This is a genomic window from Pleomorphochaeta caudata, assembly GCF_055395745.1.
Window position 1 is genome coordinate 2,306,862 of sequence record NZ_AP042458.1, and the last position, 57,671, is coordinate 2,364,532.

General features: G+C 28.7%; 49 protein-coding genes and 1 pseudogene (2 of these 50 cut by a window edge). 12 read left to right on the forward strand and 38 right to left on the reverse strand.

Annotated features, from left to right (window positions below; genetic code table 11):
• On the forward strand, positions 1 to 1,484 hold the 3' portion of the coding sequence (gene mutL, locus ACZ5RS_RS10655) for a DNA mismatch repair endonuclease MutL (RefSeq protein ID WP_464635239.1). Its footprint begins 343 nt before the window's first position; the window shows 1,484 of its 1,827 coding nt (coding positions 344-1,827); the start codon falls outside the window, past its left edge; it ends in the stop codon at positions 1,482 to 1,484.
• On the opposite strand, the gene ACZ5RS_RS10660 is transcribed toward mutL, so the two are convergent.
• The 11 genes and pseudogenes from ACZ5RS_RS10660 to recO form a co-directional block, all read right to left on the reverse strand.
• Positions 1,458 to 2,183, reverse strand: coding sequence for a hypothetical protein (locus ACZ5RS_RS10660; protein WP_464635241.1), 726 nt, complete (start codon positions 2,181 to 2,183; stop codon positions 1,458 to 1,460). The two genes, mutL and ACZ5RS_RS10660, sit on opposite strands and share 27 nt — an antisense overlap.
• Positions 2,173 to 3,321 carry a 1-acyl-sn-glycerol-3-phosphate acyltransferase gene (locus ACZ5RS_RS10665; RefSeq protein ID WP_464635243.1) on the reverse strand — a complete coding sequence of 383 codons (1,149 nt, stop codon included), beginning with the start codon at positions 3,319 to 3,321 and terminating at the stop codon, positions 2,173 to 2,175. The genes ACZ5RS_RS10660 and ACZ5RS_RS10665 overlap by 11 nt, the downstream gene beginning before the upstream one ends.
• Positions 3,322 to 3,330: 9 nt before the next feature.
• A complete protein-coding gene (locus tag ACZ5RS_RS10670; protein WP_464635245.1) occupies positions 3,331 to 4,314 on the reverse strand; it encodes a dihydroorotate dehydrogenase-like protein in 984 nt (327 codons plus the stop codon).
• Between the two features lie 251 nt (positions 4,315 to 4,565).
• Positions 4,566 to 5,327, reverse strand: a complete 762-nt coding sequence (pflA, locus tag ACZ5RS_RS10675) for a pyruvate formate-lyase-activating protein (RefSeq protein ID WP_464635247.1) — start codon at positions 5,325 to 5,327, stop codon at positions 4,566 to 4,568.
• Positions 5,328 to 7,649 (reverse strand): annotated as a pseudogene (gene pflB, locus ACZ5RS_RS10680) (formate C-acetyltransferase).
• Between the two features lie 350 nt (positions 7,650 to 7,999).
• Complete coding sequence (locus tag ACZ5RS_RS10685; protein WP_464635249.1) at positions 8,000 to 8,455, reverse strand: Lrp/AsnC family transcriptional regulator; 456 nt, start codon at positions 8,453 to 8,455, stop codon at positions 8,000 to 8,002.
• A gap of 5 nt (positions 8,456 to 8,460) precedes the next feature.
• Complete coding sequence (gene serC / locus ACZ5RS_RS10690; RefSeq protein ID WP_464635251.1) at positions 8,461 to 9,543, reverse strand: 3-phosphoserine/phosphohydroxythreonine transaminase; 1,083 nt, start codon at positions 9,541 to 9,543, stop codon at positions 8,461 to 8,463.
• A gap of 1 nt (position 9,544) precedes the next feature.
• On the reverse strand, positions 9,545 to 10,432 hold the full coding sequence (locus tag ACZ5RS_RS10695) for an NAD(P)-dependent oxidoreductase (RefSeq protein ID WP_464635253.1): 888 nt from the start codon (positions 10,430 to 10,432) through the stop codon (positions 9,545 to 9,547).
• A 223-nt stretch (positions 10,433 to 10,655) separates the two neighbouring features.
• Positions 10,656 to 10,865: a 30S ribosomal protein S21 gene (gene rpsU / locus ACZ5RS_RS10700; protein ID WP_464635255.1), complete on the reverse strand. Its 210-nt coding sequence runs from the start codon at positions 10,863 to 10,865 to the stop codon at positions 10,656 to 10,658.
• A 136-nt stretch (positions 10,866 to 11,001) separates the two neighbouring features.
• A complete protein-coding gene (gene recJ, locus ACZ5RS_RS10705) occupies positions 11,002 to 13,158 on the reverse strand; it encodes a single-stranded-DNA-specific exonuclease RecJ (RefSeq protein WP_464635257.1) in 2,157 nt (718 codons plus the stop codon).
• A 13-nt stretch (positions 13,159 to 13,171) separates the two neighbouring features.
• Positions 13,172 to 13,903 carry a DNA repair protein RecO gene (recO, locus tag ACZ5RS_RS10710; RefSeq protein WP_464635259.1) on the reverse strand — a complete coding sequence of 244 codons (732 nt, stop codon included), beginning with the start codon at positions 13,901 to 13,903 and terminating at the stop codon, positions 13,172 to 13,174.
• A gap of 116 nt (positions 13,904 to 14,019) precedes the next feature.
• On the opposite strand from recO, the gene ACZ5RS_RS10715 reads away from it, so the two are divergent.
• Together ACZ5RS_RS10715 and ACZ5RS_RS10720 are read left to right on the forward strand one after the other, a co-directional pair.
• Positions 14,020 to 15,321, forward strand: coding sequence for a lipoprotein N-acyltransferase Lnb domain-containing protein (locus ACZ5RS_RS10715; protein WP_464635261.1), 1,302 nt, complete (start codon positions 14,020 to 14,022; stop codon positions 15,319 to 15,321).
• Positions 15,322 to 15,324: 3 nt separating this feature from the next.
• On the forward strand, positions 15,325 to 16,101 hold the full coding sequence (locus ACZ5RS_RS10720) for a sulfite exporter TauE/SafE family protein (RefSeq protein WP_464635263.1): 777 nt from the start codon (positions 15,325 to 15,327) through the stop codon (positions 16,099 to 16,101).
• Here the strand turns inward: ACZ5RS_RS10720 and ACZ5RS_RS10725 are convergent, their stop codons facing one another.
• The 15 genes from ACZ5RS_RS10725 to arcC form a co-directional block, all read right to left on the reverse strand.
• On the reverse strand, positions 16,102 to 17,346 hold the full coding sequence (locus ACZ5RS_RS10725) for a nickel-dependent lactate racemase family protein (RefSeq protein WP_464635265.1): 1,245 nt from the start codon (positions 17,344 to 17,346) through the stop codon (positions 16,102 to 16,104).
• Positions 17,347 to 17,419: 73 nt separating this feature from the next.
• Positions 17,420 to 18,664 (reverse strand): phosphoglycerate kinase, encoded by a 1,245-nt coding sequence (locus ACZ5RS_RS10730; protein WP_464635267.1) that lies wholly within the window; start codon positions 18,662 to 18,664, stop codon positions 17,420 to 17,422.
• Positions 18,664 to 19,683, reverse strand: a complete 1,020-nt coding sequence (locus ACZ5RS_RS10735) for a type II glyceraldehyde-3-phosphate dehydrogenase (protein ID WP_464635269.1) — start codon at positions 19,681 to 19,683, stop codon at positions 18,664 to 18,666. Before ACZ5RS_RS10735 ends, ACZ5RS_RS10730 begins: the two co-directional genes overlap by 1 nt.
• A gap of 13 nt (positions 19,684 to 19,696) precedes the next feature.
• The gene (locus ACZ5RS_RS10740; RefSeq protein WP_464635271.1) at positions 19,697 to 20,347 is read right to left on the reverse strand and encodes a cytidylate kinase-like family protein; all 651 of its coding nucleotides are present in this window, start codon (positions 20,345 to 20,347) and stop codon (positions 19,697 to 19,699) included.
• 13 nt (positions 20,348 to 20,360) lie between these two features.
• Positions 20,361 to 21,383 carry an inositol 2-dehydrogenase gene (iolG, locus tag ACZ5RS_RS10745; RefSeq protein WP_464635273.1) on the reverse strand — a complete coding sequence of 341 codons (1,023 nt, stop codon included), beginning with the start codon at positions 21,381 to 21,383 and terminating at the stop codon, positions 20,361 to 20,363.
• A 9-nt stretch (positions 21,384 to 21,392) separates the two neighbouring features.
• On the reverse strand, positions 21,393 to 22,283 hold the full coding sequence (iolE, locus tag ACZ5RS_RS10750) for a myo-inosose-2 dehydratase (RefSeq protein WP_464635275.1): 891 nt from the start codon (positions 22,281 to 22,283) through the stop codon (positions 21,393 to 21,395).
• A gap of 29 nt (positions 22,284 to 22,312) precedes the next feature.
• On the reverse strand, positions 22,313 to 24,193 hold the full coding sequence (iolD, locus tag ACZ5RS_RS10755) for a 3D-(3,5/4)-trihydroxycyclohexane-1,2-dione acylhydrolase (decyclizing) (RefSeq protein WP_464635277.1): 1,881 nt from the start codon (positions 24,191 to 24,193) through the stop codon (positions 22,313 to 22,315).
• Between the two features lie 10 nt (positions 24,194 to 24,203).
• A complete protein-coding gene (locus ACZ5RS_RS10760) occupies positions 24,204 to 25,010 on the reverse strand; it encodes a 5-deoxy-glucuronate isomerase (protein ID WP_464635279.1) in 807 nt (268 codons plus the stop codon).
• Positions 25,011 to 25,108: 98 nt separating this feature from the next.
• A complete protein-coding gene (locus ACZ5RS_RS10765) occupies positions 25,109 to 26,122 on the reverse strand; it encodes a Gfo/Idh/MocA family protein (protein WP_464635281.1) in 1,014 nt (337 codons plus the stop codon).
• 58 nt (positions 26,123 to 26,180) lie between these two features.
• Complete coding sequence (locus ACZ5RS_RS10770; protein WP_464635283.1) at positions 26,181 to 27,146, reverse strand: sugar ABC transporter substrate-binding protein; 966 nt, start codon at positions 27,144 to 27,146, stop codon at positions 26,181 to 26,183.
• A gap of 47 nt (positions 27,147 to 27,193) precedes the next feature.
• Positions 27,194 to 28,189 (reverse strand): ABC transporter permease, encoded by a 996-nt coding sequence (locus ACZ5RS_RS10775; protein WP_464635285.1) that lies wholly within the window; start codon positions 28,187 to 28,189, stop codon positions 27,194 to 27,196.
• Between the two features lie 9 nt (positions 28,190 to 28,198).
• Positions 28,199 to 29,197: an inositol 2-dehydrogenase gene (gene iolG, locus ACZ5RS_RS10780; RefSeq protein WP_464635287.1), complete on the reverse strand. Its 999-nt coding sequence runs from the start codon at positions 29,195 to 29,197 to the stop codon at positions 28,199 to 28,201.
• Between the two features lie 17 nt (positions 29,198 to 29,214).
• Positions 29,215 to 30,723, reverse strand: coding sequence for a sugar ABC transporter ATP-binding protein (locus tag ACZ5RS_RS10785; protein ID WP_464635289.1), 1,509 nt, complete (start codon positions 30,721 to 30,723; stop codon positions 29,215 to 29,217).
• A 252-nt stretch (positions 30,724 to 30,975) separates the two neighbouring features.
• The gene (locus tag ACZ5RS_RS10790) at positions 30,976 to 32,001 is read right to left on the reverse strand and encodes a LacI family DNA-binding transcriptional regulator (protein WP_464635291.1); all 1,026 of its coding nucleotides are present in this window, start codon (positions 31,999 to 32,001) and stop codon (positions 30,976 to 30,978) included.
• Positions 32,002 to 32,317: 316 nt separating this feature from the next.
• Positions 32,318 to 33,262 (reverse strand): carbamate kinase, encoded by a 945-nt coding sequence (gene arcC, locus ACZ5RS_RS10795; protein WP_464635292.1) that lies wholly within the window; start codon positions 33,260 to 33,262, stop codon positions 32,318 to 32,320.
• Between the two features lie 230 nt (positions 33,263 to 33,492).
• On the opposite strand from arcC, the gene ACZ5RS_RS10800 reads away from it, so the two are divergent.
• From ACZ5RS_RS10800 to ACZ5RS_RS10820, 5 genes are all read left to right on the forward strand, one after another.
• Complete coding sequence (locus tag ACZ5RS_RS10800) at positions 33,493 to 33,693, forward strand: heavy-metal-associated domain-containing protein (RefSeq protein ID WP_464635294.1); 201 nt, start codon at positions 33,493 to 33,495, stop codon at positions 33,691 to 33,693.
• Between the two features lie 17 nt (positions 33,694 to 33,710).
• A complete protein-coding gene (locus ACZ5RS_RS10805; protein ID WP_464635296.1) occupies positions 33,711 to 35,870 on the forward strand; it encodes a heavy metal translocating P-type ATPase in 2,160 nt (719 codons plus the stop codon).
• A 79-nt stretch (positions 35,871 to 35,949) separates the two neighbouring features.
• A complete protein-coding gene (locus tag ACZ5RS_RS10810) occupies positions 35,950 to 36,573 on the forward strand; it encodes a queuosine precursor transporter (protein WP_464635298.1) in 624 nt (207 codons plus the stop codon).
• Between the two features lie 69 nt (positions 36,574 to 36,642).
• Positions 36,643 to 39,108: an endopeptidase La gene (gene lon, locus ACZ5RS_RS10815; RefSeq protein WP_464635300.1), complete on the forward strand. Its 2,466-nt coding sequence runs from the start codon at positions 36,643 to 36,645 to the stop codon at positions 39,106 to 39,108.
• Positions 39,101 to 40,387, forward strand: a complete 1,287-nt coding sequence (locus tag ACZ5RS_RS10820; RefSeq protein WP_464635302.1) for a U32 family peptidase C-terminal domain-containing protein — start codon at positions 39,101 to 39,103, stop codon at positions 40,385 to 40,387. Before lon ends, ACZ5RS_RS10820 begins: the two co-directional genes overlap by 8 nt.
• A gap of 37 nt (positions 40,388 to 40,424) precedes the next feature.
• Here ACZ5RS_RS10820 and ACZ5RS_RS10825 read toward each other — a convergent pair whose 3' ends face one another.
• From ACZ5RS_RS10825 to cysS, 5 genes are all read right to left on the reverse strand, one after another.
• Positions 40,425 to 41,261 (reverse strand): hypothetical protein, encoded by an 837-nt coding sequence (locus ACZ5RS_RS10825; RefSeq protein ID WP_464635304.1) that lies wholly within the window; start codon positions 41,259 to 41,261, stop codon positions 40,425 to 40,427.
• Between the two features lie 69 nt (positions 41,262 to 41,330).
• The gene (locus ACZ5RS_RS10830) at positions 41,331 to 43,985 is read right to left on the reverse strand and encodes a valine--tRNA ligase (protein WP_464635306.1); all 2,655 of its coding nucleotides are present in this window, start codon (positions 43,983 to 43,985) and stop codon (positions 41,331 to 41,333) included.
• A gap of 168 nt (positions 43,986 to 44,153) precedes the next feature.
• The gene (locus ACZ5RS_RS10835) at positions 44,154 to 44,699 is read right to left on the reverse strand and encodes an anti-sigma factor family protein (protein ID WP_464635308.1); all 546 of its coding nucleotides are present in this window, start codon (positions 44,697 to 44,699) and stop codon (positions 44,154 to 44,156) included.
• Between the two features lie 7 nt (positions 44,700 to 44,706).
• Positions 44,707 to 45,219 (reverse strand): RNA polymerase sigma factor, encoded by a 513-nt coding sequence (locus ACZ5RS_RS10840; RefSeq protein WP_464635310.1) that lies wholly within the window; start codon positions 45,217 to 45,219, stop codon positions 44,707 to 44,709.
• A 28-nt stretch (positions 45,220 to 45,247) separates the two neighbouring features.
• Positions 45,248 to 46,660, reverse strand: a complete 1,413-nt coding sequence (gene cysS / locus ACZ5RS_RS10845) for a cysteine--tRNA ligase (RefSeq protein WP_464635312.1) — start codon at positions 46,658 to 46,660, stop codon at positions 45,248 to 45,250.
• Positions 46,661 to 46,802: 142 nt separating this feature from the next.
• Here cysS and murB point away from each other — a divergent pair, with 142 nt between their 5' ends.
• Complete coding sequence (gene murB / locus ACZ5RS_RS10850; RefSeq protein WP_464635314.1) at positions 46,803 to 47,720, forward strand: UDP-N-acetylmuramate dehydrogenase; 918 nt, start codon at positions 46,803 to 46,805, stop codon at positions 47,718 to 47,720.
• On the opposite strand, the gene ACZ5RS_RS10855 is transcribed toward murB, so the two are convergent.
• Complete coding sequence (locus ACZ5RS_RS10855; RefSeq protein ID WP_464635316.1) at positions 47,715 to 48,743, reverse strand: hypothetical protein; 1,029 nt, start codon at positions 48,741 to 48,743, stop codon at positions 47,715 to 47,717. The genes murB and ACZ5RS_RS10855 overlap by 6 nt on opposite strands.
• A 168-nt stretch (positions 48,744 to 48,911) precedes the next feature.
• Here ACZ5RS_RS10855 and ACZ5RS_RS10860 point away from each other — a divergent pair, with 168 nt between their 5' ends.
• A complete protein-coding gene (locus ACZ5RS_RS10860) occupies positions 48,912 to 50,258 on the forward strand; it encodes an acetate kinase (RefSeq protein WP_464635318.1) in 1,347 nt (448 codons plus the stop codon).
• 98 nt (positions 50,259 to 50,356) lie between these two features.
• A complete protein-coding gene (gene yqeB, locus ACZ5RS_RS10865; protein WP_464635320.1) occupies positions 50,357 to 51,925 on the forward strand; it encodes a selenium-dependent molybdenum cofactor biosynthesis protein YqeB in 1,569 nt (522 codons plus the stop codon).
• A 10-nt stretch (positions 51,926 to 51,935) separates the two neighbouring features.
• Here yqeB and ACZ5RS_RS10870 read toward each other — a convergent pair whose 3' ends face one another.
• Positions 51,936 to 53,177, reverse strand: a complete 1,242-nt coding sequence (locus ACZ5RS_RS10870; RefSeq protein ID WP_464635322.1) for an L-serine ammonia-lyase — start codon at positions 53,175 to 53,177, stop codon at positions 51,936 to 51,938.
• Between the two features lie 182 nt (positions 53,178 to 53,359).
• Here ACZ5RS_RS10870 and ACZ5RS_RS10875 point away from each other — a divergent pair, with 182 nt between their 5' ends.
• Positions 53,360 to 54,343: an XdhC family protein gene (locus tag ACZ5RS_RS10875; RefSeq protein ID WP_464635324.1), complete on the forward strand. Its 984-nt coding sequence runs from the start codon at positions 53,360 to 53,362 to the stop codon at positions 54,341 to 54,343.
• Here the strand turns inward: ACZ5RS_RS10875 and ACZ5RS_RS10880 are convergent.
• From ACZ5RS_RS10880 to ACZ5RS_RS10900, 5 genes are all read right to left on the reverse strand, one after another.
• Positions 54,333 to 54,677, reverse strand: a complete 345-nt coding sequence (locus ACZ5RS_RS10880) for an Hpt domain-containing protein (protein WP_464635326.1) — start codon at positions 54,675 to 54,677, stop codon at positions 54,333 to 54,335. The genes ACZ5RS_RS10875 and ACZ5RS_RS10880 overlap by 11 nt on opposite strands.
• 167 nt (positions 54,678 to 54,844) lie before the next feature.
• On the reverse strand, positions 54,845 to 55,708 hold the full coding sequence (locus ACZ5RS_RS10885; RefSeq protein WP_464635328.1) for an ATP-binding protein: 864 nt from the start codon (positions 55,706 to 55,708) through the stop codon (positions 54,845 to 54,847).
• Complete coding sequence (locus ACZ5RS_RS10890; RefSeq protein ID WP_464635330.1) at positions 55,708 to 56,547, reverse strand: nucleotide-binding protein; 840 nt, start codon at positions 56,545 to 56,547, stop codon at positions 55,708 to 55,710. Before ACZ5RS_RS10890 ends, ACZ5RS_RS10885 begins: the two co-directional genes overlap by 1 nt.
• A 4-nt stretch (positions 56,548 to 56,551) precedes the next feature.
• The gene (locus ACZ5RS_RS10895) at positions 56,552 to 56,914 is read right to left on the reverse strand and encodes a NifB/NifX family molybdenum-iron cluster-binding protein (RefSeq protein WP_464635332.1); all 363 of its coding nucleotides are present in this window, start codon (positions 56,912 to 56,914) and stop codon (positions 56,552 to 56,554) included.
• A 174-nt stretch (positions 56,915 to 57,088) separates the two neighbouring features.
• Positions 57,089 to 57,671, reverse strand: the 3' portion of a protein-coding gene (locus ACZ5RS_RS10900) for a two-component system response regulator (RefSeq protein ID WP_464635334.1). 1,139 nt of this gene lie beyond the right edge of the window; 583 of the gene's 1,722 nt are visible here — the last part of the coding sequence; the start codon falls outside the window, past its right edge; it ends in the stop codon at positions 57,089 to 57,091.

Sequence of the window (57,671 nt, forward strand, 5' to 3'; positions counted from 1 at the left end):
ATGGTGAAGAAGCTCATACAATTGTTGTCGATAATGGTAAAAAAAGTTCTATAATACCAAATGGGCCTACTGTTGGTACAAAAATAATGGTGGAAGATTTATTTGCAGAAATTCCTGCTAGAAGACAATTTTTAAAAAGACCTTCAACTGAAGCATCAATGTGCAAAAATGTTTTAATTGAAAAAGCTCTAGCATTTAATGAAATAGAATTTAGATTTTTTAAAGATGATAAATTGGTTTTACATTTACCAATTACCACGAAACAAGAAAGAATTGTACAAAGTCTTAATACAAACAATAAAATTTTATTAAATGAAACATTAGAATTAACGGCTAAACATGATAGATATTCTCTTTATGCCGTTGCAGCCCTACCACATATAAAAAGAAGTGACAGGTCCCATATCAAAATTTATATCAATAATAGACCTATTCAAAATTATGCTTTAATGCAAGCAGTTAGTTATGGATATGGAGAATTATTACCTGGTGGAAGCTATCCTTATTGTTATTTATTTATAGATGTTGATCCAACTCTTGTTGATTTTAATATTCATCCTGCAAAGAGAGAAGCAAAGCTTAGAATTCAATCAGAGATCCATCATAGTATTGTTGTAATGATACAAAAACAAATGATACGCCCTATTCCAACTCTTGAAGATACATTCTTTCAAAATGATTTACCTTTTAATTCTCAAGCGAAGAATGAGTCTTATAATGAGAATAATAAGTATAACTCTCAAGTAAAGCAAAACAATTATTTTAATAGAAATAATAATTATCAAAGTGTTAATGAAAGTTCAATAGGAGAAGATCCTAAACCTAAAAATCCAGATTGGTTTCAAAGAGCAAAAGAAATTCTTAATCAGGGAAATAACTCTCAAAATGATAATACAGTAGAAATTAAAGAAAAAACAAATGATTGGGATTCGATACAAGAAGAAAAACCAAAATTTAGATATATAGGTCAAGCTTTTAAACTTTTTCTAATTGTTGAAAAAGATAATGAACTTTATTTGATAGATCAACATGCAGCTCATGAAAGGATTTTATACAATCAAATCAAAGAAAGACAAAGTGTCCAAAAGCTTTTGATTCCAATAGAATTTGAAGTCGATAGAGATGTAGATAATTATTTAGAAGTTAATACTGATGTCTATGCCAATTTGGGTATTACTTTATTTAAAAAAAGTGATTTATTATGGGAAATACATTCAATACCGACTGTGTATAAGCCAATTGAAGATAAAATTATTAATTATATTCAAAATAATACAGGTGATACTAAAGCAATCGAAGAAGGAATTTTTGCAATTCTTGCTTGTCATAGTGCAATTAGACAAGGTGACGATATTGATGATAGGACAGCAATCAGTTTAATTGAAAAAGTATTTGAATTAGATGAACCTGTTTGTCCCCATGGCAGAACATTTTTAATAAGATTTAATAATGACGAATTAAAAAAAGCTGTTGGAAGGACTTAAATCAAGATAAATAATATTTTTATTAGATGTTAATTTTACATATTTAACATCATTTAATTCATTAATAGAAATTTTAAAAGGATAAATCTCAGTTTCAAATTGATTGATTAAATTAGATGAAGAAATTAAATCTTTATTTGAATTATAGAAATTTATGTTAATTGTGTTTTGATTTTGAAATGTTTTTTCTAATTCATCTACATTTGAAAAATTATCAATTTTTCGATTTGAAAAATATAATACATCATTTTCCAAATATATAAATAATGTTTGAGAAGTTATTGAATTATTTAAATTAAAACTTTTTTCTAATTCTCTTCCGTCATTATTTAAAATTTTAATAGAATACATGCCTGATACAAAAGAATTTGATGCTAAGTTAATATTATTTGAACCAAGGGTTTCTACATTATTTATCATTATTTTTTCAGGAATAAATTCCCATTTTAATGAGTTATCTGAATTAGATAATTCCATTTTTGCTATATTCAAATCGGGCTGAGTAAATTCAACTCCTACTGATAAGTTAGGATATTCTTCAATTAAATCAAATTCTTCATTTACATTAACTTTATAAGTTGAAATATAATCAATATTTGATTCAATAGAAGAAATCTTAAATTCTCCATTTTCACATGAGTAAAATAATAATGATAGCCCTAGAATTACTAAGGCTATCATATTTTTTCTAATTTTCATTTTCAATTTCACTAATATAAGATCTTACTGGATTAGCATATGCATTTAATACATATTTTTTAACATCTTCACTTAAATGAGAGAAACGGGATAGGAATTTTTCTGTATCAAATTCACTATATCCATCTTTAAAACGGCTTGTGTTTTCAAGATAATCATAAGCAAATAAATTTGTAGGCCATAACTTATAATTTAAATGAATTTGTCTATCAATTTCTCTAGCTACTTCTTCATGTGTTTCATATTCTTTATCTACTAAAGGTTTACCAACATGAATATGTATTCTTCCTTTAAATTGGCGTAATCCTTTAACTAAAGAAATTAAATCTTCATATTTCTTTTTATTATAATTACCTTCATTTAAAATCTTAGTTACTTCTTCTCTACTCTTATTGATATCACAAGGATCGTATTCATATGATACTGCAACTGGAGTAATCCTACATTTATTTATTAAGTCACTAAATGTATAGTTACTTTTTTTCATTGATAGATAAAGCATTTTAATGATTGCAGGACTTGTTAAATCGATTCCATCTTTTGCTCTACCACTTTTTTGAGCAACCCAAATGCTTTTGTTTCTATCTAAAATTGTTTCACAAAAATATTTACTGAGACGAATTGATTCTTTATATTTTTCACGCAATGGTAAGGTTCTTTTTACTACAATTCCACCATTTAATCTAAATAATGTTTCTGCAGCTTTACTACTCATTAAATTATCACCAAAAGCCATTTCACATAATTGCTTATTGTTTTTTAATAAAGCATAATCTAATAAAGCACAATCCAAAACAATATCTCTATGATTTGAAAAAAACAAATATGCATCATTATCAGATAAATTTTCTAAACCAGAGAAAGACAAATCAGTAACTGATCTATCTAACATAGCAGGAATAAAAAATCCTGAAGTAATGTATTTTTGGAAATCATCATAATTATTAACTTTATTTAAAACTTCAATAATTTCCTTAGTTTGTCGCATTACTTTTTCTTTATAATCAGGTTTTTTATTATCCAATAAAATTGCCAACAAATTTTGAATATATAAAGGATTACTTTGAAGAAGTTTTACACCTTTTCTAGCTTCATCTCCAGTTAAAGGAGAAATGTCACTATATAACTCTAAATCCATTATTTACTCCTAATTATGTAAAGATTTGATATACTGAGTTCTTTCCCATAATGTAGGGTCACTCATTTTCTCTTGAGCCAAGATACCTTTAAACTTATCAATTGAATCATACCCTTTTTTCTCCATCCAACTATTTAAAGAATCAAGCATTAAATTAACAGTATCTAACCCATTTTGGATAAATGCGGAGCATACTTCGACAGCTGCCGCTCCAGCTAATAACATCTTAATAATAGTTTCACCATCATAGATACCTGTATTAGCACATAAATCAAGATTAATTTCTTCACTCATTAAACCAACCCATCTTAATGATCTACTATATTCATTAGGACTAGATATGGTATTTCCTCTAGACATAGAGACTGAATTAATATTTATATCAGGATTAAAGAAACGATTAAATAATACTAAACCATCATATTTTAAAAAATCTAGTTCTCTAATAATATTTGCTGTTGAAGAAAAAGTTGAACTCATTTTCAATGAAAGAGGTAATTTAATTTCTTGTCTTGCGATTTTAGCAAATTTAATAAATTTCTTATCCATTTGTTTTCCATCTAAATTAGCATTGGATCCAATTTCATAGTGATTTACTTCAAAAGCATCTGCTCCACAATAAGCAAAACGAGGAGCATATTCTCTTATCCAAGAGCCATCACCTGAACCATTTAAAGAAGCAATAATAGGAATATCACAAGCCTTTTTTGCATCTTCAACTAAAGTTAAATACATATCAATATAATGATCTTGACTTGCACCTCTTAAAAAACCATATGCGTCAGCATGGTTTAAAAAAGATTGTTCAATGTCTACGTTAGAATCAGCATCTTTATCAATTTGTTCTTGGAAAATAGATTTCAAAACAATAGCGCCTACTCCTGCATCTTCTAACTTTTTAATATTATCTAAGTTGGATGTCAAAGGACTACTTGCTGCAATAATTGGATTTTTTAATTCCAATCCCATATAATTAGTTTTTAAATTAGCCATTATAAAACTCCGTTTAATTTTTTGAATGAACATTTATAGAATAAAAAAATATTCGAAACATTCAATAAATTTAATAACTTTATATATAATAGTCTATTTTGTGAAATAATTAAAGGAATTTTATAAATATTATATATATATACATATTAATTATAAAAAAATCTTTTATAAGCCTTATAACTAATTAAAATAGTACACAAGAATAAATATTTTTGAAACAAAAACCTAAAACATTCAAAAAAATTCAAAATTTAACTTACTTTTTCTGTTTTTTTATTGAGCTTTTCTCTCTCTTTTAAATACGAATTGACTATGATAGATCTTGCTTCTTTTGCTCTACTTGTTTTTGCATTTGGAATATCTTTAAGTGGATAATCAATATTTAATTGTTCATATTTATTTATACCCATTCTATGATAAGGTAAAACATCAATACCAATTATATTAGAATAAGGGCTTAATAATACGCCCATATTAATAAAGTGTTCAGTACTATCTGTTATTGTTGGTACTAATACATGACGAATAATTACTTGAATATGTTTTTTATTCAATAAATTTAAAAATTCTAATGGTTTTTTCATAGATATTGTTGTTAATTCTTTGTGTTTAATATCATCACTATGTTTAATATCTAATAAAACCAAATCAGTATTTTTAAGTAAAGTAAGATATTTTTCTACATTATTATAATCAAAACATCCTGCGGAAGTATCCAAACAAGTATGAATACCTCTTTTTTTAGCTTCAGAAAATAAATTAGTTAAAAATTCTAATTGATATAAGGGTTCACCGCCAGTGACGGTCAACCCTCCATTTTTATAAAAATCTTTGTTTCTTTCATATTCATTCAAAATTTCATCTACAGACATATCTATACCGCCAGCTTTATTCCAAGTATCTGGATTGTGACAATATAAACATCTTAATGGACAACCTTGAAAAAATACTACTAATCTAATTCCAGGACCATCTACTGTGCCAAATGTTTCTATCGAATGAATTTTTCCCATTTATATTTCCTCGTGAAAAGTTCTAGAAATTACTTCATCTTGTTGCTCTTTTGTTAACTTATTAAAATTAACAGCATAACCAGAAACCCTAATTGTTAATTGAGGATATAATTCTGGATGTTTTTGTGCATCTAATAATGTTTCTTTTCTAAATACATTAACATTTAAATGATGTCCACCTTTTGTGGTGTATGCATCTAACATTGTAACTAAATTATCTATTTGAGCTTCACTAACTTTCATAATTCTTTCTCCTAATCTTTAATCAGTTTCTATTTCACAAGCACATGCTAATGGCTTATTATAAGTTATTTCTATATCATCATCTTTTCCTAAAGCCTCAGGAATTATAGAAAAAGTATTGGATATACCATCTTGTGCTTCATTAAATGGAAGTTTTGCTACTGAGCTTAAAGAAGCAATAGCTCCTTTTTTATCTCTATGATGCATAGGATTGGCTCCAGGAGCAAATGCTACTCCACCTTTCCTTCCATCTGGTGTTGAACCTGTGGCTTTCCCATATACAACATTACTTGTTATTGTTAATAATGATGTTGTTGCAATACTATTTCTATATGTTTGATTTTGTCTTACATATTTCATAAAAATTTTTACAACATTTCTAGCTATTGAGTCTACACGATCATCATCATTACCAAATTTTGGAAAATCACCTTCAATTTCATATTCTTGAGCTATATTATCCTCATCTCTAATAACTTTTACTTTAGCATATTTTATAGCAGATAAAGAATCAGCTACTACAGATAAACCGGCGATACCAGTTGCAAAATATCTTTTTATTTCTTTATCGTGTAAAGCCATTTGAATTCTTTCATAAGAATATTTGTCATGCATATAATGAATTATGTTTAAGGTATTAACGTAAACTTGAGCTAGCCATTTAATCATATCTTCATATTTAGCTATTACTTCATTATAATCCAAATATTCACTTGAAATTGGCTTATAACTTGGGCCAACCTGGACTTTAGTTTTTTCATCAATTCCACCATTTATTGCATATAATAAACATTTAGCTAAATTAGCTCTAGCACCAAAAAATTGCATTTCTTTACCTACTTTCATAGATGAAACACAACAAGCTATTGCATAATCATCGCCATGAGTTACTCTCATTAAATCATCATTTTCATACTGAATAGATGAAGAAAGTATTGAAGTTTTTGCACAGAATTTTTTAAAATTAGATGGTAAATTAACACTCCATAAAACTGTTAGATTTGGTTCTGGAGCTGTGCCTAAGGTGCTCAATGTATGTAAATATCTATAACTCATCTTAGTTACTAATGGTCTTCCATCAATACCCATACCACCAATTGATTCAGTAACCCAAGTTGGATCACCAGAAAATAATTCATTATATTCAGGAGTTCTAGCAAATTTTACTAATCTCAATTTCATAATAAAATGATCAACTAACTCTTGAATTTCTTTTTCATTAAATACATTTTCTTCTAAATCTCTAGTAGCATAAATATCTATAAAAGTTGAAGTTCTACCTAAACTCATTGCAGCACCATTTTGTTCTTTAACTGCTGCTAAATAACCAAAATATAACCACTGTATAGCTTCTTTAGTATTACTAGCTGGTTGACTAATATCAAAACCATAATTATTTGCAAGAATTTTTAATTCTTTAAGTGCTCTAATTTGTTCGCTTAATTCTTCTCTATCTCTAATATTATCCTCACTCATAATAGTGGAAACAGAATCTTTTTCATCAATTTTTTGATTAATTAAATAATCTATACCATATAAAGCAACTCTCCTATAATCACCTATTATTCTTCCTCTTCCATAAGCATCAGGTAATCCAGTAATTATATGAGAACTACGACATTTTCTCATTTCTTCAGTATATACATCAAATACACCAGCATTATGAGTTTTTCTATAATAAGTATAAAAATCTTTTATTTGAGGATCAATTGTATAATTATTTTCGGATAAAGCTTTTTCTGCCATTCTAATACCACCATTTGGTTGTAAAGATCTTTTAAAAGGTTTATCAGTTTGAAATCCAACTATTTTTTCTTTAGACTTATCTAAGTATCCTGGATTATGACTAGTAATAGTAGATATGATATCAGTATCCATATCTAATACACCACCATTAGCTCTTTCCTCTTCATTCAATTTTAGAACTTGTGACCATAACTTTTCAGTATCTTCTGTTGGTCCTTCTAAAAATGTTGAATCACCTAAATATGGTGTATAATTTTTTTGAATAAAATCTCTAACATTAATTTCATTCTTCCAAGTATTACCTTTAAAATTTCTCCATGGCTCTTTATTCATTTTATACTCCAGAAATTTATTTTAGTTAACTTTATCTAACTTCGAGTGTAAGATACTAAAAATACCAATATAAATCAACTATCAAATAAATATGGACACATAAATAAATAAAACCAAACAGATAATTATAAATTAGAATATAACAAAATAAAGCTAATAATATGAATTTTTTATATAATTAAATACCAATATACTTATTTATATGAAAAGTAGAAAATAAAATATATTTTTTTAATTGATTTCATAGAGAATAAAGCAAAGAAAAATAATCATTATTTTTTGAAAAAAAATACTGCTGTATTTACTAATAGAAAATACAGCAGTTAGTTATAATAATCAATTACTAAAAATTATAAAACATAAGGAACTTTTAAATTATGAGATTGGTAGACAATAAAGGTTTCAACATCCGCTACTTCATCAATTTTTCCAATTTCGTTTTTAAAGAAATCTAATAATGTCATATCATCTTCTTCGTTTAAAATTAATTGAACCATCAAATCATAACGCCCAGTAACTACAGCAACAGAAACAACACCTCTTAAAGCAGCAAATTCAATTGCTTTCTTATCTAAATCAAGAGTGTTTAATTTAACTCCCATCATTACAACTTGTAAACCAGGAATTAGTTCTGGATCTACTAAGCCAGTTACTGAAAGGATTCCTTCTTCAATAAGCTTATTAACTCTAGAACGTACAGTGTTCTCAGTTATACCTTGATTTTCTGCAATAGAACTAAATGGCTTTCTGCCGTCAATTAAATCACGAATTATTTGCTTATTTGTATCGTCTACTTTTTTAATCATAATTATTAACCATTCTTCCTTTCAAATTCTTTCATAAATTGAGCTAAAGCTTCTACATCTTCTTTAGGACAAGCATTATATACACTAGCTCTTAAACCACCAACACTTCTGTGACCCTTAAGACCTAACATACCTTCTTTAGTTGCTTCTTCAATGAATTTCTTTTCTAAATCTTCACTTTGAGCTCTAAATACAATATTCATTCTAGATCTGTATTTTGGATCAACTGGAGAAGTATAGAATGAAGATGAATCAAGAACATTATAAATAATGTTACTCTTTTCAATTGCTCTATCTAACATACCTTGAGCACCACCATTCTTCTTAACCCATTCTAATACTAATTTAACACCCCAAATTGAGAAAACTGGAGGAGTATTGAATAAACCATTACCAGAAGAATGCTTAGCATAGTTAAGATAATTAGTTAAGTTTGAATTTTGTCTTTCAAGCATATCTTTCTTCATAATAATAAATGTAGCACCAGCAGGACCTAAGTTCTTTTGAACACCACCATAAATCATTGAGAAATTATTTACGTCAACTGGACGAGATAAAATATCAGAAGACATATCAGCAATTAATGGAACATCACCTGTAGTTGGGAAATCTTGCCATTCGATACCTCCAATTGTTTCATTTGAACATAAATAAAGGTATGAAGAGTTTTCAGAAGGTTTAACAGTCTTTGGATCAGGTAAAGTTGTAAACTTAGAATCTGTTCCATCAAAATAGTAATTAACTTTACCAATTTTTTCTGCATCTTGACCAGCTTTGTTTGCCCATGTACCACTTTTGATATAATCAGCAACTGTTCCAGGACGTAAGAAGTTTGTAGGAATCATTGTGAATTGTAATGTAGCTCCACCACCTAAGAAATAAACATCATAATCATCACTGATGCCTAATAATTCTCTAAATAGATTTTGAGCATCTGCATACATTTTTGAGAACATTGCACCACGGTGAGATGTTTCAATCATTGATTGTCCATTACCTTCATAATCTTTGATTTCTCTTTGGATTGTATCTAATACTTCAATAGGTAATACTGATGGACCTGCGAAAAAATTTAATTTACGTGACATCTTAAAGCTTTCCTCCCTTAGAAAGTTCTTCAATAATTGCATATGTTTCTTCACCGATACGCAATAAATTTTCTTTAGTATTTGCACCAACGTGTGGTGTTAAAATTACTTTTTCTTGTTTTAAAATTGGATAATCTTCACTTGGAGGATCACTTGGATATACATCTGTACAATAAAGAGCAACTTTACCAGTTTCTAAAGCAGCACACATATCATCAGCATCAACTACAGGACCACGACAAGTATTAATTACTACAGGAACTTTGGAACAATTTGATAACATTTTAGCATCAATCATACCACGAGTTTCATCAGTTAAAGGCATATGTAATGAAACATAATCTGCATCTTTTATTGCTTCTTCAGGTGTTGCTTTCATTTCAGCTTTATCACTAGTTGCAACATATTTATCATATGCAACTACTTTCATACCAAAAGCTGCAGCTCTTTCAGCAACTTTTTGTGCAATATTACCAATACCAAATAAACATAAAGTTTTACCATATAATTCAGTTCTTTTGATTTGTTTCTTTAACCACTTACCTTCTTTCATACCATTATTGTATTCAATTAAATGTGAAGGTGCAGCAATTAAATGAGCCATAACAAGTTCTGCTACAGCAACAGAAGAAGCTTTTGGTGTATTACGAACAATAATACCTTTTGATTCAGCATAAGCTTTATCAATATTATCGATACCAACACCACCTCTAATAATAAGCTTTAGATTTGGAGCTTGATCAATATATTCTTTTGTACATGTTGTTTTTGAACGGACAAGCACAACGTTTGCTTCACTGAGTCTAGCTTTATCATCAGTAACTTCGCCAAATACTGATAATTTTGTAGCCAATGAATCATCAAAAGCGTCAGAAATTAGAATTAACATAATTAACCTCTTTTTTTAGTTATTTAAAACATCTATTTTTTTGATTCTAGAATAAATTATATTGGTGAATTTGTCAATTTTTTTTTAAATTTTTTTGTTATTACTAAATAAAAGTTGAAATAATTTATAATAAACTTTTTTTTAAAAATTATATTTAAATATTTTTTATTAAAAAAATTGATAAAAGAAAACCGCCTAGTATTACACTAAGCGGGAAGTTTCCTTAATAAGATTTTGAAGCATGTAATTTTCTTGCTTTCTTTAATTGTTTACGAGCATTAGCTTTCTTCTTTCTATTAAGAATGGTGGATGGCTTTTCGAAGTACTCTCTTTTTTTGTACTCACGGATAATACCTTCTTTTTCTACTAAACGTTTAAAACGTTTAATTGATTTTTCTAAAGGTTCGTTATCATCAACTTTAATATATGCCATTCAAAATCACCTCCTTCCCTCTTTCTTGCATTGGGACGTATTTTGTTATTATTATTTCTAACATTTGTGAATATATAAAAAATAAAATTTTTATTCAACAGTATTTTAGACAATAATAAAATTTAATTAACTTTTTTTAGCTAATTTTTATATTTTTAACATTAGAACTATGTTTTATATCGATTATTGATAATTGAATTGAGTCAGCGTTTTTAAAACTATTTATTCCCATTTTAAAAACTAAATCAACAAAATCATTTTTATTAAAACTTTCTTCAACTAATTTACCACCATTCCAAAAAATACATGGCCATTTATAGTTGTTATAGGATATTACAAGTTTAATATTACGACTTCCATTACTACCACCATTTATAAAGTAATAATCACTTAATAATGCCTTTTCAATATGAAAAACTAAAGGATTATTATTTTGACCATATGGTTCAAATCTTTCAACAATTTTTAATAATTCTGGACTAAAGTCTTTTTCACTAATTGTACAATCAATATCTATGCTATCTTCATCATCACAATCCACATCATCCATTGTATATAGTTTTTCTTCAACTTGCTTGATAAATTGATTTAAATTATTCTTTTCTAAAGAAAATCCCCCAGCATGTGCATGACCACCAAAATTTAATAATAAAGATTCAAATTGTTTTAAGAATTTAGTTATATGGAAACCTTTTGGTGATCTCATACTACCAGTTAAAGTTCCATCTTCATTATCACAAAGCACCATACTAGGGCTTTTAAAGTTATTCATAAGTCTTGAGGCCATTAAACCAGTTATCCCTTTTACAACTTTTGTGTCTTTTACCAATACTAGTTTTGAACCAAATTTCTCAAAATTATCCTTAGCTTCATTTTGCATGCTATGCCAAGCTTCATCTCCAAGTTTTTGACGTTCCTTATTAAAAAATAATAAATCATTAGCAAATTTCTCTATATCTGTTTGTTCTTGGGCTAAAAACATTTGAATTGCAACTTTAGCATTACCTAATCTACCTGCTGAATTTATTGTTGGGGAAATATTCCAACCTATATGAGTTGTATTAATCTTTTTGTTAAGTAGCTTTGCATTTACTAATAATGGCAATAAAGATTTTCTTGGATTCTCACTTAAGACTTTTAAACCTCTTCTTACTATTATTCTATTTTCATCTTCCATTGGCATCATATCAGCAACTGTTCCTATTGCTACTAAATCTAAAACTTTATCAAAATCACTTGATAAACCTTTATTTGTTTGGAAAATCAAAGAATTAAACATCCCCATAAGTACATCTAATTCATCTTTTATAATTTCACTATATTTACCACTTTTTGATACTTCAGATAAAGCAAATAAACTTTTATTTTTTAAGCCAGGAAAAGTTTGATTTAATATGGGTCTAAGGTCTTGTAAGAAAATATCAATTTTTGAATTAAATGCTTTACTTAATTGTTTTCTCTCAACCTCTTCATCTAAAACTATAATGGGAACACCACAATTAATAAATTCAATGATTTTACTTTGGGTAGGAAGAATTAAATCAGGATTAATGATTTCAATAGTTCTATCTAGAACAACTAGATTTCTTACTTTTATTGCTTGAATAATAACAGTATCGTTACCGGGTTGAGCATGTAATAATATATAATCTTCATTAAAGTATTGTGTGTTTGCAAATCTTAGAGCCCAAATAAATTTTGCAGTTACTCCACATCCAGCTAAATGCTCAAATGGATAAGTAGAATCTTTTTTCTTTGGATCTATTATTGAATAAGCAGGAGGTAAAACTTCACCGCTTATGTGATGATCTAGAACAATAGTATCTATATATAAAGAATTTGCAAACTCAATTTCTTCAACTTCGCTAATACCACAGTCAACAGTAATTATTAAGGAAACGCCATCATCTTTAGCTTTTTGGACTTTTTCCTTAGTCATACCATAAGGATCAGTGCCATCAGGTACGGTATAAGAAACATCAACCCCAAGATTTTTTAATTCATCAACTAAAATTACAGTGCTTGTAATACCATCAACATCTTTATCTCCGAAAACTCGAATTTTTTCTTTGGATTCAATTGCATCTAAAACTCTTTCAATAGCATTTTCCATGTCTTTAAATTCAAATGGACTATGCAAAAATAATAAATCATTTTCTAAATAATATTTAACTTGTTCTCTTTCAACAATTCTTCTTCTAGCTAGAATTGAACATGTAAACAAATCAACTTTATAGCGATTTGATAATTGTTTTACTTCTTCAATATCTATACTCTTTTTTAACCAATTCATATATTCCCTTTATTTAATTATACACGCTTAAACTTTTTAATGGATACCCTATTATTACAGTTATCCAGCGAATCATATATGCTTTTATTCTTTGTGCAGTTGATTCAAATAATTCTACTTTAATTGCATCTTCTAATTCTAAATCAAGTGTATAGGATAAATACTTCCTCGCTTTTGGGGGTAATATAATATTAGAAGAATTGGAACAATCTTTACAACTAGGTACGCTTAAAGAATCAGAAAAATATAATATTTCATCTGCTTCATATCTTTTATCACAACTTGGACAATGATTGAAATCTTCAAAGAACCCATGATCTTTAATCATTCTTAGTATAAATTGTATCAAAATAATATCTTCATTTATTGTTGAATCTTCTAATAAATCTAAACACTTAGTAAATAAATTATAAGAAAAAGCAAAATTATCTATATATGTTTTTAATAATATTTCACTCATTAAAGATGCACAAACAACTTTAGAAAATTCAGTTGATATTAAATCATGATCACTAATTAATTTTACATCTTTAAGAATATATTGTTTTTTAGTTGGATTATGGTATAAAAAAAATTGCCCTTCTTGAAATCTAAAGGCTTTAGGAGCTTTCTTACTGGTTTTCGCACCAAACGCTCGAACATTAATTAACCCTAAATCAAGGCTAAGTAATGTTAAATTCATATTATTTACTCCATCGCGTCTTGAATGTAAAACAATTGCTTGAGTAATAATATCTCTATCCATAAATCCTCCACACACACAATAAAAACTAAACAACAACTAGTCAACAAAAAAAATCATTTTTATTTATATAAAAAAATATAGAAAAGCATTTAGTCTTATGATATTATAACATTATTATGGAGATAAAAAAACGCCTATCAATTTTTCTTATTTTATTTTTTTGTGTTAGTGTAAATATTTTTTCTTTAAATATTACTAAAACTCCATTAACTAACCCTTTTCCAAGCCAAGAAAATTTAAATAATTTTACAAAAACTACATCACTAGATGATTATGATTTATCTGAACTTGATGATACAAAAATTTCTTTAATAACAATTACTCCAGGAAAAGAAATATATAGTTGGTTTGGCCATTCTGCTATTTTAATTGAGCAGAAGAACAAAAAAGCTATTGTATACGATTATGGTGTATTTAGTTTTAATAGTGATAATTTTTATGAACATTTTTTAGAAGGCAAAATGTATTATCTTTTAATACCATCTTATGCTGATTCTAGATTACAAGTTGCTATTGATGAAGATAGAACTGTATCCAAAGTTGAATTAAATATCCCAAATGAAAAGAAAATTGATATAATTAATTTTTTAAATTATAATTCTCAAAGTGATAATAATACATATTTATATGATTTTTATACTGATAACTGTGCTACGAGAATTAGAGATATTTTTAATTGGGCAACAGATAATGAATTTAAACAATGGGCTCAAAATCAATATACACCTTTTTCATTTAGAGATTTATCAATAAAACAATTAGATAATTCTTTATTTGTGAATTGGGTTTTAAATTCTTTTTTAGGGCCAAGTTGTGATGTAAAAAATTCTGCTTGGGAAAATATGTTTTCACCGGAATTTTTAGAAAAATCTATTATGGAATATGAGGGATTTAATGCAAATAAAACAATTATTTATTCAAGCAACACCTCTACCCCATTTAATGAATTTAGAAGAACAAAGCATCACCTACTTTTTTATAGTGCAATAGGATTATTATTAGGTTTAATCGGATTATTGTTAAAAACATTTAAACAAGATAATGAATTAGCTTTATATGGAATCTTTAATTCAATAATTTTATTATTCCTCTTAATAATTTCATTATTTATATTTTATTTTGTATTCTTTTCAAATATTCAGCCAACTTATAATAATGAGAATATATTCTTTTTTAATCCTATTATATATTTAATATTGTTTATATCTTCATTAACAACAATTAGTTCTAAAAAAGATTCAACTTTTAGACTTTTTGTATTTGAGAAATTAATTTCACTTTATAGCTTATATTTAATTGTTTTTATTGTTCTAAAAAACATTTTGACTACTAATCTTTATCAACAAAATTATACAATTATATTGCCATTATTTTTATTCTTTTCTATTCAAGGAATATTACTTACAACAAAGAGGTAAATCATGAGCAATTCAATTATTGCAAACAATTTTTTAATTCTATCAATAGCAGCTTTTTTCTTAGGTTTAGATAAAGGAGGTTTTAGGAATTTATCAGTTGTTTGCATGTATCTACTTCTTACATTCATTCCTTCAAAACAAGTTATTGGTATTTTAGCTCCTATTTTTCTATTAGGCGATATTCTACCAATTATTATTTATAGAAAACATATTAATTTTAAAGCAGTAAAATATTTTGTTCCACTAGCAATCATAGGAATAATTATAACAAGTTTCTTTGCATCCTTTATTGATGATAGAGTTTTTACAATCTTTATTTCATTTTTCTTATTGTTAATGGTAATTATGATTACTTATCAAGAGATTAAAAAATATATTGATTATAAAAAAGGTATTGTAGTTGAATTAAAACCTTTAAATAAACCAATTACACTCTTTCTATCTTTTTTATCAGGAGTATCAACTATTTCAAACGCTGCTGGGTCTATTGTTTGTCTTTATTTTTTGAGACAAACCAAAGAAAAGAAAGAGTTTGTAGGTTCTACAGCTTTATTTTTCATTTCATTAAATATTACAAAAACTATAATTTTTGCTCTTTTTTGGAAAAATATTAACATTGAAACACTAACAATTACTGCTTCAATGTTACCAGGATTACTAGTTGGTTTATTAGCATCTATTGGTTTAATAAAAATAATACCACAAAAAATATATAATTTTATTGTGATATTAAGTGTTTATTACATAATTGTTGTATTATTTATCAATAACCTATTTTAATTATTCCTTTTTTAACAGAGGTACTGTTATACAACCATCGCTAAGTAAACTTAATGATGCATTGCTACCTTTTATTTTTAAGGCTTCATCAATAGCTTCTTGAATTGAATTAAAAGGTTTAATAAAAATATTTTCCCATAATTGATCTTCTAATTCACTAACAACCCAAATATCTGCCCAAGTCATAATTTCTGCCATTTTACCAGCTTTGTGATATCCTAATTTATAATTTTTATAAATGCTTTCTAAAACAGCTTTAGGTGTTGTAGATGATTTTAATAAATCATAAAAAGCTTTTTCTCCTACCCCTTCTTTACATGCTGAAATTAAAATTAGAATTCCATTTTCTTTTAGTGCAAGTTTTCCATTATCAATGGCTTTTTGAGATTGATATAAATCAATATCCATTGGAGAGGATGCAACCGATACAACAATGTCACTTTTTTCTTTTATTTCAAAAGTAAAAACTTCATTTGCCTTTTCTATTGCTGCATCAAAACTATCAATTATATTACCAGTTGTTATTTCATATATTTGATGATCTCTATCCATTACACTCATTATAGAAAACATTGGTTTATCTTTAAGCAAGTTTAAAACATCCACCATATCTAAATGCACTGGATTGTCTTTTAAATTCAAAGCTTTTGCTCTTGGATCTAAAGCTCTCTTGTGATTTGCTTCAATTGATTTATAGGAAGCAACACCAGGCATTATTGCTTTTCTTCCACCTGTATAACCAGCAAAATAATGAGGCTCAACACTTCCTATTATAATTAGTGCATCATTTAAGAGCACCTCTTTATTAATAACTAAAGGGGTATTGGCTCTACTTGTTCCAATATATTGCAAATCTTCATCTTTTCTAGCTTCATGAGAAACAATTTTATCTCTTAAATAACTATATGTATTTCCTAAAATTTTTTTTATTTCATTATCATTTGCAATCCTATGAACTCCAGTTGCAACCATGATTTTAATTTGTTTTTTATTTATTAATGGATAAATAGTTTCTAAAATTTGTGCTGTTGGTGTTGGGCGGGTTCCATCATTTACTATAATTAAAATCTTTTCTTTATCAGCAATAAATTTATCTAATTTTTCACTGTTAAAAGGATGATTTAATCCGACATTAACAATTTCATGTTGATCTTTTTTCTCAACATCCTTTGGTGAAATAATTACGCTATTGTCTGGAATTTGTACATCAACAACTTCATCATTATATTTAATTTTATATTTCATAATTTTCTCCGAAAAAAAAGAAGTGAAAGAAATATAACTTCCTTCACTTCTAAGTTATTTATATATACCCCAGCTATATTGAATTTTCCATAGCTGTAATTAAAGGAAGCTTTTTACCTGATAAATATCTAACCATTGCACCACCAGCAGTACATATATAGCTCATTTTTGAAGGATCTGTGAATTTTACTGTTGCAGTAACACTATCCCCACCTCCAACAACACTGAATCCATTAGAATTAGCTATTGCTTGTAATAAAGCTTTAGTACCATTTTCTAATACTGGATTTTCATACATACCAGCAGGTCCATTTACAAAAATAGTTTTTGCATTTGAAATTAACATTGAATAAGAACTAATTGTTTTTTCACCAATATCAGCAAAAAGTTTATCTTTAATCTCTTCATTAATGTTTATACAAATTCTCTTACCATTTTCTTCGTAAACTAAATCAACAGGAGTCTCTATTCTGTCTCCAAATTTATCTAATAGAGTTTTTGCTTCATCTACAAAATTAATTAAGCCTCTATCATTTAAGAATTTATCAACAGCGGCTCCCAAATATATTGATTTAGCTATAAGAAAAACTTCACCTGTTACCCCACAAGTTAGTATTTTATCTGCAATATTTTTGGATAGAACTTCTTCCATCATTGAAAAAGCATCAGAAATTTTTGCTCCACCTAAAACAAATATGCAAGGAGATGCAGGATTACTCATTACCTTTTTCAAAGTTGATACTTCATCGAAAAATAAAAATCCAGCAGCACTAGGTAAAATTTTCTGGAAAGCTACCATGCTTGGAGCATTTCTATGAGCTGCAGAAAAAGCATCATTTACATAAATATCAAAATGAGGGGCTAAAGATCTTACTAAATAAGTATTTAACATTTGCTCATCTGTCAATTTAACACTGTTTTCAAAAGTTGAAAGTTCTTCACCTAAATATCTCAAATTACCTAGAATAATAAATTCACCACATTTTAAATTATTAATCTTTTCAATAGCTGCAGGACCACAGACATCATCAATATAGTGAACTTTAGTTTTCAGTTTTTCTGACAAAATCTGTGCATGCTCTTCAAGAGGTATTAGATTTTGATAATCTAAAGTGTCCCCTTGATGAGCAATTATTGCAACTTTTGCATTATGATCTTTTAAATAATTTAAAGTTTTTAATGATTTATCAATTCTATTAGTATTAACAATTTTTTTTGTTTTTACATCTATTGGAGAGTTAATATCGAGTCTAAGTAAAACTTTTTTATTGTTTATATCTACTTCTTCAATTGATTTAAACCCTAAATTATTATTCATTATTTCATTCCTAAATATTTGTTTGTTGCCTTTGTTCCCTCTTCACGAGTTTCTTGCATTCTTAGTGCAGCTCTAATACCATCAATATTTTCTGGAATAACAACTGCTTCTTGTGGTATATTAATTGCAAACATAATATCATCCCCACTATTAACAATTGATTCTTTAAATACAGCTATTTCATACATGTCTCCTCTTGTATGACCTAAATCTCTAGCATATTTAAATAATGAAGCATTGCCTAAGAATCCATCTTCTCTACTAACAACTCTAATTCTAGGATGTGCATTAAAAATTTCTAATAATTCATCTTTTGTCATTTTTGACTTTGTTGAAACAACAGGAGTAATAATATGACCATGAGTAACTGGTGTATGTACTAAAATACCTGTTGCATCAATATGTGGCATTATAGTCATCAAGTCTAAAGCTTGATGATTTGGTGCAGGAGCAACTTCTAAAGCGTTAGTCAAACCTCTATGATAATCACCAGGATCTGCTACTCTTCTAATAATTGTAATAGCTGTTTTTTTAACACCAACAGCCCTATCAATAGCATCAATTGCTCTGATTAAACCTGTAGTATTACAGCTAGTTAATTTTAGATATTGTGCTCCTAAGCCTTTCTCATAATTTGCATAACCATGGAAGAAAATATCTGCTACATCATTTTTTTCTCCACCTTGGAAAATTGCTTTAGTATTATATTTTTCATATAATTTTTTATTCATTGCCCCAATACCAGCATTTGTAGCATCCAGCATAATATCAACTTCTTGAACTAATTCTTCTATTGTTCCACTTACTGGAATATGTTTATCAGTTAATAAATTCTTTTTATCTGGTGCTGCAGTAAAAAGTTTATAAGGCATACCTTTTTCATATAAAGCTTGTATTGGAAGTGTTGGAGCTACATCAGCTACTCCTACTAATTCCATATCTTCTTGAAGTTCAACCCCATCAGCTAACCTTTGACCAATAGTACCGTAACCGGCTACGCCTACTTTAACTTTTTTCATAAATATTTACTCCTTAACGAATTTTGTCTAATTCTTCTTTTACAAATTTTAAAAGTATAGAATCGACTTCTAAATCTTTAAGATTTTTTGAAGTACTACATCTACCTTTTTCCATTAATGATTGATAAACCTCACAAATGTAATCGACAGCTTTATCAGGATCTATAATTCCTGTATTAATAATCATGTCAAAATTATTTGTATCTTGATAATTAAATCTAAAATCTGATTCTACAAATTGTTTTCTGACCTTATCGTTTTCTATAACATGTGCATAAGCTTCTTCATAACTCATTTCATGTTCAGCCATCTGACGCTTTACGCGGATTTCTATTGGTGCTTTTGTTCTAACATTTAATACATCATTATAATTTTCAAAAATACCAAAACCACCACGACCAACAATTACTACATTATCAGCTTTACCAATTGCCTCTTCTGTTCTTGCTAAGAAATCAATTGTTTGTTCTCTAATTGTAAGAAACTTGTCCCAGAAAGTTGGAGTTTCATCATAAACTTCTTTAAATGCACTAAAACCATATTCACGCATGACTCTTGAAATAAAAACCTTGTCTGCATAAGCCATATGTAGTCTTTCAGCTACTTTTCTTCCGATGTAAGTACCTTCGCTACCCATTTTTCTTGAAATTGTGATGACGCCCATATTTTCCTCCTTGTTATGAGAGTGCTACTTCACTTATCAAAACAGGTCTATGCTCTTTTAATGATTTTGTTGCTGCTAGAGCTATTTCTACTGGTCTAACTGCATCTTCAATTCCACATTTTATTGGAGCATTATTTTGAACTGAATTGATAAAATCAATAATCTCGTTAGCATATGAATCAATGTATCGATCTAAGAAGAAATAAAGTGGTTTTTCTGATTCAACGCTATCTTTAGAACTAACTTCAACAAGGCTCTTTCTATCATTTTCTACTTTTGCACAACCTTTAGAACCGAAGACTTCTGTTCGTTGATCATAACCATAAACAGCTTGTCTTGAATTATCGATGATAGCGAGAGCACCATTTTCCATAGTTAGCATTACCATCGCTGTATCAACATCACCAGCTTTTCCTATTTCTGGATCAATTAGAACAGCACCTGTTGCATAAACTTCTTTAACTTCACTGCCACTTAAGAATCGAACCATATCAAAATCATGAATCATCATATCTAGGAATATTCCACCAGATACTTTTACGTATTCAGGATTTGGAGGTTCAGGATCTCTAGAAGTAATTTTTATAATATGGACATCACCCACTTTATTTTCCATTACAGCAGCACGTACAGCACTATGGTTGTGATCAAAGCGCCTATTAAATCCAATTTGGAAAAGTACTTCATTTTCTCTAACAACATCCATTGTCTTTTTAATTCTAAGCAAATCAGTATCAACTGGCTTTTCACAGAATATGTGTTTTTTTGCCTTGGCTGCAGCTTGGATTAACTCAGTATGGGTATCAGTTGGAGAACAAATTATTACAGCTTCGATATCCTTATGATTTATTATATCATACGGATCGCGATATGTTTCATTAATTCCTCTATTTTTTGCCCAATTTTCTAAATCTTCGTTCATAAAAGGGTCTGCTAAAGCAACAATAGTTGCATTTGGTACTAAATTAGTAATACTTTGAATATGTACTTTACCAATTCTACCCCCACCAATAATTCCAACTTTTAATTTTTCCATTTTTTTCTCCTACAACCCTGTATTTTCTCTAATATACTTTCTTGCTCTAATTGCATATTCTAAAGGATTTGCTTTTGCAGGATCTTGTTCAGCTTCTACAACCATCCATCCTTGATAATCATGTTCTTCTAAAATTTTAAATATTGATGGGAAATCAATACAACCATCACCTGGTATTGTAAAAGCACCAGCTCTTACAGCATCTAAAAAGCTCAATTTTTCTTTTTTAACTTTTTCAACTACTTCAGGTCTTATATCTTTTAAATGGACATGAGCAACTCTATCTACAAATAATTTTAATGCTTCAACTGGATCTTCACCTGAAAAAGCAAAATGACCAGAATCAAAGGTTAGATAAACATATTCTTTATCTGTTAAGTCCATAAGTTTCTTTGTTTCAGCAATAGTTTGACAACCTGTACCCATATGATGATGGTAAGATAATTTGAAACCTCTTTGCTTAGCTATTTTTCCTAAAGCATTTAAACCTGTTGCAACTTTTTCCCATTGTTCATCACTGAAAATAGGTTTTTCATCAAAAACACTTAATGCTTTACCTTGAATGCTATTACCTTGTTCTGCAGGCCCAATTACTTTTGCTCCCATTGCTTCAAGAAAATTTAACTGTGCATCAAATTTTGCAATATTTTCATTTAAATCTTCTGTAGTTAAAAAGCTACTAAACCATTGGTTACAAATACTAATTCCTCTTAGATCTAACATTGGTTTTAAAATTTTAGGATCTTTTGGATATTTATTACCAACTTCACTACCGGTGAAACCTGCTAAAGCCATTTCGCTTACACATTGTTCAAATGTGTTTTCTCTGCCTAAATCAGGTAAATCATCGTTTGTCCAAGCAATAGGTGCTATTGCTAATTTAACTTTATTACTGTCCATATATAAACCTCATATAATTTATTTAAAAATTAATATTTTTTAGTTTTTTTAATTTCTTTTTGTAATTGGGAATAGGCCTCAACTACACTTGGTTTTTCTGATACTTCAGGAGTACCAACTCTCCACCAACTCTCATAAGAGCCACTCATAGAATCTTCATCTACCTTAATATCTATTAGTGTTGATTTTTTACTTGCTTTAGCTTCAACTAAAGCTTTTCGTAATTCTTCACTGTTATGAACAGTCCAAACATCACAACCATATCCTTTAGCAATCATTGCATAAGATACTTGCAATCTTTTTCCTGAGGCATCAATTCTATTTGATTCATCACCTCTATAAACTAATTCACAACCAAACTTTGGAATTCCTTGAGATCTTTGTAAATTATCTATACATCCAAAACCATTATTATCGAAAAGCATTATGTTAATTTTGATTTTATTTTCTAAAGCTGTTAATAATTCAGAATGAAGCATGACAAAACTTGCATCACCAACCATTGAATAAACTTCAACATCTGGAGCTGCTAACTTTACGCCTAAAGAGCCACTAACTTCATAGCCCATACAAGAATATCCATATTCCATATGATAAGTTTCTCTTTCATAAGCTCTCCAAACTCTTTGCATATCTCCAGGGAGAGAGCCGGAAGCTCCAACTACTATGCTATTTTTATCAAATAATTCTTCATTCATTATTCCTAAAGCACGTAATTGTGAATATCTATTATTAGGACCTAATTCACTAGTATAAAGTCTATCTACCTCTTTATCCCAAGTTTCCTTAATTTCTTTTATTTCATTGGTATATGCAGCTTTATATGAAATTTCATCTAATTTTCTACTAAGGGCTTCTAAACCTTTTTTAGCATCACAAATTAAAGGAATTGCATCCATTTTAACTGCATCAAAATCATTTACATTTATAGAAATTATTTTTACATTTTCATTTTGGAATAACCATTTACTTGAAGTAGTAAAATCACTTAGTCTTGTTCCAACTGCAATTACTACATCAGCATTTTTAGCGATTCTATTAGCAGCTAAACCACCAGTTACTCCTATTCCACCTAAATTCATTGGATGAGTAAATTCTACAGCGCTTTTTCCAGCCTGAGTTTCGCCAAATGGAATATTATATTTTGATGCAAAGTTAGCAAAGGTATCACCACATTCACTAAATCTAACACCACCACCACAAATCATAATTGGATTTTTACTATCTTTTAGAACTTTAATAGCTTCATTTACAACAGATTCGTTTGCATCAACTCTATCTATGTAATGAACTTTTTTTTCAAAAAATTCTACAGGATAATCATATGCTTCTCCTTGAACATCTTGTGGCAAAGCAACACATACAGCACCAGTATTAACAGGAGATGTTAAAACTCTCATTGCATGAATTAAGGCACTCATGATTTGTTCAGGTCTATAAATTCTATCAAAATATCTACAAACTGGCTTAAAAGCATCATTAGATGTTATACCAAAATCATGGAATTGTTCTAATTGTTGTAAAACAGGATCTGGTTGTCTGCAAGCAAATACATCACCAGGAAATAATAAAACTGGAATTCTATTGGTAGTTGCTAAAGCAGCTGCTGTTACCATATTCATAGCACCAGGGCCAATTGAAGATGTAACTGCCATAATTTTTTTTCTATTATTTTGTTTTGCATATGCTATTGCTGCATGGCCCATTCCTTGCTCATTACAACCTTTATAAAATTTAAGACTATGATTGTTTTGTTCTAAGGCTTCACCTAAACCAACAACACAACCGTGACCAAATATACCAAAAACTCCGTTAACAAACTTTTCTTCTTTGTTATCAAATGATACATATTGATTATCAAGAAATTTTACTATTGCTTGTCCAACAGATAACCTAATTGTTTTATTCATTATCACCCTCCTATTTCTCAAATTTTCTTTCTGGCCAGATTTTTACATCTTTATCTAACAACCATTGATGCTCTTTTCTATAATATCGAGTAGTTGGAAGCCATTTTTCATCTTCTAAATGAGGAATCATCCAAATGTAATACATTGCATAACCTGGAGCAGCTACTTGAGAATGAGTTGTATCAGGATGAATTAAGGAAGTATCCCCATCTTTAACAATGAAAGCATTATCATCTAGCATTGAAACGCCAAAACCTTGTTTTGGGAAAAATCTATAATGATAAATTTCAGGTTGTGGATGATCATGAGGAGGATAACTTGAAAACTTACCAGGATGATTTATAACTTCACCTAAAACCATATTTGAATAAGGAGCAATTTCTCCATCAAAAACAGTTCTAACACTTCTAATTGAAGTATTGTTTAAAACATCTTTTCCAAAAATATCTGTTCTTACATTTTCTTTGTTATATAATTTTGTAGGGAAAGAGTTTTCATTTACACATCTTTCAACACAAAGTTCTGAATCCTCTAATGCAATAATCTCAACTTCAACTTTATTTGCTACATGAAGAACTATTGGTTCTTCATCAAAACAAGAAAATCTTGAAGCATCAGTAGTTTTATCTTCGTATTTAAATTGTACAGATCCAGTAATCAATAAATATGCTCTTTCTAGATTTAAATCAGATTTGTATTTTTCACCTTTATCTAATTTTAAAATGCCAAAATCTAAAAGCATTTCTTTATTCTTACCATTTAATTCAGTAATAGGATTATAGCCTGTTACAAATTCTTTTTTCTTCTTTTCAATCATTTCTTCTTCCTAAAATATTATTCAAACATCAAATGCAAACGTTTGTATAACTTTATTTTTAATAAATAATCTTAATCTTTAATTACTTATAAAATTTTCTAATTAAATTTATATAGTCCTGGGGTATTAATTAATTCAACTTGTTCAAACTTATGACTAACTAAAGCTTTAGCAGCAACTTCAGTAGTTTTTAATGCTACATAGCCATCAAATGCACTAGCCATTTGCAATTCGCAATCATGATTTAAATATGCGATCCAATTTTCCATTTCATCAATATATGATTGTTCAAAATATTTTCTATAATCGCTTGTTAATCCCTCACTATATTTATTGTTTGTTTTTATGGAAATGTTATTATTATTTGAATAATCAACAACTCCTTGTTGGCAAACTACTTGAGCCATTACTTCGTATCCATAACGTGCATTTACAAATACTTCAATATTAGCCATTTTATTGTTTTGCATTATTATATTTAATAGCAATAAATCAGCACAATCTTCATTTAATAAATGATTACTTTTAATTCCAACAACACTTATTTCTTTTGGTCTGGAATTTAGTAAAAATGAAGAAATATCTACATCATGTCCTGCAGAATTATTTAATATAAAAGCTGAATTTGCTTCATAAAATGCTTTATCGTTTCTATGCAATCCCTTATATAACAAACTATCTCCAAGATGCATATTATCCAGAACGTGTTTTATTTGTAGAAAATTTTTATCAAATCTTCTATTAAACCCTAAGGCAATATATTTTTTATTTAATTGAATTTCTTGATTTACTATATCTAAGGCTTTTTTACTATCCAAAGCGATTGGTTTTTCACAAAATACTAATTTCTTATTTGCTAAACATCCTTTTAATAATTCATAATGAGATGAATCTGGAGAAGCAATTAATACTGCATCCACATTAATATCTTCAATCAACATAAAAGGATCCGTAAAAAATTTAATATTTTTCAAACCTTTATTAATTAAAGTTTCATAGCCATTTTTATTTATATCAGATACAGCAACAATATTAGCATTTTTACATTTTAATATATTGTTCGCATGGTATAGTCCCATAGAACCAAGTCCAATTATTCCTATATTTGCCATAATTATCTACCTAAGTACTGCACCTAAAGCTAGGCTTTAAGTGCAGTTTAAAATCATCTTAATTCAATGCATCTAAAGCGCCTTGAGCGTTTTCTTTTGTATAAATGTCTACACCAGCATCAACATACTTATCAATTGTTTTACCACCAACTGCTTCCATTGCATATTTAACAGCTAAGTAACCCATATTTTCAGGTCTTTGAGCTATTGTTGAATACAATTCACCAGCTAAAATTGATTCTAGAGCAGATTTATTTCCATCAACACCCATGATCTTTGCATCAACGCCAGCTTGTTTTGTTGCTCTAACAGCACCAAGAGCCATTTCGTCATTTGCACAGAATACGATATCAATATCACTACTTGTTTGAAGAACGTTTTGCATTACGTTATAAGCTTTTTCTCTGTCACTATAACCAGGTTGTCTAGAAATAATATTGTAACCAGCTGCTTCAAATGCTTGTTGAGCACCATCAGCTCTTGTTGTACATGTAGGATTTCCTGGAGCACCTTCGATTAAAACAACATTAACGTCTTTTTTACCGTTCATAGAAGCGATTAAACTTTCAGCACCTTGGATACCAGCTTGGAAATTTTCTGTTCCAACATATGAATCATAGTTTGTAAAACCTTCAGGCATTGGAGTATCAACTAATACTACAGGAACACCCATATCTTTTGCTTTATTTACAACATTAACAGCTGTTGAAGGTTGAGATGGAGAGAATACTAATGCTACAGGATTCTGTGTCAAAGCATCTTCTACCATATTGATTTGTTGTTCAACTGCATCTTCAGTTGGAGGTCCTAATTTAATTAAATTAATACCTAACTCTGCTGCTGCATCATCACAACCAGATTCTACTCTCTTCCAATATTCACTACTTAATGTTTTTAAAACAACTGCTACAGTTTGTTTTCCGTCATCAGCTTTTTTCTCTCCAGCACCATTTGCAAATACTTGTACAGGAACTAGCATTAATACTAATGCAAACACCATTAAAACTTTACCTAATTTTTTCATTTCACTCCTCCTTATTGTTTTGAAATGTTAAATTTATTTTTAATTTTTTATTTTTTAATTTTTGAAGATTGGTTTCTTAATACATCTAAGTAAACAGCTAAGATAATAACTACACCAATTGCTACTGTTTGATATGCTGAATCAACATTTAATAAGTTTAATCCATTTCTCAAAACAGCGATTATTAATACACCAATGATTGTATTTTGAATTTGACCAACACCACCTGCAAAACTAGCACCACCAATGATAACGGATGCAATGGCATCTGTTTCATAGTCTTTACCAGCTAGAGGGTATGCTGCGTTTACTCTACCTACTAATACGATACCTGCAAGTGCTGCAAAGAAACCACTTAAGGAATAAACAATTAATAAAACTTTATTAACATTAATACCACTTAATCTAGTTGCTTCTTTGTTACCACCAACAGCATAAATATATCTACCTGTTGCAGTTCTATTCATAAATATGTACATACATACATAAACTATTACTACTAAAATTACACTTACTGGAAGAATTCCAAAACTACTACTTCCGATAAATTGAATTGAAGGTGCAAATCCTGATATTGGCATTGCATTAGTTACGGCTAAAGCTAAACCAGCACCAATCATCTTTGTACCAATTGTTGAAATAAATGGATGAGGTAATTTAAATTTAGTTAATAAAAATCCATTAAAGAATCCAAATGCTGCACCAACTGCTAAAGCTAATACCATTGCTAATATTGGGTTTAATTGTAAATTAACAGCAAATATACCAAGCATCATTATAGAAAAAGCTAAAATTGATCCAATGGATAAATCGATACCAGCTGTTAATATTGCTAAAAACTCACCAATTGCGATAATTGCATTAACGGTCGCTTGCGATAAAACATTCTTTAGATTTGCAATTGTTATAAATCTTGGAGCTAATATTGTTATTACTATACATAATACAATAAGGCTCATTATAATTCCTGTTGCACTATTGCGCTTATTCATTTTCTTTATGAATTTAATAAATGCATTATTATTTGTCGCAGTTTCTTTCATCACTTTCTCCTACAATCTCACACTTTTGTTTGTTTTTATACTTTGGTTAATTGCATCTGCAATTTTTATAGCTTTAACGCCATCAATAGCGCTAACACTAGGTTTTATATCATTAATAATGTTTTCAATAAAAATATTTACTTCATTAAAATATGATTCTTCAAATCGATCTAAAAATCCTGATATAGTTCTAACACTTTTTGAATTTGGTGTTTTATAAATTGTATCTTCAGCTTGTAATCTTCCAATTTCTACAGCACCATGTTCACAGACAACTTCAGTTCTAATATCATAGCCATATGCACTATTTCTACTAGTTTCCACTAAAGCCATTTTTCCATTTTCAAAAACAATAGAAATATTTACATGATCTATATCACCAATTTCCCTTAATTGTTCAAATCTTACTACTCCACCATGGGCAAAAACTTCTTTAACTTCACTGTCCATAAGCCATCTACATAAATCAATATCATGGATTGCCATATCGTTTACCAAGCCACCACTATTTTTTGCAAATTCCATTGGAGGACACTCTGGGTCTCTAGAAATTGCTAATAATGAAACAGGTTTTCCAATTTCACCACTATCAATCTTTTGTTTTGCTTTTACATAAGGAGTATCAAATCTTCTCATAAAGCCTAATTGAAGATAACCGTCTTTTCCTTCAACGATATTTTGAACTTCAATAGCTTGTTCTAAACTAACAGCTAAAGGCTTTTCACAAAAAACTTTTTTATCTGCATTGATACAATCAATTACTGTTTGAGCATGGGTGCTTGTTGAGGATGCAACAATAACTGCTTCAATTGATTTATCTAATAGCATTTCTTTATAATCTAAATAGCCTTTTACATTAGGAAATTTTTCTACAAAACTGTTTAGAGCTTTTTCACTTACATCAGATACAGCTACTAAATCAGCATCAAAAATCCTTGTTTGTAAATTTGTTGCATGTCTTGAACCAAGTCTACCCAATCCAATAACAGCTACTTTTACCTTTCTCATTTTTATATTATCTCCCCTCATTCATCAATTTTAATTCCAGAAGCTGCATACATAATCTTTTCTTGAGTAAAATCAGGCCTCATTATTTCACCCATTTTTTCTCCTTCATGCATTACAACAATCCTATCAGAAATACCCATACACTCATCCATTTCACTACTAACCATAATTACTGCAGCACCATGATCAAGCAACTCATTGATTAAGTTATACACTTCAATTTTTGCTCCAACATCGATACCTCTAGTTGGTTCATCAATAATGAATATTTTTGCTTTAGATATTAACCATTTTGCTAAAACTACTTTTTGTTGATTACCCCCTGATAAAGCACCAGCGAGAGTATGAACATGAGGAACTTTAATTCTAAGATTTTTTACAAGTCTCTCACTTTCTTCATTCATTTTTTGTAAATTAATAAAACCTTTTTGTTTAAATGATTTTAAAGTAACTAATGTTGTATTAAATTCTACAGATTGTAATAAGATTAAACCTTGGCCTTTTCTATCTTCAGTTAAGAAAGCAATACCATTTTCGATTGAATCTTTTGGATTATTAATCTTAACGGGTTTACCATCAATTAAGATTTCTCCAGAATCTAAAGGATCAGCGCCTGTTAGAGCTCTCATTACTTCAGTTCTACCGGCACCAACAAGACCTGCAAAACCTAAAATCTCACCTGTTCTAACTGAAAAACTTACATCATTGAAATAACCTTTTCTTGTTAAATTTTTTACTTCTAAAACTTTTTCACCAATTTTAAATTCTTTTTTAGGATATTTTTGCTTAATATCATGACCAACCATGTATGAAACCATATCATCAACTGTTGTATCTTTTACATTTGCTCCATCAATTACAACCTGACCATCTCTTAAAACTGTTAAGGTATCACAAGCATATTGGACTTCTTCAAGTCTGTGAGAAATATAAATCATTGTTACACCCTTTTCTTTGAGCTTAGCAATTATTTTAAATAACTCTTTAGTTTCTTTTTCACTTAAAGCAGCTGTTGGTTCATCCATTATTAATAATTTAGAATTTGCATGTGCAGCTTTACAAATTTCGACCATTTGTCTAGTACCAACACCTAACAAACCTAATTGAGTATGAGGATTAATATCTAATTCAAATTCTCTTAAAACATCTTTTGTTTCTTTTTCCATTGTCTTAAGATCTAAAAAACCATTTTTTTTATATAATTCTCTTCCTAGAAAAATATTTTCCATAACACTCATATATGGAACTTGATTTAATTCTTGATAAATACAAGCAATTTTTAAATTCATTGCTTCATGAGGTAAAAAATATTCATATTCATTATTATCATAAATTATTTTTCCACTATTAGGTTTATGAGCACCGGCTAAAGTTTTTATTAATGTTGATTTCCCTGCGCCATTTTCACCGATGAGTCCATGAACTTCCCCTCGTTTTACATTCATACTTACATTATCTAATGCTACAACACCTGGATAAATTTTTGTAATACCAGATAGCTCTAGAATGTTTTCTGTATTATTCACAAAAGCCTCCTACTCGAACGAAAATATCTATTCGTCATTTGCAAACGTTTTCATATTTATATCCTAAAATCGGAAATTAACATCAGTCAAGGAAAATAAAAAAATATTATATTATCGATATAGTTATGTCTATAACAGTTTATCGATTAAGCCATTTTTGTATACAAAATTCAAATTTATAAAACTCTTTAAATTTAAAAACAAATAAAAAAACCATCTAAAAAGATGGCTTAACTTATATAAATAAAAATTCTAACTAGAATCTCTTTCTATCAAAACAGGTTGTATACTAATTTTCTTTCGCATTTGGCTATTAGCATTATCATACTCTTTATTTATTTGAGCAAATAGCTTTTCAAGTGAAAAATAAGCTAATTCTTCACGTGGTTGGTGAATCGTTGTTAAGGATGGATTTGAATATTCACTAAATTCACTATTATCATAACCTACTAATGCTATGTCATTTGGTATATTTATTTTATTATTTTTTAGTGCTCTCATAGCACCAAGAGCTATTAAATCGTTTAAACCAAATAAAGCAGTAGTTTTCAATATTGAATCTAAATTATCTTCACAACATTTTTTACCACCCCAATAATCTAAAGGAGAGTATAGTTTATTTATTGTACCACCATTTTTTAATACTTCATCGCAGAACCCTACTTCTCTTAAATAGAACTCTTTATGATAGTCTTTTACAGCAATAACACTAAAGTTTTTATGGCCTTTATTTAATAGATGTTTAGCAACAATCTGTCCTCCAACATAGTGATCTGTGTATATAATATCAAAATTATCTATTTTTTTAGTAGGTGGATAGTGAACAAATACTGCAGGGACTTGTCTACTATTTATAAATGAAATAGTTTCAGTTGTTGGATCTTCTATAAGTAATATTAAACCATCAATTTTCTTTCTATTAACTAATCGAATTATATTATTTTGTTTTGTAAAGTGATTAGTTTGGTATGTGATTATTAAATCAACATCCCTTTTTTCCAAACTATTTCTTAATGAATTTAATAATAATCCATGGTATGCATTAACATTTACTTGGGAGAACCCTTCAGGTAAAACAATTCCAACTGCATTAGCCTTACTTGTAATCAAACCTCTAGCATTAGCGTTAAATTCAAAATCTAATTCTTTGGCTATTTGATTTACTCTTTCCTTAGTTTTTTCTGAAACTAAGGGACTATCATTTAAACAACGTGAAACAGTGGAATAACTAACCCCAGCAATAGCTGCAATATCTTTGATTGTAATGTTATTAGGCATATTACCTCTCTAAAACTCTATATATTATATTATGATATTACTTTTAAATATATATCAAGTAAAAATATTAATTAAAATCATCTATTAAATTTTGCTCTATTTTATATTATTGTATACAAAATTCTTTTTTCAATAATTATTTTTTATTTGTAAATTAATAAAAATTAACATATTAAACACTATACATAAATTAAGTTTTTTATTACAAACGTTTGAAATTTTTGCGGAAAAATTGATTTGCAAAAAAAAGTTGCTCTAAATTCATAGAGCAACAATAAGTAAATATATGTAAATTGAGGGGGTATATATTTTAAAATTATTTAACGACTTTTGTACCTTCATCTCCATGAAGAGCATTATATAAATTAGCTGGATCAGTTATTAATCCCATGTTACCAGTGCTTTCAACAAAGTCAACAATAGCTTGTACTTTTGGAAGCATTGAACCTGGTGCAAAATGACCTTCATCAATATATTCTTTTGCTTCTTTTGTAGTAATAGTGTCTAAAGTTTTTTGATTTGGTTTACCGTAGTTTAAGCAAACTTTTTCAACAGCAGTTGAAATAACAAATAAATCAGCTCCTAATTGTTTTGCCATTAATGCAGCAGCTAAATCTTTATCAATTACAGCTTCCTTACCTACTAAAGTTCCATCTTCATTTCTTACAACTGGGATACCACCACCACCAGCAGCAATTACAGTAATACCATTATCACCTAAGATTTTTACTGTATCAATTTCAACAATTGATTGTGGTTTAGGAGATGGTACAACACGTCTCCAACCTCTACCAGCATCTTCTTTACAAATCCAACCATTTTTTTCCATTCTTTCTTTTGCAACTTCTTCACTCATAAAGCTACCAATTGGTTTGGAAGGACTATTAAATGATGGATCATCGTTAGATACTTCAACTTGAGTAACTATAGTTGCAACTTTATTTTTTAATCCAACTTTTTCAAATTCATTATCTAATGCCATTTGTAATTGATAACCAATTGCACCTTGTGTATCTGCAACACAAGAATCTAATGGTACAGCATGTAAAATATCAGTAGAATGTTCTGCTCTTAATAAAATAAAACCAACTTGTGGTCCATTACCATGAGCTATTACAACTTTATGTCCATCTTGAACTAATTTTGCAATATGTTCAGCAGTCTTTCTTGCTGCTTCATATTGTGATTTAACAGTTACATGTTTTGAATCTTCAATTAAAGAGTTTCCTCCAATTGCGATTACTATTAATTTACTATCCATCATTTCCTCCATAATGCTTATAAAACTCACTCATTATTTGTTATTTGTAATTTTTTATGTCTGTATAATACCATAAATGCAACAAAATGCAACACTTTTTTATACTATTTTTAAAAAATATTTTTTTTATCATTACATGAAAATGCATTCATACTTTTCTTGACTTATTATAGACTTTTCGCTATCTTTAAGTTAAACGAAGTTAACAAATTTCATAAGGAAGGATTACTATGACTACAACTCTTAATACAAAAGGTATGATGTGTATAAATTGCGAAAATAAAGTGAAAAATGGATTATTAAAACTTGATCATGTAAAAAGTGTTGAAGCTGATGCACAAAGTGGAAAAGTTACAATTGAAAGTGATGATGATTTTAATATAGAAGATGCAAAAACCCTTATCTATGATATTGGTTATGATGTAATATAAAAAATAAAGATATAATTATGGATAAAAAAACTCACAGTGAAGTAATAGTTGGCGGCATGGAATGTGCCGCTTGTAGTGCTGCTGTAGAAAGAGCACTAAAGAGAATGGATGGTGTTGATAATGCAAGTGTTAATCTTGCAAGTGAAACAGCAACTATCGATTATGATGCAACAAAAGTAAATGATGAAAAAATCAAAGCAACTATAGAAAAAGCTGGTTACAGTATTGTTGATAAAGAAGAAGATATTGAAGAGGAAAAATCAAAAACTCATTCAACTCGAAAAATACTCTTAATTATATCAATTGTTCTAACTTCAATTTTGATGGTTATAGCTATGGGGCCTATGTTTGGACTAAAAATACCTAAACTACCCTTTGTACAAATGGTTTTAGCTTTTTTAGTTATGCTATGTGGATATCATTTTTTTACAAAAGGCTTTAAAACTCTTTTCCATTTACAACCAAATATGGATTCTCTTGTAGCAATAGCTACTAGTGCAAGTTTTATATTCAGCACTGTAAGTATTTTTACAAATTCTCCATTATATTTTGATGGTGTTGCTATGATTATTACTCTAGTAAAACTTGGAAAATATTTAGAATTTGGATCAAAAGAAAAAACTAAAGATGCAATTAAATCTCTAATGAAATTAACTCCTGAAACAGCAACTGTTATTAGAAATGGTTTAGAATCTGTTATTAATATTAAAAGAGTTGTTGTTGGTGATATTATTTTAATTAAACCTGGTGAAAAATTACCAGTTGATGGTGTTATTATTGAAGGTAAAACTGCTATTGATGAATCTATGCTCAGCGGAGAAAGTGTTGCTGTGTATAAAGAAACTGGTGATAAAGTTTATGCAGCTACAATTAATACCACAGGAGCTATAACTTATAAAGCAACTGAAGTTGGAAATGATACTGCTCTTGCAAATATAATAAAACTTGTTAAACAAGCTCAAGGCTCAAAAGCACCAATTGCTAGAGTTGCAGACCAAGTTTCTGGCATTTTTGTTCCAATTGTTCTACTAATTTCTATAGCAACATTTGTTATCTGGTACTTACTTTCTAAAGACATTGGATACTCTTTATCAAAGAGTGTAAGTGTATTAGTTATTGCTTGTCCTTGTTCATTAGGATTAGCAACTCCAATTGCAATTATGGTTGCAAGTGGAAAAGGCGCAAAACTTGGAATTTTATTTAGAGATGCTAAAGAACTAGAAGTATTACAAAAAGTAAATCATTTCATGTTTGATAAAACAGGTACTTTAACCAAAGGTGAATTACAACTTTATTCAATTATCACATTTGATAACTATGACAAAGATGAAGCATTAAAAATAGCTGCTTCTATGGAAAATAATAGTGAACACCCTATTTCTAAAGCAATTGTAAATAAAGCAAAAGAATCAAATTTAGAATTATTAAAATGTGAAGAATTTAACGTTGTAATGGGACAAGGTGTTGTTTCAACTATTAATTCTAAAAACTATAAAATTGGTAATGATAAATTAATTAAAAATATTGATTCAATTCAAAACGAAGAAAATATAAATTTACAAAAAGATGGTTTTACAACTTTATTCTTAGAAGAAGATGGTAAAATAATTGCTCTATTTGGAGTAAAAGATACTATCAGAAATGAAAGTTATGAATTAATTCAATATCTAAATGATAATAATATTAAATCGACTTTATTAACTGGTGATAATGAGAATACAGCAAAATCTCTTGCAAATGAATTAAAAATTAATGAATATAAAGCTGCTTTATTACCAGATGAAAAAGAAGCTTTTATTAAATCTAAAAAAACTGAGAATACAATGACAGCTATGATTGGGGATGGAATTAATGATGCTCCAGCTCTAAGTAGTGCTGATATTGGAATTGCAGTTGCTAAAGCTAGTGATGTAGCTAAAGAAAGTGCCTCAATTGTTTTGATAAATGGATCACTAAAAGATGTAATAACTGCTAGAAGATTATCTAAAGCTACTATGAGAAATATTAAACAAAATTTATTCTGGGCATTCTTCTATAATACAGTTAGTATTCCTATTGCAGCAGGTTTATTTGTGAAATTTAACTTACAACTAACCCCTGCACTTGCAGCTCTCTGTATGAGTTTCAGCTCCCTTTTTGTAGTAACTAATGCTCTAAGGTTAAACCGCTTTAAATAAAATAATAAATTATTTTGAGTCTATTGTTTTTTAAACCTATTCATGATATTAATTAAAAAATATTTTTAGGAGATTAACAATGGACTCAAGTGAAAAAGAATATTTTTTATTTGCTCTATTTATAACCTCAATGGTACTTGTTAATACTATAGGGACTAAAATAATAAATTTATTTAATATTCGAGTTTCAGTTGGCATTTTCTTTATGCCAATTCTTTTTCTAGTTACAGATATTGTTGGAGAAGTAAAAGGGAAAAAAAGAGCTTTATTTTTTGTTAGAGTTTCTATAATAATGTTAATTTTCTTATTTTTAATGGTGAGTTTATGTGTTGCTATTGAGCCTCATTCAAGTTACCATTTAAACACAGAATATAAAGATATTTTTGAATCGACATTAAGAATGACTCTTGCGTCCTTGATTAGCTTTATGTTTAGTCAAAATATTGATATATTGATATTCTCTTTTATTAAAAGGTTAACTAAAGAAAAACATCTTTGGATTAGAAATAATATTTCTACTATGGTTAGTCAGTTTTTTGATACTACAATATTTATGTTCATTGCATTTTATAACATAAATCCAAAATATAATGTTACATTTATTTTTTCATTAATAATACCATATTGGATTTTTAAAATTATATTTGCATTAATAGATACCCCATTTTGTTACTTAGGTGTAAAATGGTTAAAAAAAGATTAAAAAAACTCTATCCTCAAAGTTTTTTTTTGATTACCTTATAGTATATAGATACAAATTTTTGGAGGAAATATGAAAGATATAGATCTATTGGATGAAGAAAGAAATCTTCCTTCAAACCTTTTTATATTACCAGTTGGACCTGTACCTGTTTTCCCAGGACTTTTAACTCATTTAATGTTTACTGAAACACAGGACATTGATGTTATTAATAAAGCAATTAAGCATGGTGGAATGATTGGTCTTCTACTATCTAAAGATAATAAAAGCGACACAGTTGAGGAAGAAGATTCTTTATATACTGTAGGTACAATTGCGAAGATTATAAAACAAATAAAACTACCTGATGGTGGTGTTCATGTATTTATTTCTACAATAAAAAGATTTGGCGTCACTTCGTTTTTAAACAGTGGTAAATATCTTATTGCAGAAGTTGAATATCTTGAAGATGAAGATTATGACAAAGATGAATTAATACCTTGGGCTAGACAATTATTTACTGAAATAAAAAAACTCGCTGATCAGGATCCAATGCTTAATGAGCAATTAAAACTCAATATGATTAATATTGAAGAACCTGGTAAATTAGCTGACTTTTTAATTTCTAATTTAGAAATTTCTGGTATTGAACAACAAGAATTACTAGAATGTTTAGATATAAGAGAAAGAATTGAAAAATTACTTATTCATATAAAAAATGAACAAGAGATTTCAAGAATTCAAAAAAGCATTCTATTTAAAGTAAATAAAAAAGTTGAAAAACAACAAAGAGAATATTTCTTAAGACAAGAATTAAAAACCATTCAAATGGAACTAGGTATGGCTAGTGACCCTAAAATGGCATTAATTGCAAAAATGGAACAACAGATCAAAGAAGTTGAGCAATATTTTAATGATGAAGTTCGTGAAAAAGTTTTTGATGAACTTGAAAAATTAAAAGGCATTGAAATGATTGTTCCGGATTTTAATGTTACTAGAAATTATATTGAAAACATATTAAAACTTCCTTGGAAACCAAGTGAAGATAAAGCCATATCGATTGCATCTGCAAGAAAAATATTAAATAGAGACCATTATGGCATGTTTGATGTAAAAGATAGAATATTAGAATATTTGGCAATTAGAGCTCTTAAAAAAGATAACAAGGGAGCCATCATTTGTTTTGTTGGTGCACCTGGTGTTGGTAAGACAAGTATTGGTAAATCAATTGCTACTGCATTAAATAAAGAATATTTTAGATTTTCTGTTGGTGGTATGAAAGATGAAAGTGAAATAAAAGGACATAGAAGAACTTATGTTGGAGCTATTCCTGGAAAAATCATTAAAGGCTTACAAACTTGTAAAACTAATAATCCTCTTTTCTTAATTGATGAAATTGATAAGATGGGGCAATCCTTCCAAGGAGATCCAGCATCAGCTTTATTAGAAGTATTAGATCCTGAACAAAACTTCTCATTTAGAGATAACTATTTGGATTTACCTTTTGATTTATCAAATGTATTATTCATTGCTACTGCTAATAGTATTAATGGAATCCCTGGTCCCCTACTAGATAGAATGGAATTAATTGAAGTTGGTGGATATACTTCCGATGAAAAAGTAATGATTGGTAAAAAATATCTTGTTCCTAAATCTCTTAAAAAAATGGGATTAGAAAAAGATGACATTATTTATTCTTCAAAAATATTAAAACAGATAGCTGAAGAGTATTCTAGAGAAGCTGGTGTTAGAAATTTTGAAAAGAATTTAAATAAAATAAACAGAAAATTTGCAATGAAAATTGTAGAAAATAGTGATATTGAGAGACCAATCAAAGTTTCAGAAAAAGATGTTATTGATTTCTTAGGTATACCATATTTTACAAGCGACAATATAATTGTTGCAAATAAACCAGGTATGGCTATTGGTTTAGCTTGGACTGCAATGGGTGGCGACACTCTTGCAATTGAATCTCAAGCTGCAAAAGGAAATGGTAAACTTCAATTAACTGGCCAATTAGGTGATGTTATGAAGGAAAGTATTAATATTGCTTATACTTACTTAAAGTGTAATGTAAAGAAATATAGATTGAGTATAGAATATTTTAATAATTATGATATTCACATCCATGTACCAGAAGGTGCAATTAAAAAAGATGGTCCAAGTGCAGGTGTTACTATGACCACTGCTATATATTCTTTAGTTACAAATCAAGTAATTAAACCAAGACTTGCTATGACTGGTGAATTATCTCTTATGGGTAAAGTAATGCCAATCGGTGGCTTAAAAGAAAAAGTTCTTGCTGCTAAGAGAAATAAGATTAAAGAAATTATAATTCCTAAGCAAAACAAGAAAGATTTGGACAAATTAGATGAAAAAGTAACTAAGGGTATAGAATTCCATTTGGTAGATGATGTATCTCAAGTACTAGAAATTGCATTCCCTAATGACAAAGAAGCAAAGAGACCTGTTGTAGAAAAACCTGAAAGCAATAATGAACAAACAAAGCTTATAAGTGAAGCTGTTTCAACTGCTATTAAGGAGGCTTTACGTGGTTGAGTTATTAAGTCCAGCAGGAGACATTAGAAAATTAAAAACTGCATTTGCCTTTGGGGCAGATGCAGCTTATATGGGATTACCAAAGTTTTCACTTAGAGCTAATGCAAAAAATATAAACATTAACCAAAAAGAAGAACTTTTTAAAATTAAACAACAATATAATAAAAAACTATATTGTACACTTAATATAATATTCCATGAAGGTCAATTAGAAGATTTAAGAGCACAAGCTAGAGAATTAAAATCTTGGCCATTTGATGCCTATATTGTAACTGATGTTGGTGCTATGGATATCATTAAAACTGAAATTCCTGAAGCTGAGGTGCATTTATCTACACAAGCTAGCTGTATTAACTCAGCTGCAGCTAAAGTATATAGCAGATTAGGGTTTTCTAGAATTATTCTTGGAAGAGAAGCCTCAATTGATGATATAAAAAGAATTAAAGATGCAGCTCCTGAATTAGAATTAGAAACCTTTGTACATGGTGCTATGTGCATGGCTTATTCTGGTAGATGCATTCTATCGTCATTTTTTTCTAATAGAAGTGCTAACCAAGGAGATTGTGCTCACTCTTGTAGATGGAATTATCGATTAATGGCTAATAATGAGCTAGAAAAAGTATTAAAAAGTGAAACTTTAGCTTTAGAAGAATACGAGAGACCTAATGAGTATTATCCTATTAGCGAAGAAGATGGGTTTACAACTATATTAAGCAGTAAAGATTTGTGCATGATTGATCATGTTAATGAATTAATTGATGCTGGAGTTAATAGTTTAAAAATCGAAGGGAGAATGAAAAGTCTTTACTACGATGCTGTTGTTACTAGAGCATATAGAAAAGCTATTGATAATGATCCTTTACTTCCTGAATATAGAAAAGATTTATTTAATATAAGTCATAGAAAATATTCAACTGGATTCTTTTTCAATGATAAAGAAAAAGATAATATTAGTGATCCAACTACTGATGGCTATGAGAGAAACTATTTATTTATTGGTATAATTAATAAAGAGGTCAAAGAAGGTATTTGGGATTTAGATGTTAGATTCCAAGTTAAACAAGGACAAACTATTGAATATATTGGTAAAGATATCTTAAATATCGAAGATAGTGATTATACATTATTAAATAGTGACTTTGAAGAAGTTTCTCAAATAGATCATGGTAAAGTCCAATATTTAAAAACTAATAAGCCTGTCAAAGAAGGTTATATTATTAGAAGATTAAATAACGGTGAAATCAAATCAACTAGAGAATTAAATTCACAAAGAACTTAATAATAAGGGGTAACAATTTTAGTTACCCTTTTATTTACTAAACAATCCCTATTTCTATCATTTTAAAATTAATTTCTTCTTTGCTTAATTTAGTTAAATCATTTTTATCCATATAAAAACAAGCTAGAGCTGTCGCATAAAATAATGCTTCTTCTTTAATTAATATATCTGTTTGAGAAATATATGAAGCTAAAGCTACATCCCCTATTCTATTAATTAAAATTTCGCCATCTAGTACATATTTACAACGATAAAAGAAATTATCCCTATAATTGAATAACGCCTCATAGTAAGGGATTAAGACCTCTTTACAACCAAGTTTTGCATATCTTTTAGCTACATGATCTTCATCATGAGAAAATTCTTGTATAAAGCATTGATCTTTATCTAAAACAATATGATCTAAATATTTTAATATTTCATTTAATGATGAATATTTTTCAATAGATATTTGATCATTTTTTATATAATTCATAAAACCAGTTAATGAAAGAGCCATTTTCTTATTCTTAGATCCAAGAATTTGAAAAATTGATTCATCAACATCATTATTAAGAGTTGGAATAAAATAGTAATAATTAGCATCTATTTCTAATATGTTATCAATTGAAATAGGATTCGCTATTTCACAAATTTTATCATCAATAATAGTTGTAGTTTTTGAATCATCTTTAATTATAATTTCTATATCTAAATCAATTAACTTTTTAAAGACTATATTTGCATCTTCTTTTTTAATATTTGTAAGAATTATAGGTTTCCCATTAGAAGCATAGGTGGCAAGCGCAGCATCAATTATATTTGTATCATAATTAATATTATTTTTTTCAATTTTCTTAATAACATTACCTATAAAAAGTATTTTTGTTGCCATATTACCTCCCAATATAGACAAAAAGAGCCTAAACTTCACTTTGAGTTTAAGCTCTTTTTTAATTAAAGATTATTTTAAAGATTTTAATAACTTAATATGTTTTTCAGTCTTTTCAATTTTTTCTTCAAATTCAGCTTTCTTTTTATTTTCTTTATCAATTGCAGCTTGAGCAGCATTATTAATAAATTTTTCATTTGAAAGCTTTCTCATTGTACCTTCTAAACTTTTATTAGTTTTTGCTAGTTCTTTTTCTAATTTGGAAATTTCTTTATCAACATCGATAATATCACCTACAAAAATAAAAGCTTCAAAACCACTTCCGGCTACAGGTACTGCTTTAGAAATATCAATTGAATTATCTTTATCAATATCAAGACTACTAGCATTAATAAATGTCATTAATAAATTCTTTTTAGCTTCAAAGAAATCTGTTGCTACAAAATCAGCATCTAGTTTAATTACAACTTTAATTTTCTTTTCAACTGTAATTTGTAAATCAGCTCTAACTGCACGAATACCTTTTACGGCCTCTTGCATTGCTTCAACAACTTTAGTTTCTTTCTCGTATACTCTACTATCCATAAATTGAGGATATTGACTAGTAATTAATTGATCATCAACATTAGGCAATTTTGAATAAATTTCTTCAGACAAGAAAGAAAGATAAGGATGCATTAAACGCATAGATTCAGCTAATAAATCAAGTAATACACTAATAGCTTTATCTTTAACACTTTCATCATCGCTATATAATTTTTCTTTAGAAGCTTCAACATACCAGTCACAGAAATCATTCCAGAAGAAGTCATAAACAGCACTAGCTCCATCATTGAATCTATAGTTTTTCATAGAATCTTCAACTTTCTTAGAAGCATTATTTAAACTGTTGTAAATCCACTTGTCCATAGTATCTAATTCAATTTTATCTAAATCAACTAGAGTTCTACCATCTAAGTTCATCAATAAGTATCTAGTAGCATTCCAAACTTTATTTGCAAATCTAGAACCAAGTTTAAAAGAATCCATATCGATTAAGATGTCTTGGCCTTGGGTTGCCATATATGCAAGAGTAAATTTCATTGCATCTGCACCATATTGGTTAACTACATCAATTGGGTCGATACCATTACCTAAAGACTTACTCATTTTTCTGCCTTGTTTATCACGAACTAAACCAGTCAAATAAACATCTCTAAATGGAACTTCACCAATAAATTCTAAGCTTGCCATTATCATTCTTGCTATCCAGAAGAAGATAATATCATAGCCAGAAACTAATGAACTTGTTGGGAAATATTTTTCAAAATCAACAGTTTTTTCAGGCCAACCTAAAGTTGAGAAAGGCCACAACCAAGAACTAAACCAAGTATCTAAAACATCAGATTCTTGTTTAATATTCTTAGATTTACATTTTTCACATTCACATGGATCATCTCTTAAAACCATCATGTGGCCACAATCTTGGCAATACCAAACAGGTATTCTGTGCCCCCACCATAGTTGACGAGAAATACACCAGTCTCTAATTGAAGTTAACCAATGTTCATAAGTATTTTCCCATCTTTTTGGATAGAATCTAATTTTATCATCTTTCCAAGCTTGTAAAGCTTTATCAGCCATGCTTTTCATGCTTACAAACCATTGTTCAGATAAATAAGGTTCAACAACATGATGACATCTATAACAATGGCCTACTTCATGATTATGTTCTTGTTCTCTAATTAAATAACCTAATTCCTTTAAGTCTTCTACAACAATGCTTCTAGCTTCAGCAGCATCAATATTTCTATACTTTTCAGGACAATTATCGTTTAGTGTTCCATCAGGATTTAATACATTGATAATCTCTAAATTATGTCTCTTACCACATTCCCAGTCATTTGGGTCATGCGCAGGAGTAATTTTTACCATACCAGTACCAAATTCTAAAGATACAAAACTATCTTCAATAATTGGGATTATTCTATCTGTTAAAGGTAATTTTAATTCTTTGCCAACTAAATGTTTATATCTTTCATCTTCAGGGTTAACAGCAACTGCAATATCACCAAACATAGTCTCAGGTCTAGTAGTAGCAACTGTAATTGAACCAGAGCCATCAGCAAAAGGATATTTTACATCATATAATTTACCTGGAGTATCTTCATGTTCTACTTCATCATCTGCTAAAGCTGTTCCACAATGAGGACAATAGTTTACAAGATATTCGCCCTTATAAATTAATCCTCTTTCATATAATGTTACAAAACATTCTCTAACAGCCTTAGAAAGGCCTTCATCCATTGTAAATCTTTCACGACTCCAATCACATGAAGCACCAATTGTTTCAAGTTGTTTCTTGATTATTTTATGGTGTTTATCTTTAACTTCCCAAGTCTTTTCAATAAATTTCTCTCTACCTAGATCTTGTCTTCTCTTGCCCTCTTTTAACAATTGTCTTTCAACAATATTTTGAGTAGCAATACCAGCATGGTCAGTACCAGGAACCCAAAGAGTTGGATTTCCACACATTCTATAATATCTAATTAAAATATCTTGTAATGAATTGTTTAGGGCATGTCCCATATGGAGAATACCTGTGACGTTTGGTGGAGGCATGACGATAGAATAATGCTCTCTATCATTATCTTGTGGACTAAATAATCCTTTATCCAACCATTGTTGGTAAATCCTCTCTTCAAATTCTTTTGGATCATAGGCTTTTTTCAATTCTACGGCCTTCATATAGTATCCTCCTACCAAAAATATACTGATGTTTATAATAACAAAAAGCTAATTTGTTAACAACAGATTACAACAATTTTATTGAAAAATAAATTTATTATATTAAAAATTCAACGGGCATAAAAAAAAGGAGCAAAAGCTCCTTTTATCAGTTGTTCAATGTATTTTCTAATTAGTATCATCTTCTAAGGGATTAACTGCTTTAACTTCTAATTTAACAGCATAACCTTGAGAATCTAAATAATGTATAATTTCGGATAAAGAATAATCATCTAATGAAGATTTTTCATTTACACTTACTTGTTCAACTTCTGTAGAATTTATAGGCATCATTACCTCTGGCATTATTTCACTTGTTTGTTTGTTATTTGATCCAAATAGTACAAATGATCCAATAAATACAACTACAACTGCAGCAGCACTTGTCAATAATGCCGGAATTAAACTGACTTGAATCTTTTTCTTAAAAAGGTGACTTTTAGGAGGTTCATTAAAACGATTTTGCTCAAAGAATTCCATGACGCGATTTGAACGAAGAGATATTTCTTCATCAGATACAGTCGCACCTTGTAAAGTATTAACTAATTCTTTTAATTGATTAAACCTCATTTGACAACCACTACAATAAGAAAGATGTTCTTCAACTTGGGTTTTCCAAGGTTCTTGTAGTTCTCCATCAAGATAAGAATTTAGCAATGCATCATCTAAACACATAAATTATTTACTCCTGGCTAAGAATTTTTTCAAGCATTTTTCTTGCTCTGAAAACTCTTACTTTAACATTACTCTCAGATATATTAAGAGTTTCTCCGATTCCTTTATAATCTAAATCAGTATAAGTTTTTAATGTTATTACTAGTCTAAGTTTTTCAGGCAATTGCGCAATTGCATTCATAACTTCTTCACAAATAGCATCTTCAACTAATACTTCTTCCCCTGTCTTTTCATGATGATTAGGTTCTTTTTTTACCTTCTCAATCATTTTCAACTCTCTGCTTTTGCGCTTAACAACGTTAATTGAAAGATTTTTAGTCACTCTAATTAACCAATATTTTGCATCATTAGCAGAAGGAAAAGTTTTCCCCTGGTCAAAAAATCTTGTAAATGCTTCCTGACATAATTCTTCAGCTCTGTCTGGATTTTTTACTATATTATTCGAAACTCGAAACAACATAGCAAAAGTATTTTCATACATATACCTAAAATCATGTTCATCATTACTCTGTATTTTCATAATTATTAACAATCCTATAACACAACGGTTACATTTTTTTTGATAAAATTGGACCTTTTGGTGTGTCTTTTAATATATAACCTAAATCAGTTATCTGATCTCTTATTTTATCCGCTTTTCCAAAATTCTTTTGCTTCTTAGCTTCAACTCTAGCATCAATTAATTCTTGAATTTCACTAGGGATTTCCATCTTTGGTTTTTTTACTTCATCAAAACGTAATCCAAATACTTCATCAAAATATAATATTAAAGTATATTTTTCATCATTACTAATATCATCTGCTTTAAGTGTTTTCCATAATACAGCAACGGCTTTTGGCATATTCATATTATTATTAACACATTCATCAAATTCATTTGCTAAACTTAAAGCTACTTCACTTTCTAATTTAATTTTTTTAGCACCAGCTTCAAGTAAATCTTGAATTTTAGAAACAATTGATAATCTATTTTTTCTTGCAGTATCTAAATTTTCAAAACTAAATCTTAATTGAGATCTATAATGACCCCCTAGAACAAAGAATCTATAATCCATTGGATCGTAGCCTTTACTCTTTAATAAAGATAAAGTTAAAAATTCACCTTTTGATTTACTCATTTTACCAGTTTCATCTAATAAGAATTCACCATGAACCCAATAATTAACCCATTTATGATTTGTTGCGGCTTCACTTTGAGCAATTTCGTTTGTGTGATGAACAGGAATAGCATCAATACCACCACAGTGAATATCAAAAGATTCACCTAAGTATTTCATACTCATAGCAGAACATTCAATATGCCAGCCGGGATAACCTCTACCCCAAGGAGAGTCCCACATCATTTGTTGTTCCCCAAATTTACTATTAGTAAACCATAGTACAAAGTCTTTGCTATTTTTCTTATTTTCATCAACAGTAACATCTTCTCTAACAGCTGTTTTTAAATCATCTAAGTTTTGATTTGCTAATTTTCCATAATCTGGAAAAGTATCAATAGAGAAATAAACATTTCCTCCACTAATATATGTATGACCACCAGCTTCTAAACGCTTAATTAAATTAATCATCTCTTTTATATGATCTGTAGCTTTACACAATACAGTAGGTTTAATTAGATTTAAATCATTACTATCATTAATAAAAGCATCAGTATAAAAAGAAGCAATTTCCCAAACACTTTTACCACTTTCTTTTGCTTTTTTGGTCATTTTATCATCACCAGCATCACCATCATCAGTTAAATGGCCTACATCAGTGATATTCATTACATGTTTGACTTTATAATTAGAATGAAGCAATACTCTTTTTAGTATATCTTCAAAAATAAATGTTCTTAAATTTCCTATATGTGCGTAGTTGTAAACAGTAGGACCACAAGTATATAAGCCAACTTCTTTTTCATTAATAGGCTTAAACTCTTCAAGCTTTCGTCCCATAGTGTTGTATAAATTAATAGCCATGAATATTTCCTTTAAAATAGTTATTATAAAGTATAGCAAAGATTATGATTATTATAAACAGAAAGATTAAATTTTATAAATAAATAAAGCTATTTTGTTATTTTAATTGCTATAATAACTATTCATTGTTAATATAATAGATATGAATAATAATTTAAGCTATCAAGATGAAAAAATCAAGTTTGAACAGTTAATACAAAAAAATATTCCTTTAGCTCCTTTTACGACTATAAAAACTGGAGGATATGCGAAAAATTTCTCTGAACCTGGCAGATATGAAGAATTAATATTATCTTTAAAATATGCTAGAGAAAATAATTTAAAAATTCATATTATGGGTTCTGGCTCAAATATATTAGTTAGTGACAAACCTATTGAAGGGTTAGTTATAAGAACACATAAACTCTGTAGATACTCTGTTAGAGGTAGTGTTTTTTCCTGTAGAGCAGGAATGTCTTTAGATAGAGCAATAAATATAACACAAAATGATGGAATGTTAGGGCTTGAAGGCTTAGGAGGAATCCCAGGTTCTATTGGTGGAGCTCTTTATGGTAACGCTGGAGCTTTTGGTTATTCAATAAGTGATAGATTATTGTATGTCGATTATATTACTTTAGATGGGAAATCACATAGAATGGATAGAGATGGCGAAGACTTTAATTATAGAGATAGTCCTTTTAAACATATGGATAATGTAATAATTTTTGAAGCTGGATTCTTCTTAGATAAAAACAAATATAGTACTTTTGCAAAACAAGTTAAGGATCAAAATACTAAAGATAGAATTACAAAAGGTTTATTAATGTATCCTAGTGCTGGTAGCATTTTTAAAAATCCAGAGGGTAAAATTGCTGGAAAATTAATTGAAGAATGTGGACTAAAAAACAAAAGTATTAATGATGCTATAATTTGGGATAAACATGCAAACTATATTATGAATAGAGGCCATGCAACTAGTGCTGATATTTTTAAATTAAGTCAAATATGTAAAGAAAAAGTTAAGGAAAAATTTGATATAGATCTTGAATATGAAGTACAATTATTAGGTGATTTTTCATAATTTTATTAAATAAGAAAAATTTAACACACCCAAACTTGATATATTAATTTCAAAAATATTATTATTTTTTATAAAACTTTTTGAAAAATAAATATTAAATTGATTATCTTTATATGAAAATTTAATATCATTAATTTCAATATCATAAGAGAATTTATTATTTTCATAATCTATTGATAATTTTACAAGTTGTTTATTAATATAAAAAATATCACTTATATTATAATCTAGAGTTAATTCTTTGATTAAAAATTCATTATACGAAATTTTATTATTAATTTTTATTTTTAATCGTTGATCAATATTACAAATATTAAATTTTAATTCTAGATTGCTGTTTATTGAAAAAGCTCTTTTTACACCTCTTCCACCATAAATTGAAATTGGATAAATATTATCAGAAATTTTTACATTTATCTTATTGTAATTAAAATTATATCCTAATATATAACTTTCATTTATATTTTTCTTGATTATAAAAAAATCAAATTTTTTTATTTTATAAGTTAATTTACTACTATAAAAAATTCCAAAATTTGTTATAGCTAATTCTTCATTAAATAATAAATCCCCTACTTTTAAATTAATATAATTAATAAATCCTTTTTCAGTATATTTTAAAGTTGAAAAATCATAATAAAATTCTTTATTTTCATTATCTTTTATATCATAATAAATACTTTCTACTTCAAGATTTTTCCTCTTATATTTTATCGTATTTAACGATATTTTTTTGGGATTTAATGAATAAAATAGTGTTCTAAATATCAAATTTGGATAACCCAACTTAATATAATATAGTTGACTATCAATAACTTTAATTTGATGATTGCTAAAAATATTTTCCTTTTCTACAGAAAGCCCATTAAAATCAAATTTTAGTGTTTTAATTTCTTTTAACTGGTTATTTTGAAAATTTATAGTTACTTTATTTACTTTATCCGAAATATAAAAATCAATATCACATAATTTATTTTCATAATCTATTTTAAGATTTGCTCCAAATAAACTGTTCAATATCAAAATTATTACACAAAGTAAAATTATTTTTTTTTCATGCATAATTACTAAATAAAAATATTATTATTTTTGCTTTATATCAGTTGAATATAGTATCAATTTGTGTGATAATTTGAAACATATTTTCTAAATAATAATCTTAGACATTTATTAATTTAAGGAGCCCGAAAAATGGTTATTCTAACGTTGAATTGTGGAAGTTCTTCTGCAAAATATCAAGTATTCGATTGGACTAATAAAGATGTATTAGCTGTAGGTGTTGTTGAACGTATCGGTTTGGAATACTCAACTATTGAACACAAAGCTAAAGATAAAGAAGAGTTTACAGACAAATTCTCTTCTCCTACACATAAAGAAGCAATTGAATTAATTATAAAAATGCTTGTCGATAAAAAGTATGGTGTTATTGATGATTTATCACAAATTGGTGCTGTTGGTCATAGAGTTCTACACGGTGGTGAAGTTTTCAAAAAATCTGCTTTAGTTGATGATAAAGTTATTGAGGAATTGAAAGAAATTATTCCTTTAGGTCCTTTACATATGCCTGCTAACATCATGGGTATTGAAGCAGCAAGAAAGGTTATGCCTAATATTCCTCATGCTATTGTTATGGATACAGCTTGGCACCAAACTATGCCAGCAGAAGCATTCATGTATGCTGTACCTTATAGCTGGTACACAGATTACAACGTAAGAAGATACGGATTCCACGGAACATCTCACCTATACTGTGCAAAAAGAGCTGCAGTATTATTAGGAAAAGAAAACAAAGATACAAATGTAATTATTTGTCACATTGGTAATGGTGCTTCAGTTTGTGCTGTTAAAAATGGTGTTTGTGTTGATACTTCAATGGGTTTAACTCCATTAGAAGGTTTAGTAATGGGAACAAGAAGTGGTGACTTAGATCCTGCTATTCTTCCTTTCATTATGAATAAAACTAACATGAGCCCATCTGAAATGGATACAACTTTAAACAAAAAAAGTGGCTTATTAGGTATTTGTGGACTTACTGATAGACGTGATGTTCACCAAGAAGCTGACAAAGGCAATAAACAAGCACAATTAGCAATTGATATGGAATGCCATAGAATTAAAAAATATATTGGTGCTTATAGTGCATTACTAGGTCACGTTGATGCTGTAGTATTTACTGCAGGTGTTGGAGAAATGGGAGAACATATTAGAAGAGGTTCTCTATTAGGTTTAGCTCCTTTAGGAATTGATGTAGATGTAGAAAAGAATGACAACTGTAGATGTAGAAATGGTGAATTTGATATTAGTAAAGATAGTTCCCCTACTAGAATTTACGTTATTCCTACTGATGAAGAATTAGTAATGACTGAAGATGCTTATGCATTAATGAATGACACTTATGATATTCATACTAATTTCACTTATTCTTTTGAAGATCCTAATTATGTAAATAAAGCTAGAGCAAGAGCTTTAGAAAAGAATCTAAAAGATAATCCTTTCTTAAAAACAATTTTAGTAAAAGCTCCAAAAGCAACTAACTAATATTTATTTATAAAAAGTATAAACCGCTGTCGAAAAAATGATGGCGGTTTTATTTTTTTACTTATCATGATTATGTTTATTATGATATAATGGGAAACATGAAAACTAATAATATATCTCCATATAAAATTGCATCCGAATTAGAAAGTAAAAACATTCCATTTGCTTGGATTTCACTTTGTGATTATAGCGGTGTAGTTACAAGAACTAGTGGAAGAATGCTTGTGCTAAAAGATGGAAAAAGCTATGGCACTATAGGTGGCGGCTTAGTAGAATATAAAGCAATCGAAACAGCAAAACAAGCATTACTCAATCAAAAAGGTGGTCTTTTTACTATCTATCGAGATGATGAAAAAAAAGATACTTTTATAAAAATTGCTGTAGATGTTGGTGAAAACTCTTCTAAAGTAATCATTATTGGTGGTGGGCATGTTGGTAAAAGCACTGCAGAAATTGCATCTAAAGCAAATTTTGAAGTACAGCTTATTGAAAAAAGAAAAGAATATTCATCACAAGATGATTTTCCTATGGCAAGTGCTATTTATTTAAGTGATGATGTTTCAAAGACTTTAAATGAAATAAATACTAACAATAGTGCAATTCTTATTCTAAATCATGCTTTGATGAATGAAAATGATTACTTAACAGCAGTTAAATCAAATGCTTGGTATGTAGGTATGATGACAAGTCATAGACACATGTATTCTTTAATTGAAAATTTAGATATCACCAGTGAAGAAAACTTAAAACTTCATTGCCCTATTGGATTAAACACTGGAGGGCAAACCCCATACCAAGTCGGACTAAGTATTATTAATGAAGTTATTAGTGCTCAAAATAATAGAGCTCCAATACCAAGAAATGATTTATTTAGACCAGTTATTGTTAGAGGAGCTGGAGACTTAGCTACTGGGACAATATTAAAATTACATAGGATTGGGTTCAAAGTTATTGCTTTGGATATTGAAAAACCGACTGTAATTAGAAGAACTGTTTCTTTTGCTCAAGCTCTATATGACGGACAATATAAAGTTGAAGATACAATTGCTGAAAAATGTGATAAAAATGATATTGAAAATATCATGAGCACTTTGGAACAAAACAAAGTTGTTGTAGTAGCTGATAAAGATGCTACATTAATTAAAAAAATAAAACCTTTAATTGTTGTTGATGCAATTTTAGCTAAAAAGAATTTAGGAACTAAAATTACTGATGCCCCATTAGTAATTGCTTTAGGTCCCGGTTTTGAAGTTGGAAGAGATTGTCATTGTATTATTGAAACAAAACGTGGCCATTATGTTGGTAATGTTTTATATCATGGCAGTGCTATTGCAAATTCAGGTATTCCTGGAATTATTGGTGGATACGGTAAAGAAAGAGTTATTCACTCTCCTGTCGCTGGAATTTGGACCAATGTTAAACAAATTGGAGATATAGTAAAAAAAGGCGATATTATAGCTAAAGTTGATGATACTCCAATTGAAGCAACTATTGATGGGAAATTAAGAGGTTTATTAACAGATAATATTGAAGTTCCAAAAGGATTTAAGGTCGCAGATATTGATCCAAGAGGAGAAAGTGCTGACCACTTAAGTGTTTCGGATAAAGGAAGAAATATTGCAGGTGGTGTATTAAGTGCAATCTATAATTTCTTTTATAACAAATAATAAAAATGCCCTATTCATGTAGGGCACTTTTTCTATCTTCTTTCCATTTTTGTATCATAGCAAGACCACCAAGAGAAGTTTCTCTATATAATGGAGGAATAGCCTGACCTGTTTCTTTCATTACAGCAACTACTTCATCAAATGAAACTTTATGCCTGCCATCCCCTAGAAGTACATAAGTACAATGATCTAAAGATCTTACAGCAGCCATTGCATTTCTTTCAATACATGGTATTTGTACTAATCCAAGCATAGGATCACAAGTTAAACCTAAATGGTGCTCTAAGCCCATTTCAGCAGCATATTCAATTTGATAAATTGAACCTCCCATAACTTGAGTTGCAGCAGCACTAGCCATAGCACAAGCAACCCCTACTTCACCCTGGCAACCAACTTCAGCCCCACTAATTGAAGCATTATGTTTTACAAGATTTCCAATTAAACCAGCAGTTAATAAAGCTTTTAAGATTTTCTTCTTTTTTACTTTATTATTTTTGTAAAGATAATATAAAACTGAAGGTACAATCCCACAACTACCACAAGTTGGAGCTGTTACAATCACATTACCACTAGCATTTTCTTCACTTACAGCTAAAGCATAAGCTATTAATTCACTATTATGTTTCATAGAACCTGTATAATTCATACTTTTAGAATAATACATTGATGCTTTTCTTTGTAATTTCAAGCCACCGGGTAAAACACCTTCGCTATCTAATCCCTCATCAATGGCTCTAACCATAGCACTCCAAATTTCTTGAGCAAAATCAACTATGGATTTACCTTCAATTTCTTTAACAAACTCCCAAAGTTGCAAACCTTCTTGTTCACAATATGCAAGTATTTTTTCCATTGAATCAAATCTGTCATCATAAAGGCATACTTTATTAGCCTTTAATTCGCCTTCTACTTCAACTGATCCACCGCCAACACTATAATAGGTTTTTTCAACAATTAAGTTATTGTTTTCATCATAGGCAAAAAATGTTAAAGCATTTGGATGATAAACTTTAAATTCTTCAGGTTTCCATATTATTTCTATTTTTTTACCAATTTCATAAAACACATCTTCAATAGCAACATTAGTTAAGTGACCTTTCCCTGTTGCTGCCAAAGAGCCAAATAATATGACTTTATATGCATTCGCATTAGGATAGTCTTTTAAAAACATTTGTGTTGCCAAACGAGGTCCCATAGTATGACTACTCGATGGACCATGTCCAATTTTATACAATTCTCTAATTGATTCCATAGGAGTAACTTTACATTTTTTTTAAAAAAAATAAAGCTATAAATCATTATTTTTAACAAGAATATAATAATAAATAATCAAAATATAGCTACCAAAGGTTTTTCATTAATTAGATATTTAAATAATGGCATTATAGAATATTTTATTATATAATCAAATCAATAGAACAAGGAGCAAATTTTATGAATAAATATTTTGATTTAATTTTAAATAATTTAAATGATACTATAGAAAGAAGAACTAGAATTGGAAAAAATAATTTAGGAGCAGAAGCTATATATGATACGAATAATAATTTACTTATGGCTAATACCAATGATCTACTTGAAGATGGAGAATATCTAAGTGAAACACTTGCTGGGAAATTAGAATTAGTAATGTGTGGTGGAGGCCATATAGGTCTTGCTATATATAAGCTAGCTCAATTATTAGATTGGAAGATAACAATTCTTGAAGATAGAGAAGATTTCTGCACACCAGAGAGATATCCTAATGCAAAATTAGTTTTAGGAAATTATAGTGAAGAAATAGCAAAATTAGATTTATCTAATGCCGCTGTAATTATTGCAACAAGAGGTCATAAATTTGATAAAACATGTTTAGAAGCAGCATTATCAAAGAAAAAATATAGGTATCTTGGAATGATTGGGTCCAAAACTAAAGTAAGAGCTACAAAAGATTCAATTATTGAAGAAATAAATAATAATCAATTAAATTTTAGTGTAGATGAATTAGAGAGTATTTATTCTCCTATAGGACTAGATATAAATGCTCAAACTCCAGAAGAAATTGCAATCTCAATCGTCTCAGAAATTATCAAAGTAACAAAATGCAAAAAGAAACAGATTGAATTAGATGTAGCTTTACTTAGAAGATTAGCCAAAGAAGATAAAGATTTTATCGTTGCCCGTATTGTAGAAAAAAGAGGTTCTGCACCAAGAGAACAAGGATCTTTTTTAGCAGTATTTAGCAATGGAGAAATTCAAGGAACAGTTGGTGGTGGAGCAGTTGAAGCACAAGTTATTGAAGATTCAAAAAAATTATTAAAATCTGATGATAAAAAATCCCAGCTCTTTTACCATAATTTGTCAAATTCAAAGGCAAGTCAGCTGGGAATGATTTGTGGAGGTAATGTAAAAGTCCTTATTACAAAATTTACTTCATAATTTCAAGAAAAATATTGTAATCAACAATAGTCCTTTCATATAACCCACTACTTGAATTATAAGTCGAAGATCTTAGAACTTCACACAATTCACTAAGAGATTCAAATAGTGGGGTAATTCCTAAGTTACCCGCTACACCCTTTAATGTGTGAACATACGTAAATGGGATTTTTTGATCTTCGTCATTAATATGATTTTTTAACTCTGAAAAATTTTCATCATCAACAAACATTAATAAACATTCGAAATATAAATCTTTATCATTTAGAAAACGATCTAGGGCTCCGTTGATATCGCAACCCCAATTTTTTAACTTATTAAGTTTTTCTTCCATCTTTGTTTTCCCCTTTAAGATTAAAAACTAACTAAATTATTGTAAATTGAGTATAATTCTTTTTCAAGATTAAAAAACAAAAAAAATTGATTAATTTATCCAAAAAATGCCCATTTTTAATTAATAATATGTATTTAATATTTTTTTATATCAGAAAAAAATTAAATTTAAATTATGGTCACTAAATTATTAGCGATATTTGCCAATTGAGAAGAAACAAATAAGTTTTCATTTGCAATTGATTTTCTTGTATTAATTATTTTAGAAATATTACTATCATAATCAATTTTTCCAAGTAAAGTAAAATTATTCTCTCTTATATATTCTTCAATCATAGAAGTTACTTCAAGATTCAAATCAGCTTTATTTATGATAATTGCAATATTTGTTTTAAATATTTTTGCCGTTTTAATGATTCTTTTCATATCACTTAATCCAGATAAAGATGGCTCAGTTACTATTAAAGCTAAATCTATTGCTGCTAATGAAGCAATTACAGGACATCCAATACCTGGAGAACCATCAATTATAACTAATTCCTCATTTGTTAAATTATCATCTAAATTCTTTTTTACTTGAGATACTAACTTACCACTATTTCCACTACCCATTGACAACTTTGCAGTAGAAAATAATTTTTCTGATTTAAAAACTTGTGTATTACCTACAAAATTTTCTTTTGGGGAAATTGCATTAACAGGACAAAAGTACTCACAAACGCCACAACCTTCACAACTTAAAGGATTTATCTGATATTTCCCATCTTTATATAAAATTGAATCAAATTTACAAAGATTTTGGCATTTACCACAACTTATACATTTATTTTGATCAATTTCATAAATATCCATTCCCTTAAAATTTTTCTCTTGTATTAAATTTTCATCATTGAAGGAATTAACTAAATGTAAATTTGGTGCATCAACATCACAATCAGCTAACGCTTTAACTTTCAAAACATCAATTAAATAAGATGAAACGGTTGTTTTACCAGTACCACCTTTACCAGAAATAACTAAAACTTTTTTCATTAATCATCCATCCTCAACTCTAATTGATTTCTCAAATTAACAAATAATTCTTTTCCAAATGATTCAGAATTTGTTATTAGATTCCCTTGAGAGTTTTCCCTTGCAATTTCTTTTGAAAATGGAATTTTTAATAAAAGAGGTTTGTTTATTGATTTAATGTAATCTTCTATTATGTAATCAAGAGAATCATCACTTTTATTAATTACAAAACCATAGGGAATATTAAATAATTCAACAAGTTCAACAATCATTTGAATGTTATGTAATGAGAAAATCGTTGGCTCAGTAACTAATATACAATAAGTTGCATCTTTAATAGATTCCATAGTTGAACATGCACTTCCTGGAGGACAATCAATAATTGTAGTATTAATAGCTTGTTTTAAAACTTCATCAATTATTGAAATTGAGGAAGCCTCCCCAATTTCCATTTTACCACTAACAATTTTATTACTTTTATTATTATATACGTTAATTGAGCCAACTTCTTTTTTGACATTCTTAATGGCGCCATATTTACATACTAATTGGCAACCTCCACAACTATGACAAACTTCATCAAATAATATTGGAGTATCTTTTATAAAAGCTAATGCAGAAAATTTACAAAAATTAACACACTCTCTGCATCCAATACATTTATCACTATCAAATTCTGGAATAATTCTATAAACCTTTTTTTCTTCTACTAATTTTGCTCTTTTATAAAAAATATGACCATTAGGTTCTTCAACATCACAATCTAAGTAAGTTGAATTATTAATTATATTAGAAAGATTAGTAGAGACAAAAGTTTTACCACTTCCACCCTTTCCACTTAAAACTGCTATTTTTTTCATATCTTTATGAGTGATGATATCCACTATGAATATCAACAAGAGATTCTAATTGATTTTCTAAAAGTAAATCAATATTTTCTTTAATGCTTTTATCACTGTTTGCAGCAAATAATTCTACATCAGCGCCTCTTAACACTTTTAGAGCATTTTCTCCTAATCTAAAACCTATTATTGCATCAATACCTTTATCAACTAAAAATTGTGATGCTTTTATACCTGCTCCACCAGGAGCATTTATTGCTTCATTATCAAGAAATTCAACACTATTGTCTTCACTATTATAAATTGCAAAGTATGGAGCTCTGCCAAAAGTTTGATTAATATTCTTACTTAAATCTTTTTCTACTGTTGCTATTGCTATTTTCATATAGTACTTCCTTTAATATTTTATATATTTAAAATACTATTCAAAGCAACATATGTCAATAATAAACAGCTATTTTTTTTGACATATGTTGTTTTACTGCTAAGCAAAACACAAAAAAAAGATATTAAAAGCGATAAACTTTTAATATCTTTGATTAATAACTATACTAAATTGTTAACTAATTTTTTTACTTTCACGACGTAACATTTGAACAAAAACTTCTTCTTCAACTGGTCTAGAGAACAAGAATCCTTGTCCCACTTCACAGCCAATTTCTTTTAAGAAATTTTCTTGTTCCTGTGTTTCTATTCCTTCAGCTACAACAGGAAGTTTTAGCAATTTATTCATATCCATTATTGATTTTAATATGATTGCTGCTCTTTCATTTGATTCTAAGCCTTGAAGGAAGTTCAAATCAATTTTTAAAGCATCAAAAACTAAATCTTTTAAAACATTTAAAGAAGAATAACCACTTCCAAAATCATCCATGTGTACATGTAATCCAAATTCTTGACATTTATTTACAATCTTTTGAACTTTTACAGGATCATTCATATATGAGGTTTCTGTTATTTCTATATCAATACAATCTGGTGTAATACCATGTTTTTCTATTAAATCTAAAATTTCTTCCCACAACTTATCTCTATAAAAGTTATTTCTAGATACATTTACTGAAACAGGAATTTTCATCAAGCCCATTTTTTGCCATTTAGCTACGTTTTCACAAGTCTTGTCCCAAACATAATAATCTAGT

Bases quoted from the DNA above. Each gene is read 5' to 3' on its own strand.
- ACZ5RS_RS10890 (WP_464635330.1), bottom strand. From the start codon at position 56,547: ATGAAAAAAATAGCAGTTTTAAGTGGAAAGGGTGGAAGTGGTAAAACT.
- ACZ5RS_RS10825 (WP_464635304.1), bottom strand. From the start codon at position 41,261: ATGGCAACAAAAATACTTTTTATAGGTAATGTTATTAAGAAAATTGAA.
- ACZ5RS_RS10685 (WP_464635249.1), bottom strand. From the start codon at position 8,455: ATGATTAAAAAAGTAGACGATACAAATAAGCAAATAATTCGTGATTTA.
- ACZ5RS_RS10665 (WP_464635243.1), bottom strand. From the start codon at position 3,321: ATGGATTTAGAGTTATATAGTGACATTTCTCCTTTAACTGGAGATGAA.
- ACZ5RS_RS10895 (WP_464635332.1), bottom strand. From the start codon at position 56,914: ATGAAAATAGCAATAGCAACAGTAGAAAAAGATTTAAGTAAGAATATT.
- ACZ5RS_RS10830 (WP_464635306.1), bottom strand. From the start codon at position 43,985: ATGAAGGCCGTAGAATTGAAAAAAGCCTATGATCCAAAAGAATTTGAA.
- ACZ5RS_RS10730 (WP_464635267.1), bottom strand. From the start codon at position 18,664: ATGAATAATAATTTAGGGTTTAAATCAATTGAAGAAGTAGATATAAAC.
- iolE (WP_464635275.1), bottom strand. From the start codon at position 22,283: ATGGACAGTAATAAAGTTAAATTAGCAATAGCACCTATTGCTTGGACA.
- pflA (WP_464635247.1), bottom strand. From the start codon at position 5,327: ATGGGAAAAATTCATTCGATAGAAACATTTGGCACAGTAGATGGTCCT.
- ACZ5RS_RS10880 (WP_464635326.1), bottom strand. From the start codon at position 54,677: ATGGAAGAAAAACTTAATAAGTTAAAAAATTGGGGTTGCGATATCAAC.
- ACZ5RS_RS10835 (WP_464635308.1), bottom strand. From the start codon at position 44,699: ATGTGTTTAGATGATGCATTGCTAAATTCTTATCTTGATGGAGAACTA.
- ACZ5RS_RS10775 (WP_464635285.1), bottom strand. From the start codon at position 28,189: ATGAAAGAAACTGCGACAAATAATAATGCATTTATTAAATTCATAAAG.
- lon (WP_464635300.1), top strand. From the start codon at position 36,643: ATGAAAGATATAGATCTATTGGATGAAGAAAGAAATCTTCCTTCAAAC.
- iolD (WP_464635277.1), bottom strand. From the start codon at position 24,193: ATGAATAAAACAATTAGGTTATCTGTTGGACAAGCAATAGTAAAATTT.
- ACZ5RS_RS10800 (WP_464635294.1), top strand. From the start codon at position 33,493: ATGACTACAACTCTTAATACAAAAGGTATGATGTGTATAAATTGCGAA.
- murB (WP_464635314.1), top strand. From the start codon at position 46,803: ATGAATAATAATTTAAGCTATCAAGATGAAAAAATCAAGTTTGAACAG.
- ACZ5RS_RS10860 (WP_464635318.1), top strand. From the start codon at position 48,912: ATGGTTATTCTAACGTTGAATTGTGGAAGTTCTTCTGCAAAATATCAA.
- ACZ5RS_RS10660 (WP_464635241.1), bottom strand. From the start codon at position 2,183: ATGAAAATTAGAAAAAATATGATAGCCTTAGTAATTCTAGGGCTATCA.
- ACZ5RS_RS10760 (WP_464635279.1), bottom strand. From the start codon at position 25,010: ATGATTGAAAAGAAGAAAAAAGAATTTGTAACAGGCTATAATCCTATT.
- ACZ5RS_RS10715 (WP_464635261.1), top strand. From the start codon at position 14,020: ATGGAGATAAAAAAACGCCTATCAATTTTTCTTATTTTATTTTTTTGT.
- ACZ5RS_RS10735 (WP_464635269.1), bottom strand. From the start codon at position 19,683: ATGAAAAAAGTTAAAGTAGGCGTAGCCGGTTACGGTACTATTGGTCAA.
- iolG (WP_464635287.1), bottom strand. From the start codon at position 29,197: ATGAGAAAGGTAAAAGTAGCTGTTATTGGATTGGGTAGACTTGGTTCA.
- ACZ5RS_RS10670 (WP_464635245.1), bottom strand. From the start codon at position 4,314: ATGGCTAATTTAAAAACTAATTATATGGGATTGGAATTAAAAAATCCA.
- recO (WP_464635259.1), bottom strand. From the start codon at position 13,903: ATGGATAGAGATATTATTACTCAAGCAATTGTTTTACATTCAAGACGC.
- ACZ5RS_RS10740 (WP_464635271.1), bottom strand. From the start codon at position 20,347: ATGGGCGTCATCACAATTTCAAGAAAAATGGGTAGCGAAGGTACTTAC.
- serC (WP_464635251.1), bottom strand. From the start codon at position 9,543: ATGTCACGTAAATTAAATTTTTTCGCAGGTCCATCAGTATTACCTATT.
- yqeB (WP_464635320.1), top strand. From the start codon at position 50,357: ATGAAAACTAATAATATATCTCCATATAAAATTGCATCCGAATTAGAA.
- iolG (WP_464635273.1), bottom strand. From the start codon at position 21,383: ATGGAAAAATTAAAAGTTGGAATTATTGGTGGGGGTAGAATTGGTAAA.
- ACZ5RS_RS10840 (WP_464635310.1), bottom strand. From the start codon at position 45,219: ATGAAAATACAGAGTAATGATGAACATGATTTTAGGTATATGTATGAA.
- ACZ5RS_RS10870 (WP_464635322.1), bottom strand. From the start codon at position 53,177: ATGGAATCAATTAGAGAATTGTATAAAATTGGACATGGTCCATCGAGT.
- ACZ5RS_RS10725 (WP_464635265.1), bottom strand. From the start codon at position 17,346: ATGAAATATAAAATTAAATATAATGATGAAGTTGTTGATGTACAAATT.
- ACZ5RS_RS10770 (WP_464635283.1), bottom strand. From the start codon at position 27,146: ATGAAAAAATTAGGTAAAGTTTTAATGGTGTTTGCATTAGTATTAATG.
- ACZ5RS_RS10765 (WP_464635281.1), bottom strand. From the start codon at position 26,122: ATGGCAAATATAGGAATAATTGGACTTGGTTCTATGGGACTATACCAT.
- ACZ5RS_RS10885 (WP_464635328.1), bottom strand. From the start codon at position 55,708: ATGAAAAAAGTTTTAGTTATTTCTGGTAAAGGTGGTACTGGTAAAACA.
- ACZ5RS_RS10720 (WP_464635263.1), top strand. From the start codon at position 15,325: ATGAGCAATTCAATTATTGCAAACAATTTTTTAATTCTATCAATAGCA.
- ACZ5RS_RS10805 (WP_464635296.1), top strand. From the start codon at position 33,711: ATGGATAAAAAAACTCACAGTGAAGTAATAGTTGGCGGCATGGAATGT.
- ACZ5RS_RS10790 (WP_464635291.1), bottom strand. From the start codon at position 32,001: ATGCCTAATAACATTACAATCAAAGATATTGCAGCTATTGCTGGGGTT.
- ACZ5RS_RS10695 (WP_464635253.1), bottom strand. From the start codon at position 10,432: ATGTTAATTCTAATTTCTGACGCTTTTGATGATTCATTGGCTACAAAA.
- cysS (WP_464635312.1), bottom strand. From the start codon at position 46,660: ATGGCTATTAATTTATACAACACTATGGGACGAAAGCTTGAAGAGTTT.
- rpsU (WP_464635255.1), bottom strand. From the start codon at position 10,865: ATGGCATATATTAAAGTTGATGATAACGAACCTTTAGAAAAATCAATT.
- ACZ5RS_RS10875 (WP_464635324.1), top strand. From the start codon at position 53,360: ATGAATAAATATTTTGATTTAATTTTAAATAATTTAAATGATACTATA.
- recJ (WP_464635257.1), bottom strand. From the start codon at position 13,158: ATGAATTGGTTAAAAAAGAGTATAGATATTGAAGAAGTAAAACAATTA.
- arcC (WP_464635292.1), bottom strand. From the start codon at position 33,262: ATGGATAGTAAATTAATAGTAATCGCAATTGGAGGAAACTCTTTAATT.
- ACZ5RS_RS10810 (WP_464635298.1), top strand. From the start codon at position 35,950: ATGGACTCAAGTGAAAAAGAATATTTTTTATTTGCTCTATTTATAACC.